The 57,671-nt window shown below is 41.8% G+C and carries 56 protein-coding genes, 3 tRNA genes and 2 pseudogenes (1 of these 61 running past the window's edge); 37 read left to right on the top strand and 24 right to left on the bottom strand.

Annotated elements, in window-relative coordinates:
- The first annotated feature begins 378 nt into the window (after window positions 1-378).
- The 13 genes from V6C21_RS07790 (at window position 379) to V6C21_RS07850 (ending at window position 14,955) form a co-directional block, all read left to right on the top strand.
- A complete protein-coding gene (locus tag V6C21_RS07790; RefSeq protein WP_479268746.1) occupies window positions 379-1,374 on the top strand; it encodes a polysaccharide deacetylase family protein in 996 nt (331 codons plus the stop codon).
- A gap of 181 nt (window positions 1,375-1,555) precedes the next feature.
- Window positions 1,556-2,371: a CheR family methyltransferase gene (locus V6C21_RS07795; protein WP_045085777.1), complete on the top strand. Its 816-nt coding sequence runs from the start codon at window positions 1,556-1,558 to the stop codon at window positions 2,369-2,371.
- 29 nt (window positions 2,372-2,400) lie between these two features.
- Window positions 2,401-3,441: a chemotaxis response regulator protein-glutamate methylesterase gene (locus tag V6C21_RS07800; RefSeq protein WP_034842612.1), complete on the top strand. Its 1,041-nt coding sequence runs from the start codon at window positions 2,401-2,403 to the stop codon at window positions 3,439-3,441.
- Between the two features lie 359 nt (window positions 3,442-3,800).
- On the top strand, window positions 3,801-4,142 hold the full coding sequence (locus V6C21_RS07805; protein ID WP_051492570.1) for a flagellar protein FlaG: 342 nt from the start codon (window positions 3,801-3,803) through the stop codon (window positions 4,140-4,142).
- 17 nt (window positions 4,143-4,159) lie between these two features.
- The gene (gene fliD, locus V6C21_RS07810) at window positions 4,160-6,481 is read left to right on the top strand and encodes a flagellar filament capping protein FliD (protein WP_479268747.1); all 2,322 of its coding nucleotides are present in this window, start codon (window positions 4,160-4,162) and stop codon (window positions 6,479-6,481) included.
- 3 nt (window positions 6,482-6,484) lie between these two features.
- The gene (gene fliS / locus V6C21_RS07815; RefSeq protein ID WP_034842617.1) at window positions 6,485-6,862 is read left to right on the top strand and encodes a flagellar export chaperone FliS; all 378 of its coding nucleotides are present in this window, start codon (window positions 6,485-6,487) and stop codon (window positions 6,860-6,862) included.
- A gap of 14 nt (window positions 6,863-6,876) precedes the next feature.
- A complete protein-coding gene (locus V6C21_RS07820; protein ID WP_034842620.1) occupies window positions 6,877-7,221 on the top strand; it encodes a flagellar protein FliT in 345 nt (114 codons plus the stop codon).
- A gap of 230 nt (window positions 7,222-7,451) precedes the next feature.
- On the top strand, window positions 7,452-8,240 hold the full coding sequence (locus tag V6C21_RS07825) for a motility protein A (protein ID WP_034842622.1): 789 nt from the start codon (window positions 7,452-7,454) through the stop codon (window positions 8,238-8,240).
- 29 nt (window positions 8,241-8,269) lie between these two features.
- Window positions 8,270-9,151, top strand: coding sequence for an OmpA/MotB family protein (locus V6C21_RS07830; RefSeq protein ID WP_045085774.1), 882 nt, complete (start codon window positions 8,270-8,272; stop codon window positions 9,149-9,151).
- Between the two features lie 236 nt (window positions 9,152-9,387).
- Complete coding sequence (locus tag V6C21_RS07835) at window positions 9,388-10,767, top strand: glycine--tRNA ligase (protein ID WP_034842626.1); 1,380 nt, start codon at window positions 9,388-9,390, stop codon at window positions 10,765-10,767.
- A gap of 326 nt (window positions 10,768-11,093) precedes the next feature.
- The gene (locus tag V6C21_RS07840) at window positions 11,094-12,665 is read left to right on the top strand and encodes a spore germination protein (RefSeq protein ID WP_479268748.1); all 1,572 of its coding nucleotides are present in this window, start codon (window positions 11,094-11,096) and stop codon (window positions 12,663-12,665) included.
- 15 nt (window positions 12,666-12,680) lie between these two features.
- Window positions 12,681-13,787 (top strand): GerAB/ArcD/ProY family transporter, encoded by a 1,107-nt coding sequence (locus V6C21_RS07845; protein WP_479268749.1) that lies wholly within the window; start codon window positions 12,681-12,683, stop codon window positions 13,785-13,787.
- Window positions 13,780-14,955, top strand: a complete 1,176-nt coding sequence (locus tag V6C21_RS07850; RefSeq protein WP_479268750.1) for a Ger(x)C family spore germination protein — start codon at window positions 13,780-13,782, stop codon at window positions 14,953-14,955. The genes V6C21_RS07845 and V6C21_RS07850 overlap by 8 nt, the downstream gene beginning before the upstream one ends.
- Before the next feature lie 39 nt (window positions 14,956-14,994).
- Here the strand turns inward: V6C21_RS07850 and V6C21_RS07855 are convergent, their stop codons facing one another.
- From V6C21_RS07855 to V6C21_RS07870, 4 genes are all read right to left on the bottom strand, one after another.
- Window positions 14,995-15,435 carry a DUF2752 domain-containing protein gene (locus V6C21_RS07855; RefSeq protein ID WP_479268751.1) on the bottom strand — a complete coding sequence of 147 codons (441 nt, stop codon included), beginning with the start codon at window positions 15,433-15,435 and terminating at the stop codon, window positions 14,995-14,997.
- Complete coding sequence (locus tag V6C21_RS07860) at window positions 15,401-15,943, bottom strand: DUF4190 domain-containing protein (RefSeq protein WP_034842633.1); 543 nt, start codon at window positions 15,941-15,943, stop codon at window positions 15,401-15,403. Before V6C21_RS07860 ends, V6C21_RS07855 begins: the two co-directional genes overlap by 35 nt.
- A 23-nt stretch (window positions 15,944-15,966) precedes the next feature.
- The gene (locus V6C21_RS07865) at window positions 15,967-16,713 is read right to left on the bottom strand and encodes a DUF4190 domain-containing protein (protein WP_051492573.1); all 747 of its coding nucleotides are present in this window, start codon (window positions 16,711-16,713) and stop codon (window positions 15,967-15,969) included.
- Window positions 16,714-16,863: 150 nt separating this feature from the next.
- Complete coding sequence (locus V6C21_RS07870; protein WP_034842636.1) at window positions 16,864-17,541, bottom strand: HAD hydrolase-like protein; 678 nt, start codon at window positions 17,539-17,541, stop codon at window positions 16,864-16,866.
- A 342-nt stretch (window positions 17,542-17,883) separates the two neighbouring features.
- Here V6C21_RS07870 and V6C21_RS07875 point away from each other — a divergent pair, with 342 nt between their 5' ends.
- The 16 genes from V6C21_RS07875 (at window position 17,884) to V6C21_RS07950 (ending at window position 32,211) form a co-directional block, all read left to right on the top strand.
- Window positions 17,884-18,270, top strand: a complete 387-nt coding sequence (locus V6C21_RS07875; protein ID WP_045085770.1) for a GntR family transcriptional regulator — start codon at window positions 17,884-17,886, stop codon at window positions 18,268-18,270.
- Entirely contained in the window at window positions 18,263-19,126 is an 864-nt protein-coding gene (locus tag V6C21_RS07880) for an ABC transporter ATP-binding protein (protein WP_045085769.1), read from the top strand. Before V6C21_RS07875 ends, V6C21_RS07880 begins: the two co-directional genes overlap by 8 nt.
- Window positions 19,114-19,752 (top strand): ABC-2 transporter permease, encoded by a 639-nt coding sequence (locus V6C21_RS07885; RefSeq protein WP_034842645.1) that lies wholly within the window; start codon window positions 19,114-19,116, stop codon window positions 19,750-19,752. The genes V6C21_RS07880 and V6C21_RS07885 overlap by 13 nt, the downstream gene beginning before the upstream one ends.
- A gap of 56 nt (window positions 19,753-19,808) precedes the next feature.
- Window positions 19,809-20,429: an ABC-2 transporter permease gene (locus V6C21_RS07890; RefSeq protein ID WP_479268752.1), complete on the top strand. Its 621-nt coding sequence runs from the start codon at window positions 19,809-19,811 to the stop codon at window positions 20,427-20,429.
- A gap of 151 nt (window positions 20,430-20,580) precedes the next feature.
- A complete protein-coding gene (locus V6C21_RS07895; RefSeq protein WP_034842720.1) occupies window positions 20,581-21,741 on the top strand; it encodes a cysteine desulfurase family protein in 1,161 nt (386 codons plus the stop codon).
- A gap of 1 nt (window position 21,742) precedes the next feature.
- On the top strand, window positions 21,743-22,921 hold the full coding sequence (gene thiI / locus V6C21_RS07900) for a tRNA uracil 4-sulfurtransferase ThiI (protein WP_034842650.1): 1,179 nt from the start codon (window positions 21,743-21,745) through the stop codon (window positions 22,919-22,921).
- Window positions 22,922-22,933: 12 nt separating this feature from the next.
- A complete protein-coding gene (locus tag V6C21_RS07905) occupies window positions 22,934-24,190 on the top strand; it encodes a competence/damage-inducible protein A (RefSeq protein WP_479268753.1) in 1,257 nt (418 codons plus the stop codon).
- A gap of 44 nt (window positions 24,191-24,234) precedes the next feature.
- Window positions 24,235-25,164: a class B sortase gene (gene srtB, locus V6C21_RS07910; RefSeq protein WP_051492574.1), complete on the top strand. Its 930-nt coding sequence runs from the start codon at window positions 24,235-24,237 to the stop codon at window positions 25,162-25,164.
- A 221-nt stretch (window positions 25,165-25,385) separates the two neighbouring features.
- Entirely contained in the window at window positions 25,386-26,774 is a 1,389-nt protein-coding gene (murD, locus tag V6C21_RS07915; RefSeq protein WP_045085766.1) for a UDP-N-acetylmuramoyl-L-alanine--D-glutamate ligase, read from the top strand.
- A 39-nt stretch (window positions 26,775-26,813) separates the two neighbouring features.
- Window positions 26,814-27,845 (top strand): zinc-binding metallopeptidase family protein, encoded by a 1,032-nt coding sequence (locus tag V6C21_RS07920; protein WP_479268754.1) that lies wholly within the window; start codon window positions 26,814-26,816, stop codon window positions 27,843-27,845.
- Entirely contained in the window at window positions 27,838-28,875 is a 1,038-nt protein-coding gene (locus V6C21_RS07925) for a M42 family metallopeptidase (protein WP_479268755.1), read from the top strand. Before V6C21_RS07920 ends, V6C21_RS07925 begins: the two co-directional genes overlap by 8 nt.
- Complete coding sequence (locus V6C21_RS07930; protein WP_034842662.1) at window positions 28,869-29,630, top strand: GNAT family N-acetyltransferase; 762 nt, start codon at window positions 28,869-28,871, stop codon at window positions 29,628-29,630. Before V6C21_RS07925 ends, V6C21_RS07930 begins: the two co-directional genes overlap by 7 nt.
- A 39-nt stretch (window positions 29,631-29,669) precedes the next feature.
- Window positions 29,670-30,953 (top strand): methionine gamma-lyase family protein, encoded by a 1,284-nt coding sequence (locus V6C21_RS07935; protein ID WP_479268756.1) that lies wholly within the window; start codon window positions 29,670-29,672, stop codon window positions 30,951-30,953.
- Between the two features lie 100 nt (window positions 30,954-31,053).
- A tRNA-Leu gene (locus V6C21_RS07940) sits at window positions 31,054-31,138 on the top strand.
- A gap of 378 nt (window positions 31,139-31,516) precedes the next feature.
- Window positions 31,517-31,993 carry a DUF2975 domain-containing protein gene (locus V6C21_RS07945; protein WP_034842666.1) on the top strand — a complete coding sequence of 159 codons (477 nt, stop codon included), beginning with the start codon at window positions 31,517-31,519 and terminating at the stop codon, window positions 31,991-31,993.
- Window positions 31,994-32,004: 11 nt separating this feature from the next.
- Complete coding sequence (locus V6C21_RS07950) at window positions 32,005-32,211, top strand: helix-turn-helix domain-containing protein (RefSeq protein WP_034842669.1); 207 nt, start codon at window positions 32,005-32,007, stop codon at window positions 32,209-32,211.
- Window positions 32,212-32,787: 576 nt separating this feature from the next.
- On the opposite strand, the gene V6C21_RS07955 is transcribed toward V6C21_RS07950, so the two are convergent.
- From V6C21_RS07955 to V6C21_RS08000, 10 genes are all read right to left on the bottom strand, one after another.
- Window positions 32,788-33,903 carry an HlyD family secretion protein gene (locus tag V6C21_RS07955; protein ID WP_479268757.1) on the bottom strand — a complete coding sequence of 372 codons (1,116 nt, stop codon included), beginning with the start codon at window positions 33,901-33,903 and terminating at the stop codon, window positions 32,788-32,790.
- Between the two features lie 139 nt (window positions 33,904-34,042).
- Entirely contained in the window at window positions 34,043-35,206 is a 1,164-nt protein-coding gene (locus V6C21_RS07960) for a site-2 protease family protein (protein ID WP_479268758.1), read from the bottom strand.
- Window positions 35,207-35,749: 543 nt separating this feature from the next.
- Window positions 35,750-35,881, bottom strand: a complete 132-nt coding sequence (locus V6C21_RS07965) for a hypothetical protein (RefSeq protein WP_479268759.1) — start codon at window positions 35,879-35,881, stop codon at window positions 35,750-35,752.
- 363 nt (window positions 35,882-36,244) lie between these two features.
- Complete coding sequence (locus tag V6C21_RS07970; RefSeq protein WP_479268760.1) at window positions 36,245-36,613, bottom strand: hypothetical protein; 369 nt, start codon at window positions 36,611-36,613, stop codon at window positions 36,245-36,247.
- Window positions 36,614-37,232: 619 nt separating this feature from the next.
- Window positions 37,233-37,580, bottom strand: a complete 348-nt coding sequence (locus tag V6C21_RS07975) for a hypothetical protein (RefSeq protein WP_034844509.1) — start codon at window positions 37,578-37,580, stop codon at window positions 37,233-37,235.
- 211 nt (window positions 37,581-37,791) lie between these two features.
- Window positions 37,792-38,271 (bottom strand): hypothetical protein, encoded by a 480-nt coding sequence (locus V6C21_RS07980; protein WP_034836674.1) that lies wholly within the window; start codon window positions 38,269-38,271, stop codon window positions 37,792-37,794.
- A gap of 752 nt (window positions 38,272-39,023) precedes the next feature.
- Window positions 39,024-39,218 (bottom strand): hypothetical protein, encoded by a 195-nt coding sequence (locus V6C21_RS07985; RefSeq protein ID WP_034836672.1) that lies wholly within the window; start codon window positions 39,216-39,218, stop codon window positions 39,024-39,026.
- 10 nt (window positions 39,219-39,228) lie between these two features.
- Window positions 39,229-39,558, bottom strand: coding sequence for a hypothetical protein (locus V6C21_RS07990; RefSeq protein ID WP_479268761.1), 330 nt, complete (start codon window positions 39,556-39,558; stop codon window positions 39,229-39,231).
- A gap of 147 nt (window positions 39,559-39,705) precedes the next feature.
- Window positions 39,706-39,978, bottom strand: coding sequence for a hypothetical protein (locus tag V6C21_RS07995; protein ID WP_479268762.1), 273 nt, complete (start codon window positions 39,976-39,978; stop codon window positions 39,706-39,708).
- Window positions 39,975-41,960 carry a peptidase domain-containing ABC transporter gene (locus V6C21_RS08000; RefSeq protein ID WP_479268763.1) on the bottom strand — a complete coding sequence of 662 codons (1,986 nt, stop codon included), beginning with the start codon at window positions 41,958-41,960 and terminating at the stop codon, window positions 39,975-39,977. The genes V6C21_RS07995 and V6C21_RS08000 overlap by 4 nt, the downstream gene beginning before the upstream one ends.
- Window positions 41,961-42,615: 655 nt before the next feature.
- Here V6C21_RS08000 and V6C21_RS08005 point away from each other — a divergent pair.
- Entirely contained in the window at window positions 42,616-43,020 is a 405-nt protein-coding gene (locus tag V6C21_RS08005; protein ID WP_479268764.1) for a hypothetical protein, read from the top strand.
- A 480-nt stretch (window positions 43,021-43,500) separates the two neighbouring features.
- On the opposite strand, the gene V6C21_RS08010 is transcribed toward V6C21_RS08005, so the two are convergent.
- Window positions 43,501-43,896 (bottom strand): hypothetical protein, encoded by a 396-nt coding sequence (locus V6C21_RS08010; RefSeq protein ID WP_034836663.1) that lies wholly within the window; start codon window positions 43,894-43,896, stop codon window positions 43,501-43,503.
- Between the two features lie 377 nt (window positions 43,897-44,273).
- Between V6C21_RS08010 and V6C21_RS08015 the strand changes: the two genes are divergently transcribed.
- Complete coding sequence (locus tag V6C21_RS08015; protein WP_479268765.1) at window positions 44,274-47,930, top strand: hypothetical protein; 3,657 nt, start codon at window positions 44,274-44,276, stop codon at window positions 47,928-47,930.
- Between the two features lie 78 nt (window positions 47,931-48,008).
- On the opposite strand, the pseudogene V6C21_RS08020 reads toward V6C21_RS08015, so the two are convergent.
- Window positions 48,009-48,533, bottom strand: a pseudogene (locus V6C21_RS08020) (manganese catalase family protein); the annotation flags it as partial.
- Between the two features lie 65 nt (window positions 48,534-48,598).
- The gene (locus tag V6C21_RS08025; RefSeq protein WP_479268766.1) at window positions 48,599-50,047 is read right to left on the bottom strand and encodes a recombinase family protein; all 1,449 of its coding nucleotides are present in this window, start codon (window positions 50,045-50,047) and stop codon (window positions 48,599-48,601) included.
- A gap of 74 nt (window positions 50,048-50,121) precedes the next feature.
- Here V6C21_RS08025 and V6C21_RS08030 point away from each other — a divergent pair, with 74 nt between their 5' ends.
- Window positions 50,122-50,355 (top strand): hypothetical protein, encoded by a 234-nt coding sequence (locus tag V6C21_RS08030; protein WP_479268767.1) that lies wholly within the window; start codon window positions 50,122-50,124, stop codon window positions 50,353-50,355.
- Between the two features lie 110 nt (window positions 50,356-50,465).
- On the opposite strand, the gene V6C21_RS08035 is transcribed toward V6C21_RS08030, so the two are convergent.
- The 6 genes and pseudogenes from V6C21_RS08035 to V6C21_RS08060 form a co-directional block, all read right to left on the bottom strand.
- On the bottom strand, window positions 50,466-51,494 hold the full coding sequence (locus V6C21_RS08035) for a metallophosphoesterase (RefSeq protein WP_479268768.1): 1,029 nt from the start codon (window positions 51,492-51,494) through the stop codon (window positions 50,466-50,468).
- 225 nt (window positions 51,495-51,719) lie between these two features.
- Window positions 51,720-51,815, bottom strand: a pseudogene (locus V6C21_RS08040) (manganese catalase family protein); the annotation flags it as partial.
- On the bottom strand, window positions 51,802-52,077 hold the full coding sequence (locus V6C21_RS08045; RefSeq protein ID WP_034836651.1) for a spore coat protein CotJB: 276 nt from the start codon (window positions 52,075-52,077) through the stop codon (window positions 51,802-51,804). The gene V6C21_RS08045 and the pseudogene V6C21_RS08040, both read right to left, overlap by 14 nt.
- The gene (locus V6C21_RS08050) at window positions 52,074-52,340 is read right to left on the bottom strand and encodes a spore coat associated protein CotJA (RefSeq protein ID WP_479268769.1); all 267 of its coding nucleotides are present in this window, start codon (window positions 52,338-52,340) and stop codon (window positions 52,074-52,076) included. Before V6C21_RS08050 ends, V6C21_RS08045 begins: the two co-directional genes overlap by 4 nt.
- Before the next feature lie 166 nt (window positions 52,341-52,506).
- Window positions 52,507-53,094 carry an ECF transporter S component gene (locus tag V6C21_RS08055; protein WP_051492272.1) on the bottom strand — a complete coding sequence of 196 codons (588 nt, stop codon included), beginning with the start codon at window positions 53,092-53,094 and terminating at the stop codon, window positions 52,507-52,509.
- A gap of 27 nt (window positions 53,095-53,121) precedes the next feature.
- Window positions 53,122-53,985: a pyridoxamine kinase gene (locus V6C21_RS08060; protein WP_034836645.1), complete on the bottom strand. Its 864-nt coding sequence runs from the start codon at window positions 53,983-53,985 to the stop codon at window positions 53,122-53,124.
- A 357-nt stretch (window positions 53,986-54,342) separates the two neighbouring features.
- Here V6C21_RS08060 and V6C21_RS08065 point away from each other — a divergent pair.
- The 5 genes from V6C21_RS08065 to V6C21_RS08085 all read left to right on the top strand — a co-directional run bounded on the left by V6C21_RS08065 (window position 54,343) and on the right by V6C21_RS08085 (window position 57,262).
- A tRNA-Ser gene (locus V6C21_RS08065) sits at window positions 54,343-54,429 on the top strand.
- Between the two features lie 31 nt (window positions 54,430-54,460).
- Window positions 54,461-54,550: transfer RNA gene (locus V6C21_RS08070), tRNA-Ser, on the top strand.
- Between the two features lie 425 nt (window positions 54,551-54,975).
- A complete protein-coding gene (locus tag V6C21_RS08075; RefSeq protein WP_034836642.1) occupies window positions 54,976-55,581 on the top strand; it encodes a helix-turn-helix domain-containing protein in 606 nt (201 codons plus the stop codon).
- A 21-nt stretch (window positions 55,582-55,602) separates the two neighbouring features.
- Window positions 55,603-56,478, top strand: coding sequence for an ABC transporter ATP-binding protein (locus tag V6C21_RS08080; protein ID WP_479268770.1), 876 nt, complete (start codon window positions 55,603-55,605; stop codon window positions 56,476-56,478).
- Between the two features lies 1 nt (window position 56,479).
- A complete protein-coding gene (locus V6C21_RS08085; RefSeq protein WP_479268771.1) occupies window positions 56,480-57,262 on the top strand; it encodes an ABC transporter permease subunit in 783 nt (260 codons plus the stop codon).
- 74 nt (window positions 57,263-57,336) lie between these two features.
- Here V6C21_RS08085 and V6C21_RS08090 read toward each other — a convergent pair whose 3' ends face one another.
- A protein-coding gene (locus V6C21_RS08090) for a D-alanyl-D-alanine carboxypeptidase family protein (RefSeq protein ID WP_479268772.1) crosses the window boundary here: on the bottom strand, window positions 57,337-57,671 show its end. Its footprint extends 805 nt past the window's final position; the window shows 335 of its 1,140 coding nt (coding positions 806-1,140); the start codon falls outside the window, past its right edge; it ends in the stop codon at window positions 57,337-57,339.

The raw sequence follows: 57,671 nt of genomic DNA on the forward strand, positions 1-57,671 counted from the left end.
GCTCAACTGGCTGTTCATAACCGTAAATATAATGCTTTTCCTATGCGTCCGCTTAAATGGCAGTCACCTAAAAAGGTACTGCATGATTTTTTGTCCCTCGGTGTAACATATCTTTGACAAACCTACAAAGGATTTTATTATATCTTTTACAGATAATTAACATAAGAGTGGATAAGTAAATCACTTAATTTACATTAAGACTTCATTAGTTACAATCATAATACAAAATGGTTAATTATTGAATTTTTAATTTAAATTAGTAAGCATAAATTATATAATATTATCAGCAATAAAATTACGACATTCCACCTCTGGCACGAATTAGACATCGTGTGGTTTGACCTAAAATTGAGCGTAATGTAGCTGAGGGGAATTAATATGAAAAATTTAAATTCCAGAACAATCATAGCAAAAGGTATGCTGTCGCTCATTCTTATCGGTGTTTTAGCTGCTGAGATAAGCTGTGTGGGAATAAACACAGCAGCCAAAGGAAGCACATCAGAGCAGGTAAAAACCAACAATGATGTTAAGGCAGTTTCACTTAATAAAAGCGAAACGAAGGTCATTGAAACAAATAAAGATACAGAGAAAAAAAGCGAAGCAGACCAGAATAAAAAAACTGATTCGAAGGATGACAAAAAGAAGGATACAAAAGATAAACCCAATAACGATACGCCGGTGCAGAAGGCGATAAAGCCTAAATATAAAGGTAAAAAGACGGCCTATCTTACCTTTGACGACGGGCCGTCGAATATTACGCCACGCCTTTTGGATATTTTAAAGCAAAAAAACGTAAAGGCGACTTTTTTTATAGCTGCTCTCTCAAAGGATACACCTCAAAAACGTGAGTGGATAAAGCGTGAATCGGATGAAGGGCATACGGTCGGGATACACTCCTGGACGCATGACTATAACTACATATACAGCAGTGTGGCCAATTACGAGAATGACTTTGAGAAAATAAGAAAAATGATTATATCAGCCACCGGAAAAGAGCCGAAATTTGTGCGTTTTCCCGGCGGTACGGACAATACGGTTTCGTTGAAAGTAAACAACGGCGTCCCGATAATGCCGACGCTTCTTCAGAACGTTTTGGACAACGGCTATATAGTTGTCGACTGGAACGCCGGCGGGATGGACGCGAGAAAACCAATTCCGTCAAAGGATACTCTTGTGAAGCAGATAACGCAGCAATGCAGCAAACTTAAAACAGCCGTGATACTGCTCCATGATTCCGCGCCTCATAAAAGTTCCGTCGAAGCCGTTCCTGAAATAATTGACAATCTCAGGGCTATGGGATTTACTTTTGAGCCGCTGAAAAATGACGATGAGATTGTAAGGCACAAGCCCGCTGTAAAATACATTGCAAAATAATTGAGTTATAAAATGCAAGGTTTTGCTGATTACAGGAGAACCTTGCATTTTATTTTGCTTTTTTCGCTGTTTTTCAAAAATGAACGACATCTTTAATAAACTGTTTACAACGGTGGGAGGTGGCATATATAATAAATATAGACGTTGGTAAATTGGAAGCTTTTCGACGGGGTGGCAACAAATGATCTCAATAAATGACAGAGATTTTGTCAAACTCACTCAATTTATGAAGGATAACTATGGGATCAATCTTACTCGCAAAAGAACACTGATTGAGGGACGGCTCAGCAATATCATACTGGAAAAAGGCTTTAAAAGTTTCACCGAATATCTCGACTATGTTTTCAACGACAAAACAGGCGACGAGATGGTGGTACTTATAAACCGGCTTACAACGAACCATACATATTTTATGCGTGAGGCAAAACATTTCGATTTTATGCGCGATACTGTGTTGCCATATCTTTCGGAAAGTGTAAAAGACCATGATCTTCGCATATGGAGTGCCGGCTGTTCGACGGGGGAGGAACCATACACCCTCGAAATGATATTGCATGATTTTTTCGATTTAGATTCGATCCCGTGGGATACGCAGATCCTTGCAACCGATATATCAAATAGGGCGCTTAATATAGCTCGACGTGGCATCTATTCCGAAGAAGCGATAAAAGATGTTCCGGCTGTATGGAAACTCAATTATTTTGAAAAAGTGGACGAAAAAAACTACAGAGTGTGTGAAAAAATCAGAAAAGACGTGATTTTCCGGGAATTTAATCTTATGACGAAAGAATTCCCTTTCAAAAAGAAATTTCATGTCATATTCTGCCGTAATGTGATGATTTATTTTGACCAGCCCACAAAAGAAGAGCTGATAAATAGGTTTTATGAGTTCACAGAACCTGGAGGTTACCTTTTTATCGGACATTCGGAATCAGTCAACAGAGAGGCATCAAAGTACAAGTATGTAATGCCGGCAGTTTACAGGAAGGTGTTGTAAGTCGGCTTACAGCAAGTGTGGAGGTTTTTATGAATATAAAAAGAAAGATAAAAGTACTGGTAGTCGACGACTCGCTGGTTTTTAGGGAAACGATTGCAGAAGGACTTTCGAAAGACGCTAGCCTTGAGGTTGTCGGTACGGCTTCAGACGCATATATGGCAAGGGACAAAATCCTTGAACTCAAACCCGATGTAATGACATTAGACGTTCAGATGCCGAAGATGAACGGCGTGGAATTTGTTAAAAAGCTCATGCCCCAGTATCCACTGCCGATTGTTATGGTAAGTTCCACTGATGATGCGGTTTTTGACGCGCTTAAGGCAGGAGCGGTTGATTTTGTGGTTAAGCCGGATGCTGCGGGTACAGGATTAGAAGCTTTTATCAATGAGCTTATAATAAAAGTAAAAATTGCATCAACAGCCAAGGTTGGAAAGCATAAACGAACACCTGTATCGGATGTAGGAACACCGGCTGAGTCCGGTTCAAAATTGAATAGCGAAATGATTATTGCAATTGGAGCTTCTACCGGCGGCACAGAGGCTATACTGGAGGTTCTGAAGGATTTGCCGAGGGATATTCCGGGAATTGTAATAGTTCAGCACATGCCGCCGGTTTTTACTGCAATGTACGCGGACAGGCTTAACGACAATTGCAATATAGAGGTAAGAGAGGCTAAAAACGGTGACAGGGTGCTGCCAGGTTGTGCGCTGCTTGCGCCCGGCAGCTATCAGATGCAGTTGCTTCGCGGCAATGACGGATATTATGTAAAATGTTTTAAAGGTGACAGGGTAAATGGTCACGCCCCCTCGGTTGATGTGTTGTTTAATTCAGTCGCCAAACATGCAGGGGGAAATGCTATTGGAGTCATACTGACCGGTATGGGAAATGACGGCGCAAAAGGCCTTTTGAATATGAGAAAAAATGGTGCATTCACGATAGGGCAGGATGAAAAATCGTCCGTAGTCTATGGAATGCCGATGGCGGCATACAATATCGGCGCAGTAGAAAAGCAATGTTCCCTCAGCTCAATTGCTGGGGCCATTATGGACTATTTGAAAACGAAGAAGTAGATATATAAAGAAACTGTGCCTGCAGAATATTAGAGAGCGGTACTGTGAAAACTGCGACGGCGCATAGGACCTTGTTACAGCCCGCTTGAGCTATTGTTTAGGCAGTTCAATTGAGCACGCTGCCCCATTTTTAAATAAGGTGATATTGAATATCGGCAGGGTATATTTTAGGGTGGGGAACTCAATATACCCTGCGTTTTTGCGCTGCCAGTAAGCCTGTAAGGAGAGATTTTGGATGAAACCGGTATTCCATAAAGAAATTTTCTTGTTTGTCGGTATTGGTTATAAAGTATTTAAAAAAATTGACGATAAAGTTAAAGAAAACATATGTGAAAGGTGAAGCCCCGGGGTGATAAAGTGTGAAAACAGAAAATGTTGATTTAATCAATTCAACATCATGGCAATCCGCTGCTAAAAAAATGCAGACGGCTGCATCTTCGACGAAGGCATCAAATGCGGCTAAAACGCAGGCAAAAGAAACTGCAAAATCGGCGGAACTTCCGGGCACAAACTACAATGAACTTGCGGAACAAAACACAAAACTTAATTTTAAAATACATAAAGAAACAGGCGCTGTTATGATTCAGATTATTAACGATGAAACCGGTGAGATTGTGCGTGAGTATCCGCCAGAGAAAATTCTTGATTCCATAGCAGTTATATGGGAAAATGCCGGTATCAATGTTGATAAAAAAGCTTAACCGAGGAAGTGAAAAATATGGCGACAGTAAATAGTACATCAAATTCAAATACAAACTCAAACACAATACAAAACGGCCGCTATTGGGGCCTTGCAACGGGTCTCGATATTGATTCCATCGTTGATGCTATGCTTACAAAGCAGCAAAGCAAAATTTATAAGGCTCAACAGCAGCAGCAAAAGCTTGAGTGGAAACAGGAAGCCTATCGAGATATTATTACAAAACTCAGAGATTTTGAAAAAGCTTATTTGATGCTGGGTTCCAGCACCTCGATGGCAACGACCAGTATGTATACGTCCTACAACTGCACATCTTCCAACCCGTATCTTACTGTTTCGGCTAATTCCGATGCCAGTGGCTCTATGCAGACTGTTGAGGTTAAACAGAGCGCTACTGTCGCTACATTAACCGGCGGAACGATAAGCAGTGATGTCACATCCAGTTACACTGTTGATGTCCTACTTCAAAACCTTAAAGATTTAGCTGCTGCAGCCAGCAGCTTTGGCACTGCTGACCCTTCAATCACGGTTACGGTTGACGGAGTTTCCAAAACAATTTCATTTAGCGGAGAGGAATTAAATGGTTTATCGGCTTCAGGATTTGCTGACCTTGTAAACACTAAGCTAAGCGCAGCATTCGGACAGGTGACAGCGGCAGATGGTTCTGGCACTGTTACAAAAATATCAGCGTCCGTTGATACTACTACTAATAAACTCGTATTTTCAGCGAACGGCGGTTATCAGACCCAGTTTTCGCTGACGGCTTCTACCAGCTCATTTGACGTCAGAATGCTCGGAGCTATTACGTCTATAGCTGAGAGAAACGGCAAAGACGCACCGACGATTACAGTTTCTTACGGTGGCGAAAGCAAGACCCTTTCCTTCAGCACAAGTGACGACTTGAGTGAGAGTGGATATCTTGCGACTATTCAGTCAAAACTCGACGCAGAATTCGCCGGCAAAGGGCTCACGGCGTCAGTCGACGCAAATGGCAAACTGACAATTAAAGATGCCGACGGTAAAGAGGCCACCATATCGACTGCAAATACGAACGTTACTGCGCTTGACGCAATAGGCTTTACTAACGGTGCTAATAACAGGCTCAATGTCAATACAACTACGCTCGGCGATTTCTTGAGCTCGAAGAATATAGAACCGACTGTTGATGAAAACGGCAAGATCTATGCGACTATCAACAATGTAAAGATAGAACTTGGAACAAAAGACACAAAGCTCTCAGAGGTTTTTGCCAATATCAATAAATCCGCTGCCGGTGTTACCATAGCCTACAACAAAACGCTCGATACGGTTTCGCTGACAGCGAATCAGAGCGGCGCTGCGGGAACAGTTGATATCTCAGGGGATCAGTCGGGACTGTTCACGGCGCTCGGATTTACTAAAACATCGGATACCGGCAGAGACGCGATTATAACGATAAACGGCGTCAGCTACACCCGCGACAGCAACAACTTTGTTATCGACGGTGTTACATACGGCATTAACATTGATGTTGACCCAGCGAAGGAAGGCTACCAGCCCCTAACATCAACTGTTACCTTCACGAAGAATACTGATACTCTGAAAAAAGGCATTCAGGATTTTATCTCCGCATATAACTCGCTCATTGATGCAATCAATACACAGATAAAAACTGCTCCGGATAAAGACTATCCTCCCCTCACTGAAGCCCAGAAGGCGCAAATGACCCAGGAGCAGATTGACAGGTGGAACGAAAAAGCAAAGCAAGGCATGCTTTTCAACGACGATACCCTTGAATCGCTCTTGGAGCAGATGAGAGAGATCCTGTATCAGTCGGTTACATTGGATGACGGAAGCACCTATTCGCTCTATGAGATGGGCATAACCACCAGTAATTCTGCCGACGATTACGGAAAACTTGAAATAAAAACTGAAGATGAGGAAATATTTGAAGAGGCTATCGCGAAGCATGCCGATAAGATAAAGCAGTTGTTTACCAAATCCTCGAGCATTCCGCTTGACATTAATCCGCAGACGCCAGAACAAGTTCAGAATCAAAAAATAAGAAAGCAGGAAGAGGGTCTGGTCGCCCGTCTTGATGACATTATAAAATCTTATGCCGGTTCTGTTTCTGGCAATAAGGGTAGTCTCCTTATCATTGCAGGCATAACAGGCGACTCAACACAGTACAACAACAACATCTATAATCAGATAAAAGAAATAAACGAAACTATCAACAAGCTTAAAGACCAGCTTAAAACACAGAGGGAAAGATACTACGACCAGTTTGAAGCTTTAGAGGCTTTTGTACAACAGGCAAACGCTCAGAGCTCAATGCTGTTATCATTGTTGAGGAGTTAATTTATGAATCCATATGAAATTTACCGGAAGCAGGATCTTGAGACAAGCAATAAACAGGAGCTTGTCGGAAAGCTTTTTAATGAAGCCTCGGTATCCCTGCGGAGAGCAATCCTTGAGATTGAGAAGAAAGATTATCTTTCCGCCAATGAAAACATAAAAAAAGCGGAGGTAATCGTTAAAACGCTTAACAACAGCTTGGACATGCAATATGAAATTTCAGTCCAGCTAAGGCGCCTTTATAACTATATGAATCGGCGTATGATTGAGGGAAATGTCAAAAAAGATCCCAAAATTTTATCCGAAATTTCCGAAATGTTGTCCGGTTTAAGGGATACATGGTTCGAGGCTATAAAGCGCAGCAGAAAAATGCAGTCTAATTAAGGGAGGCACATTTTTTGGATGAATTGATAAATAAGCTTCTCGATGAGACAAAAGACCTGTTTAATGCTGCGCGCAATGGAGATTTGGATAAAATAGGTGATGCACTGAAGCGGAGAGAAACTACTATTGCCACTTTAAAGTCAATGGGTGGTTTAACTCCGCACAGAACAGCATCTCAGGAGGCAGTCATTGAGCAGATTTTTGAATATGACAAAAAATCAAGAGCTAAGTTAAAAGAGCTTTTTGATCGTCATGGCAAAGAAGTGTCGAATTTTACAAAAAAAGCTGATGGATTAATGAAATATAACACAGGTCAGTATAATCTGATGAGCGGACAGCTTTTTGATAAACGCGATTAGGCAAAGCCGTTACATGCTGCACTGTCAATATATGTGTCCTTCGGCGGTCAGCCGTATACGGCTAAACAATAACTCAGTATAGTCTATGATTCCGCCGGCGGTCAGCGCCGAAGTCAGTACAAGCAGTTCAGATATCGCTGCCGATCCGCTGTGACAGATATTGTCGGTGTAACATTTTAATAAATTACTATAAGGTCTGTTAGCAGGCTATTCCATTGGAGGATATATTAATGAATATATTGCTTATTCTCGGCCTTATTATTTCATTTGGCGGGATTCTGTTAGGTTTCATACTGGAAAACGGACAATTATACATGCTTGTAAAGCAGATTTCACCGTTTCTGATCGTATTTGGCGGAACTTTCGGTATCGCGCTTATCGCGTTCCCTTTTCGCAATATCAAACGCATTCCGGGAGCTCTTAAACTGATATTGCTTCCCAAAAAGCATAACTATGCAGCACTTGTTGATTTGCTTTGCGACATAGCTAATAAGGCGAGGCGAGACGGCCTGCTTTCACTTGAGGCTGAAGCGGAAAGGCTGTCGGATCCATTTATAAAAAAAGGTCTGGGTTACATAGCTGACGGTGTTGACCCTGAGTTTTTGAAAAAGGTTCTTTACAATGAAATAGAATCACATTATAAAAGATACGAGGACGCGGCAAAGGTTTTTGAAAGCATGGGCGGTACCGCCCCGACAATGGGTGTTTTGGGAACGGTTATGGCTATGGTTACCGTTCTCTCAGGCGGAACTGAAGATACCAATAGGCTTGTTAAAGATATAGCGACGGCGTTCTTGGCGACATTCTACGGCATAGGCTCCGCAAACCTTTTGTGGCTGCCTATAGGAAGCCAGATCAAGGTTGTAGCGGAGCAGGAAAGTGACTACATGGAAGTAATAGTCGAAGGATTGATGGCCATTCAGGCCGGTGAACCTTCCTCAAGGTTGAAAGACCGTCTGTATGCCAAAATCGGCGAAATTAAGAATGGAACGTCCAAACCCGTTTCACAAGGATTTTGATATATCGATGGATTAAAGAAGGTGTTTGAGTGCGCAGTCCGTCGCCTGAAAAAGATAGAACTGAAAGATATCTGATTACGTATGCAGATTTGATGAATCTGCTTCTTATCTTATTTATTGTCTTATTCTGTACCACAAGTCATGATATTGTCAAAACAAGTGCTGTAATGCAGGCTATCAAAAGTGGATTTGTCGGAGGCGGACAGGCTGCTTATACCTCGTCCACATCCTCAAAGAATGGCAGTGAAAACAATGCAAAGGCCTCTACTAATGCCGACGACTATTCTGATTTCTATAATCAACTTATTGCTCTTTTGAGTGAGCGGCAAATACTGGACAAAGTTGATATAACTGCCAAAAACAACGAGGTTGTTATTTCACTGAAAGACAACGTGCTGTTTGCTCCCGGCAAAGCGGATCTGAGCAGTGACGCGGTTAGCTTGCTTACAACCATGGGCAATCTCATTAAAAATATCAAGTTCGGACAGATTGCAATTGAAGGGCATACGGATTCAGACCCTATACATACTTATCAATTCCATGACAACCGCGAGCTGAGCTTGGCGCGTGCCTACAGGGTATCAAAGGTGTTTGAAGACTGCGGCTTGGACCCCAAAAAGATATTGCCTGTAGGATACGGTGAATACTTCCCCGTGGCTCCCAATACAACACCTGAGAACAAGGCGAAAAACCGCCGGGTTGTCATATCCATTTTGAAGAGGGGTATTACTCCAGCAGATGAAGTAATTTCAACAGATGATATTAAGAAGTTAAATAACAGTTCATCGTCTTCTTCAACGACTTCATCCACTTCTTCTACTTCCTCTACTTCTTCTACTTCTTCTACTTCTTCTACTTCATCAACTACTTCTTCATCCGGAATTTCATCGAACACATCTTCAACACCTTGAAGCGGAAAATAAGCAGTTAAACGGCAGGCCGCAGCATAACTATGCTGCGGCCTGTCTGATTTTTACGGTTTAATAGAGAAATAAAAATATCTTCATGCGGGAAAGTTTAATTTAACGGCCAACGGATGCTGTTTTATACGCTTTTGCTTGACTTTGGGCGGTTGTACTGATAAACTTATAATGTTTGGTTTTGGTTTGAATATGTAATATTGTGCTATATAAACGGGGGAATATTAATGCTCGCAAACACTGAAAAAAGTATGGACAAGCTCGTCGCACTTTGTAAAAACAGGGGCTTTGTCTATCCAGGCTCTGAAATATACGGCGGTCTCGCAAACGCATGGGATTATGGCCCTCTCGGCGTTGAATTCAAAAACAATATAAAGAAGGCATGGTGGCAGAAATTCATACAGGAATCGCCTTATAATGTCGGCCTCGACTCTGCAATACTTATGAACCCGGAAGTCTGGGTGGCTTCCGGCCATGTGGGCGGTTTCAGCGATCCTCTGATGGATTGCCGTGACTGCAAAACCCGTCACCGCGCGGATAAACTGATCGAGGATCAGGCTGGTATCATAGCCGATGGCTGGAGCTTTGAAAAGATGACGGAGTTTATCAAGGAAAAGGGCATAAAGTGCCCGAACTGCGGCTCCACAAATTTCACTGACATTCGCAGTTTCAACCTTATGTTCAAAACATTCCAGGGCGTAACAGAGGATGCGAAATCGGAAATTTACCTGCGTCCTGAGACTGCACAGGGCATTTTCGTGAACTTTGCGAACATTGCAAGAACAACCCGTAAAAAAATACCTTTCGGAGTCGGACAGATAGGAAAATCTTTCAGGAATGAAATTACCCCGGGCAACTTCATCTTCCGTATCCGCGAATTTGAGCAGATGGAGCTTGAGTTTTTCTGCAAGCCCGGCACCGACCTTGAATGGTTCAAATACTGGAAAGACTTCTGCGAAAACTTCTTGCTCAGTCTCGGCATGAATAAAGAGAATATGCGCCTGAGGGACCATGACAAGGCGGAGCTGTCCTTCTACTCCAAAGCGACTACGGATATCGAATATCTGTTCCCGTTCGGCTGGGGCGAGCTGTGGGGTATAGCGGATCGTACCGACTACGACCTTACCCAGCACATCAATCACAGCGGCAAGACGCTCGACTACTTCGACCAAGAGACCAATGAGCGTTATGTGCCGTATGTCATAGAGCCCTCCCTTGGTGTCGAACGCGTCGCACTTGCCTTCCTGGTGGACGCCTATGACGAGGAAGAAATCGGTGAGGGAGACAAAAGAATCGTTATGCACTTTCATCCTGCACTTGCGCCGTTCAAGGCATGTGTGCTTCCATTGTCCAAAAAGTTGAACGACAGCGCCTTAAAGATTTATGATGAACTGAGAAAGCACTTTATGGTCACCTATGACGACGCAGGTTCTATTGGGAAACGGTATCGCCGGCAGGACGAAATCGGTACGCCTTTCTGCATTACTTATGATTTTGATTCAGAGAATGACGGCTGCGTGACTATACGCGACCGCGATTCAATGCAGCAGCAACGCGTTCCGATAGATTCAGTTGCGTCATTCATTAGTGAAAAACTGAAATTCTAATATAGAATAATGTTAATAAGCCGCGGAGTTTTCTCCGCGGCTTTTTTGTATGCCAAAACAGCCATCCAGCAAAATGAATGGGGATAGAATAAGACGGCCTTCCGATGTAAAAGATAAAATAACAGGCAGTAGTATTTTTTGCTTAGACATTGACGAATAAATACAAAACTGTTGGAAAAAACATAAATAGTATAATTTGGATTTAAAGCACAAACTCAATTGAAAATATTGTTAATAAAATATAAAATTGATTAATTATGTTGGCTTCATAATACAAATTGTATAATTTTTAATGATGATTTTCACCGAGAAGGATGGTAATATCCGTGGCTGTTTCAGCGAAATCAATCCTAAAATATTTCGCGTCAAAATTCAGCGAAATAGGCACTGTCAAAAAATCATCACCTGAGGCGGGGAGCGCCACTGAATATACGCAGCTCAAGCGCAGTCTTCTCGACAATATGACGTATTTGCAGGGCGAATTTGACGGGTGTGCTGATTTTGTCAGCAAGGAACTTACTACATGCAATAGAAAGGCAATTATAATCAGTATTGACAACATGGTCGACAAACTCACGCTGACACAAAGCGTGCTTACCCCTTTGAGCAAAGCCGAACCGCCTATGGGGCTGATGACCGATGATGATATTTTTAACTGGTTTAGGGATTCCCTGTTGTCATCTGCCGATGAGAAAGAGGTATTTTCCTTTGAAGAAGTAGAAAGCCACATCATGTCCGGATATGCTGTCTTTTTGATGGACGGGGTCAACAGGGGACTTGCGTTCGGACTTCAGGGATTCAAATACAGATCCATAGATGAACCTAATCAGGAGACAGCGCTAAGGGGCTCACGCGAGGGATTCGTGGAGCCGCTGAGAATAAATATGATGTTGGTGCGCCGCCGCATAAAAAACCCTAATCTCAAATTTGAAATTTACAAAGTGGGTAATGAATCAAAAACTGAAATTTGCCTGACGTATATAAACGGCGTAGTTGAAGAAGAAATCTTAAATGAAGTGAGACACCGTATCAAGACGATTAATATAGATACGGTTTTTGCGTCGGGGTATATACAGAAAAATTTTCAGGATTGCCCCTATTCAATATTCTCAACCGTTGGAACAACGGAACGACCTGATACATTCTGCGGGCGGATTAACGAAGGGCGTATCGGCATAATTGTTGATAATACACCTCTTGCGCTCACTATGCCCTTTCTATTTATTGATAATTTTCAGAATATGGACGACTATGCGGTCGGCCCCTATTATGCAACCTTTACACGCATTTTAAAATACCTGGCATTCTTTACGTCAATCCTGGTTCCTGGACTCTATGTAGCTATCGGCAGTTTCCACCAGGCATACATTCCGTCACAGCTTCTCTATACGCTGGCACAGGCGGAAGAGGCGACACCATTCCCGTTAGTTTTTGAGGCGCTGCTGATGCAGATTGTCTATGAGATGGTGCGGGAAGCCGGACTTAGGCTTCCGAAACAAATCGGATTTGCTATCAATATAGTCGGCGCGCTCATCATAGGCGAGTCCGCTGTTTCGGCGGGGCTCATTGGAGCGCCTATGGTTATTATTGTCGCAATAACAGCCACTACGACCCTTATTATACCGACTCTTTATGAAAGCGGCGTTGTTTTGCGGTTTGTGTTTATAATCCTCGCCGGAATGGCTGGTATGTACGGTATAATACTTGGAATCGCATTTTTAGGATTTCACTTAACCTCGATTAAATCCTATGAAGTGCCGTATACTGCGCCGATTTCACCGTTCAATGCGCGCGCAATGAGGGATGTCGTCGTAAGGGCGCCATGGACTATACTGTCGAAGCGAAAGATTGCGGCCCAGGATATGCCGGGTTCAAACGTAGACAAAACTCAAAGCTGAACGGAGCGCTTTCGGATGGAGAAAAAATCATATATTTCTGCTTATCAGGCCGTGATGTTGCTGTTTGTGGGAAGGATCATGTTTTCAAGCTCGTATCAAGCGGCAATCCAAGCGGAAAACTCATTCCAGGATTTATTGATTTCGGTGGTAATCACTTTCATCCTCAATTTTATTGTCGCCATACCAATACTTTCACTATTAAAGAGATATCCCCAGAATGACATCATAGAAGGGGGAATAAATATTTCCGGCAGAGGGTTCGGGAGCTTTCTGGCGATTTTGTACTCCCTCTTTTTTATTTTCAACGCCACTGTAATTGCCGGGAATTTTGAAAACTTCTTTACGGCGACAATTGTCCCAGAAGTGAAGGCGTATTTTTCAGGATTACTTCTGATTATTGTTTGCCTTTATGGAGCGGTGAAGGGGATAGAATCAATCGCTCGGTTCGGCAGCGTTGTAGCGGTAATTTATATTCTGACATTTATCCTTATCGTTAGCTGTCTCATCCAAAGGATTGACTGGAATGAGCTGAGGCCGCTTCTTTATAATGGACCAGGTATAATGCTGCGTGGCGTTATAATGAATTATAATATGAGTATCCAGATTGTTGCGCTTGGTATACTCATGTCAAACATTGTCCCCGGAAAGAGTCCCTTCAAAACCTTTGCGGCATGGAACATATTATCAACGGTTATATTCTTCATTTTGGAACTGATGATAATTACAGTAACCGGGGCTTATGGGGCAAGCGATATTTATCCAGTACGCCTGCTTGCATCAATTGCACAGATAAGTGTTTTTGAAAGGCTGGATATCTTGGATATGATCGCTTGGGTATTGAATATAATTTTGACTCTGACATTATATATTTACCTTGCTGTGGCATGTTTGCTAAAAATCGGGCTTAATAAGCACAGACGCCTTTTGATATTTGTTTCAGGTGTCATTGTTTTATTAGGTTCGTTGTATTTTTCAAGCGATTTCCCCATTTTGCAGAGCATAATGGTGAGCGGCTATTACAGTTTGATAAACACTATATTTATCGTTATCATTCCGCTTGCGCTTCTTATTATCGACACAGTAAAGGGAAAGGTGCTCCAAAATGCGAATAAAAATGCCTAATCTAAAAAGAATCTGTGCGCTTGCATTTGCACTCATAATACCGCTCAGCTTTTCTGGTTGTATGCCGTACCAGGAACTTAAAGAAGAGTCAATAGTAGAAGGTATGGGCATTGATTACGGAAAGAACGCGTATAGTGTAACATTTCAGATAAACGATATGCAGCAAAGTGGGGGAAGCGGTAAGGAAGATCAAAAAAACAACAAACCGCAGATTAAGATTGTCCAAAGCACAGGCGCATCCCTTTTTGAAGCGGTGAGAAATGCAAATTTACAGAATGGGCGAAAATTATTATTCTCAAATATCCGCGCTTTTGTCCTTGGGGAAGAGGTTTGCAAAGATCATTTTGCGGAGCTCCTTGATTTTATGTCAAGAAACGATCAAATCGAACCTACAAAAAAGATTCTTATTGCTAAAGGGAAGGCCGCTGATATCCTAACCTTTCAAGAAAATGATGAGATTCTTCCGGCTGTCAACATCGAGCAGATGGCGAAAAGGTATATTGAAACATCGAAGATTCCCAATAGCGAGCTACTCGATGTACTTAAGTGTGTCGCTTCCGGGATGGTAGACCCTGCGGTTACGGCAATCTCAATAGAGAATGTCTCAGGAATGGATACTCTTATGGTGTCCGGAACAGCAGTTATTCACAAAAACAAGCTTGCCGGTTTTCTCGATCATGAGCAGTCGAGAGGGTTTATGTGGATTACTGGACGCGTCAGAGGTGGCACTATTCAAAGCAAGCTGCCTAAGGGCGGAACGGTTACCACCGAAATTGTGGACAGCCAAAGCAAGATAACGGTCGGCGGCGATGAGAAAGCGCCAATCATAAATATATCAGTAAAAAATAAGACTAACATCACAGAATTTAGTTCTAATGTAGGGTATGTTATCGACAGTGATTTCTTAGACCAGCTTGGGGATATTCAGGCGAAAGAGGTAAAGGCGGAGATTGAAAAGGCAATACAGCAGGCGCTGTATAACTACGGCGCCGACATCTTCGGGTTCGGGCAGAGAATATATCGGGATAAACCGGAGCTTTGGCGAAAAATCGGCAAAGACTGGGACAAAAACCTAAATAATATCCAATTTAGAATCAGTGTTCAGTCGGATGTAGATCATATAGGTCTTACCAATCAGCCGACCCATTCTGCAAAACCCAGCTCATAACAAAAAACCGCCGGCCTTATAATAAGACCGGCGGTTTTCTTAATGCAGAAAAAACTGAATTATAAACATAAAAACAACACTGAAACAGACAATCACAATCAATACTGCTTCAATTATCCTGAATACCTTAAGCTTTCTGAACTTCGCTGATATAAGCCGCGCAAACCGGTAAAATATCTCGTATATACATAGGAAATACACCGCAGCGCCTGATTGGCTGATATTCCACGCCGAAGCTATATCCCCGTGTGTCATATATGTAAAACAACGGGTCATTCCGCAGACAGGACATCTGTAACCTGTATAAAACCGGAAAAAGCAGATGGTCCTTATGGGGACAGAAAAGCCGAAGATATGCAGTGTATTAGTTGTGCCGTCTGTTGAAAGGAATGCTGAAATGATTATCGGTGCCGCACACAGCAATAAAAATGCGATGTCGGTAAAATCAGCTAATCTTGTACCTGTACGTGTAATCTTCATATCTTTCTGGGTGTTGGATTATATCAATGAATTTGTCGAAACCGAATGCCGCGAGGCTGACTATCATATAGATTGAAATTAAGATAGCTACGATGGAAAGGACAATACCGGCGATTGCAAAACCCTTTGTTTTGGACGAGCCGGTTTTCGGTGCGTTCTTATTTGAGATAATACCGAGAATAAGTGATACAATACCGAATATGCCGCCAACTACGCAGCAGGATGTAACGAGCGCGATAATACCAAAAATGAAGGATACGATGGATTTTCCGTCCGTTGTCTCGGGCGGATTGTAATTTGAACCGAAACCGGGCTGTGGTTGAGCGTTAAAACTTGGCTGGGCATTAAAGCTGGGCTGCTGTGGCTGGGAGTTGAAGCCGGGCTGTTGTGGCTGGGCATTTTCCCCCTGGGCCTGTTCGTTGTTTTGGCTTGAGAACAGATAACCACAGTTTTTGCAGACGACATCATCGTCTCCGCAGACATAATTACATTTTGGACACTGTTTCACTTGAAAAACCCCTTTGTTGTCAATTAAAATTTAATTAACCACAAATTATGTATGCGCAAATCGTCGATATCCGAAATTTTGTCGAAGCTGCTTCCCATTGCTGATAATGTAATAATACCTATCGCCGTCAGAATAATTAGCAGAACCATTAATACAAGGGCGACGATGCCAAGGGTTATGCCTGCGGTTGTAAATCCCAGACCTTTTTCCCTTCCTTCGGAAGCTTTGATTTTGGAACGGCCGACACAGCCGAAAACGATAGCCAGGATAGACGGTATTACACCGGTAAAATAGGCGCACATAAAAACAACGCCGACAATGCCGAGAACAAAGGAAGCAATTGCAAATGGATTATTTTTGGGTTCAACACGGACATTAGGTTGCCATGGGTTTTGGGGATAGGGATTAGGATTGGTATATTGTCCTTGAGTTTGATTTGAATAGGTTGTATTGTAGTTTCCCTGGAACTGACCGGGATTGGAAGAATGGTACTGGCTTTGAGATTGGGTGCCATAATATGGATTATATTGTTGCTGCGAAGCATTGTTAAAATCGGCGGCATTTGAATTCGGAGTTGATGCCGCCGCAGAAGCGGTTGTTTGATTTTGCGCCGGGCTTGTAAAGCTGGCTTGACTTTGGGCTGAGTTTTCAGTGCTGCCATCGTTTTTCGTTTGTTCGGCAGCGCTTTCTTGGTCGAGCCTGCAGCCGCATGAATCGCAGAATAGATAATTGTCTCCACACTGCTTGCCGCACTTAGGACAAATTTTCATTACTACTCCTCCAACTATTGTCAATATAATAGACAAATATAATAAATAATATTACGCTAAACTGAGAAATTTAATGTTTTCGATAAATAATTACAGATAACAAGCCTACAAGAGCTGGAGGCTGCAGCGTGGACAAAAATTTACTTATAATTATCGCTCTTTTCCGACAATGTCCGGCAATAAATAGTTTCTCAGAGCGGCAATATCTTCGACAATCTTGTCAAAGCCGCTGGCCTCAAGCTCATCTAATTTACCATAGCCAAAAAGAACGCCAACAGAACTTATTCCGGCAGATTTTGCGCCAGCGGCATCATATTTTCTGTCGCCGACAATAATGGTATTATCACGGTTTACGTCGCTGATTCCCTCAAGTGCCTTATTAATGGAGTCTTTTTTCAGCCAGGGAATGCTGATGTTTTTCGGCGCCCCTGCAATGGCGTCGAAATAGCGGTCAAGACCAAAATGCTTTATAACAATCTGTGCAAAAAGCTCATACTTTGACGTTGCAACGAAGAGGCGGCAGCCCGCTTCTTTCAGGTCGGCTAAAAGTTCTGGTATGCCGTCATAGGGCTTTGCGTTGAACATCTCTCCGTTCTCATAATAACGGCGGAAAATATTTGTGGCTATTTTTGTAGTTTCAGCGTCAAGGCCGCATACTTCAGAAAAGCCTTTGTCAAGCGGTGGGCCCATGAAGCCCTCAAGCCGCTCGTCACTTGGAATCGGAAAAGAAAGTTCTTTTAAAGCTTTTTTTACACTTCCGAGAACTCCTGGTTTTGTGTCAAGAATTGTTCCGTCAAGATCGAAAAGAATGTAGTTATAGCGCTTCAAAGACAATTCCCCATTTATAGAATATCCGTAAGACCATACTAATTTGAATTTTATTAGAAAGTTTTAAATTATATTGTCAGAAATTTGCGTTTTCTTATGTAATTACATAAACCCATATGTTTTACCTATTCTAATTATATAATATTTCAAAAAAAATATAAAGGAAAATTTCTATTTTTTGAGTTTTGGAACTTGATTTTTTTAAAAACATATGTTATTACTGTATATAAAGTATATATACAGTAATAACTGATATGCTAATACGGATATTCGGTACTCAAAACATATTGGCTCATTTTTGGGTGCATAGATGGACAACAGATGTTTGAAAGGGGGCACAGCGTGCGAATACTAATTTCCAACAGTTCCGGCGTGCCTATTTATGAGCAAATCGCCGCGCAAATCGCCGAATCCATCGCAAAAGGGCTGCTAAAAGAAGGCGATGCGCTCCCGTCGATAAGGCAGCTTGCAAAGGATTTGAGGGTGAGCGTAATAACTACAACGAGGGCATACAATGAGCTTGAAAACAAAGGCCTTGTTACAGCGATGCAGGGAAAGGGCTATTTTGTCTCGGCATCGGATTCAAATGCAATAAAAGCAGAATACTTAAAAAGGATAAAAGGCCACCTCCAAGAGGCGGTGAAGGATGCTAAAACAGTTGGGATTAACGGTGCTGAACTTCAGAATTTGTTGAAAATATTAATAGAAAGGGAGAGCATTGATGACTGATATACTCAATGTGGCTGGATTGACCAAATGCTTTGATGGCTTTACCTTAAATAATATCAGCTTTAGACTCCAGCCCGGCTATATCATGGGACTTGTAGGCCCAAACGGTTCCGGCAAAACCACAACCATAAAACTGATTATGAACATGATGAAAAAAGACAAAGGGGCAATTAACATCAACGGTTATGATAGCGTAAAGGGAGAGGTTGAGGCAAAGGAGCTTATCGGCTATGTTTCCGATGAGTGCATGTTTGTTGATGACTGGAAAACAGATGATGTAAAAAAGACGCTGGCACTGTACTACAAGAAGTTTGACGAGACACAGTTTGAAAGATACATTGACGATTTTGATTTGCCTCGTGGCCGTAAAATCGAGGATTTCTCAAAGGGTATGAAAACTAAGCTAATGCTCGCCGCGGCGCTGTCCCACGATACAAAACTGCTGTTGCTTGATGAGCCGACGTCGGGTCTCGACCCAGTTATCAGAACCGAGCTGCTCGACATTCTGCAGGAATATATTGTCCGCGGCAACAGGAGTGTGCTGTTTTCTACACATATAACGACCGACCTTGAGAAAGTCGCGGATTATATAACCTTCATCAACGACGGAAAACTTATTTTCAGTATGGATAAGGACAGCGTCCTTGAAACATACAGTGTTGTAAAAGGCAGCCCTGAGAGTTTTAACAGTGTAAAGGAAATCCTAATAGGGTGTAGGACGAATCGGATGGGGTTTGAAGGCCTTGTTTTATCCGAAAATGCTGCAAAACTACCGCGAGATGTTGTTTGTGAAAAGGCAACACTTGATGATATTATAGTCTATCATAGATTGGGGATACGGCCATGGGCGCTTTAAAATCAATGCTGCTCGACCTTAAAGCATGCAAGGTTTATTGGAAGAATATAATTCTTGTTCTCTTTGTGCTTGGGCTTTTCGTGATAAACATGTCAAAAAGCGTTGACGCACTCTTTTTAGTAATTTTTCTTCTTTTTCTGCCGCTTTGGCAATATCCGTTCGCAGCTTATGACAAATGCAGCTTGCTTTATCTTTCACTTCCTCAGAAAAAGTCGGATATAGTTCTCGGGCGTTATCTTCTCGCAGTGTTGGGGATTGTTTTCGCATTTATTTTAAGTGCGTGTATCGGACTTATATGCGACCCTCAGTCGGTGAAAAACGGCGATATGTTTCTGATTGCTTCGGTGAGCACCCTGTTTATAGCGGTACTCATTTCGGTACAGGCCCCAATTTTCTTCAAATTCGGGTATATGAGATCCAGAATATTTGCCTTTTTGTCATTAGGGATTATTGCCGGCCTAATAGGTTTTGCATTGCCAGAAGCGGTTGTCGGTAAAGATATAAGCAGTGTCATGGAGATGGCAAAAAGCCCGCTTATTCCGGTGATATTGCTTATTATCTCGGCGATAATTGTAGTTGTTTCATATTGCATATCCCTTGCGGTTTTTGAAAAAAGAGAGGGCTAATTTTCAGTAAGGATTTGAAGAGGCAACGCTTGGCGGCATCTATTGGGGGTAATGACTTGAGAGTTGTAAAATCAATGCTGCTGGATTTTAAAGCATCTAAGACTAATTGGAAATATATAATTATTATTTTTATGTGTTTGGCACTTTTGATGATATTCTCAGAAGGCGAAATTATGACCTTTTTCTTTACATTTTTTCTGTTTCTGTCTTTCTGGCAGTTTCCATTCGATGCCTATGACAAATGCAGCATGCTTTATCTTTCAGTTCCTCAGAAAAAATCCGATATAGTGCGCGGGCGTTATCTTCTTGCCGTACTGGGAATTATTATCGCGTTTTTTGTAAATACGTGTTTTGGGCTTATTTTCAATCCCCGGATAATGCGAAACGGTGAGATACTCCTTATTGATTCGGAAAGTGCATTGCTTTGGTTTATTGTTGTCGCGATACAGGCTCCGTTTTTTTTCAAATTCGGGTATATGAAATCCAGAATATTTGCTTTATTGTCACTTTTCCTCGGATTTGCATTTCCAGCAGTATTTTTAACCGAGAGATTGAGACATGTATCAGACTTCGAGATAAGCCCATTGATACCGGTAATACTGCTTATCATCTCGGCGATAATCATGGTGATTTCATATTGCATATCCCTTGCGGTTTTTGAAAAAAAGGACATTTAGCAAAGCGTTTCCCGCGTTTGCATATGTTTCCTCAATACTGTATAATTTAATGTGGCATAATAAAATGAGCGGCTTTCAACAGAAAGTTGATTTTTTGTTGAAAGACAAAGCTGTTATGCCGCATTATTTTTTTATAAAAAGAGGAAACCCGATGAGTATTTACCTTGATAATTCAGCAACTACACGCGTCTGCGATGAGGCGGCGCAAAAAGTGCTGGACGCTATGCAAAACCATTACGGCAATCCCTCTTCGCTTCATTCAATGGGAGTGGACGCCGAATTGATATTAAAAGAGGCCCGCGAGAATATCGCTGACGCCATTTCAGTAAAGCCCAATGAGATATTCTTTACCTCCGGCGGAACGGAGGCGAACAACCTTGCCGTATTCGGGGCGGCTAACGCCTTGAAACGGCTTGGGAAGAGGATTGTAACAACCTCGATTGAGCACCCGTCTGTTTTAAACGCCATGAAAGAGCTTGAAAAACAGGGCTTTGAGGTGATATATTTAAAACCTGCCCCGGACGGAGCAATAAAAGTTGAGGATCTAAATGAGGCTGTTACAAGTGAGACTATACTTGTCAGCATTATGATAGTAAACAACGAAACCGGCGCAATCCAGCCGGTAGAAGCGGCTAAAAAAGCCATAAAAAGAGCGGGCAGTCCTGCTCTGTTGCACTGCGACGCAGTACAGGGCTTTTTGAAGGTGCCGCTGCGTCCGGCAAGGCTCGGGATTGACCTGATGACCATGAGCTCGCACAAGATTCATGGCCCTAAAGGCGCGGGCGCTTTATATATAAGAACCGGCGCGCGCATACTTCCCGTCATTTTCGGCGGCGGGCAGGAGAAGGGTATCCGTTCCGGCACAGAGCCGGTGCCTGCGATTGCCGGTTTCGGCGAGGCGGCGAGGGTCGCCTATAAGAAGTTTGCCGAAACAAGGGAGAATATGTTTAAGCTGCGCGGCTATTTGATAGAGCGCCTTGCCGCAATGCCGCAGGTTGTTTTGAACCCGACCTGTGCAGGACAATCCTCGAAAGAAGAACTGTATGCCCCGCATATACTCAACTTCTCGGTGCCGGGCATACGGTCGGAGATTATGCTCCATTATCTTGAATCAAAGGGGATTTACGTTTCAAGCGGCTCGGCCTGTTCAAAAGGCGCAAGAAGCCGGGTGCTTGCAGAGATGGGGCTCCCATCTGATATCATTGATTCTTCAATAAGAGTCAGCTTCAGCCGCTTTAACACCCGTTCAGACGTAGAAACTTTGGCAGACGAAATTTTAAAAGGCGCGGAACGCCTTGCAAGGAGCAAATGATATGCGTGAAGTAATTCTCATAAAAAACGGTGAAATCGTATTAAAAGGGCTGAACCGGCCGACTTTTGAGTCAAGGCTGACGGGCAACATCAAACGCCGCCTTAGGAGCCTCGGGCGCTATACGCTGACGCGCGCCCAATCAGCCATGTTCATAGAGCCGGAGAGCGAAGATTTTGATATCGAAGAGGCTACTGAAAGGCTAAAGAAGGTTTTCGGCATAGCGTCCTTTTCGCGCGCCGCTGTCGTCGAAAAGGATATGGAAGTCATAAAGAAGGCTGCGGCCGAGTATCTTGAGGATGAGCTTTTGAGCGCCAGCAGCTTTAAAGTTACTGCAAAGCGCTCGGATAAAAAGTTTGCGCTTGATTCTCCTCAAATTTGTGCCGAGGTCGGCGCATACCTTCTTGAAAAATTCAGCAATCTCCATGTCGATGTTCATAATCCCGATATCGTGGTAATGGTCGAAATACGCGATTTTGGGGCATATATTCACGGCCCGTCCATTCAGGGCGCAGGCGGTATGCCGGTAGGTACAAACGGCAAAGCCGCCGTACTTATCTCGGGCGGCATAGACAGCCCGGTCGCGGCATATATGCTTGCCCGCAGGGGCGTAACGCTCAACGCCATCCATTTTGAAAGCCCGCCTTATACAAGCGAGCGGGCACGGCTGAAGGTCATGGAGCTGCTGAAGATTGTTTCCGAATACAGCGGCCACATCACCTGCGACGTCGTGCCATTTACGCGCATTCAGGAGGAAATCAGGAAAAACTGCCCTGAGGACCTGTTTACGTTGATAATGCGCAGGCTTATGATGAAGGTGGCGTCCCGCCTCGCAATAAAAGAAGGCTGTCAGGTGCTTGTAACCGGTGAAAGCATAGGCCAGGTCGCAAGCCAGACGATAGAGGCTATCTCCTGCACCGAAAAGGCAGCCGAACTCCCTGTGTTTCGCCCGCTGATAGCCATGGATAAAGAGGATATCATTAAGATAGCGAGGAAAATAAATACATTCGAGACATCTATCCAGCCCTATGAGGACTGCTGCACTGTATTTACCCCACGGCACCCCAAAACAAAGCCGCGTTTAAACGATATACTTAAAGCTGAGTCCAAATTCGATTTTGAGCCGCTTGTTGAGGAAGCGATTGCAAATACCGAACGTGTCGATATCTATCCAAAGTATTAAGCGGGGGTATCTATGAATACTGAAATACTGGCAGTCGGAACAGAACTGCTTCTCGGCGACATAGTGAATACGAACGCGCAGTATCTTGCGCGGGAAATGGCGGCTATGGGTTTTTGCGTGCTGCACCAAAGCGTTGTGGGCGACAATCCCGGCAGGCTCAAAGAAGCTGTGGAGATGGCGCTTTCCCGCAGCGATATATTGATAACAACTGGCGGGTTAGGGCCCACCGACGACGATATCACAAGGGAAACAATAGCCGAAGTCCTCGGCTTGGAGCTGGAACTTGACAATGAGGCGCTCAAAAGTGTCGAAGAGTATTTCAAAAGAACTGGCCGCGTGATGAGCGAAGTCAATAAAAAGCAGGTAATGCTGCCCCACGGCTGCTATGTACTTAAAAACGACTGGGGCACTGCGCCCGGCTGTATTGTCGAAAAAGACGGCAAAACGGTCATAATGCTGCCTGGCCCGCCGCGTGAAATGAAGCCGCTTTTTGAAAAGCGCGCAAAGCCATATCTTGAAAAATACTGTGACGGGGTAATCAAATCGGTCACGTTGAGGGAGTTTGGCATACCCGAATCCAAAGTTCAAGAGATGCTCAGCGACCTTATGCAGGGGGCCAATCCTACCCTCGCTCCCTACGCCAAATCGGGCGAGGTTTTGCTGCGGGTTACGGCAAGGGCTGGCAATGCCGAAAAAGCCCTCGAGATGTGCCGCCCGCTTGTAGAGGAAGTTAAAAAGAGGCTCGGCGACAGCATTTATGGTGAAAATGTCAGCAGCCTTGAAGAGGTTGTCGTCAGAAAACTTCAGGAAAAGCACCTGAAGGTCAGCTTTGCGGAATCCTGCACCGGCGGTTACGTCGCAAAACGGCTGACCGACATTCCCGGCAGTTCAGAGGTTTTTGAATGCGGCGTCGTCACCTATGCGAACAGGATAAAGCACCAGCTTATCGGGGTTAAGAACGAAACACTTGCCGAATACGGTGCGGTAAGCAGCCAGACGGCAGAACAAATGTCGAAAGGGGTAAGAGAACTTTCGGGAGCGGATATCGGCGTCGGCATAACCGGTATTGCAGGGCCGGGAGGAGGCACACCGAAAAAACCAGTCGGCCTTGTCTATATATCTGTCTGCGACAGTGAACACTGTTATACCAAACGGTTTATTCTTGGACATGGCAGCAGCGAGGGCGAACGCGAGCATATCCGCTATCTTGCCGCTTCGAATGCACTCGATATGGTCCGCAGGCTGATAGACGGCTTGCCTATTGAATAACCAACCGCTGACGAAAAACGCAACTGCAAGAGGGTTGAATTTTAATGGGGCGATTCAGTATTAAAAATTTAATCCCGCTGAAAGGCGACAGCGCAGGCGAAGTCATCAGAAAGATACTGGTTATTATATTTGCAGTGGTTTTTTTAGTCAGCGTCGGCTATATAATTTCCTATTATCATGAGATAAACGCCAATAAAAATCTCAATCAGAAATTGCAACAACAGCACAAAGCAGCCAGCAGCACGGTCCCCAGCAGCAGGGCATCCCAGAGCAACGGCATACTGCCTGAGCTTGTTTCTTCATACAATATAAACAAAGAGACCGTCGGCTGGATAACGATTCCGGGCACGAATATCGACTATCCCGTCGTGCAGGACAAATCCGACACCAAAAACGAAAAATATCTGACGACAGACTTTACCGGCAAAAAGGAAAGGCACGGTTCAATCTTTCTCGACTTCCGCTTTAATATAAAGCCGCTGTCCCAGGATTTGATTATCTACGGCCACAACATGAAGGACGGCCAGATGTTCGGCGAGCTTGAAAAATACTGCAAAGCCCGGGGCAACGATTATGTCGGGTTCTATAATTCATCGCCGATTATCGAGTTTGATACGCTTTATGAGCGATATAAGTGGAAGATTTTTGCCGTATTCGTCACGACTGGCAACCCAGACCACGAAGGCTCGATAGATTATATTAACCCGAAGCTCGGGAGCGACAGTGAGTTTAACGCTTTTATAAAAGAGATACGCCGCAGGTCGTTTATAAACACAAAGGTCGACGTCCAGCCCGGCGACAACCTGCTGACACTGTCAACCTGCAATTATGATTACCCGAGAGCGGATAACGAATGGGCAAGGCTGGTTGTAATGGCGCGCAAAGTAAGGGACGGCGAGAGCACCTCAGTCGAACCGGCAGAGGCCAACAAAAATGTAGTTTACCCGAGTATTTGGTATAAAAAGAATAAATAGCACCGAGTCAAGGCGGGTTTCCGGCTGTGCCCGGAAACGCGTCTTTTACGCTGTTTTGCAGTTGATAAAATCCTATTGGTAAAGTATAATTATGTTGCCTTAAATTTATATAAAGGTCAGCGGCGTATAAATTCAGCCACTGCGTCTATATACTTAATTGGAAAATGAGACCCAAAATTTAACTTACAGCCGCTTGGTGGCGGCGGATTGGAGCTTTTATAATGAACGACAGATTAAATACTTTTTATGAAACTATAAAAGGACGCCGGATTTCAATGCTCGGTATCGGCGTCAGCAATACCCCTATTGCTAAGATTTTTGCGGCAAAGGGCGCCATTGTCACCGCACACGACAAGAGAACCCGCGAAAAGCTCGGAAAGACAGCCGACGAGCTGGAGGCCGCCGGCGTAAAACTTTGCCTGGGGGAGGATTATCTCAAAGACCTGGACGCTGATATAATCTTCCGCACCCCGGGCATGAAATTTTACCTGCCGGAGCTTGTCGCTGCCCGCGAAAGGGGAGCGGTGGTCACCTCTGAAATGGAGGTATTCTTTGACCTTTGCCCATGCAAAATCATTGCTGTGACCGGCTCGGACGGCAAAACCACCACTACGACGATTATTTCAAAAATGCTCGAAAAACAGGGCTATAAGGTATTCCTTGGCGGCAACATCGGCCGCGCGCTGCTGCCTGAGGTTGAAAATATGGGGAAAGATGATTTCGCGGTCGTCGAGCTTTCGAGCTTCCAGCTTATATCAATGCGCAGAAGCCCCGATATAGCCGTAATTACAAATATGTCCCCGAACCACCTCGACATGCACAAGGACATGGACGAATATATAAACGCCAAAAAGAATATAATCCTGCACCAGAACGCTTTCGGGCGCGCGGTGCTTAACCTCGACAACGATATTACGAGGAGCATGGTGCCAGATACCCGCGGCGCCTGCCTTATGTTCAGCAGAAAGCAGAAAGTGAATTTCGGCAGCTTCCTTGACGGGGATAAGCTCTGCTATGCCGACAAAAGCGGCGTTTATGAGGTTATGAAGACAAGCGACATATTTATCGACGGCATGCACAATGTCGAGAACTACCTTGCGGCCATAAGCGCCGTCTGGGGGCTTGTCGATATTGAAAACATGAAAGAAGTCGCCCGCACATTCAAGGGCGTTGAGCACCGCCGGGAGTTTGTCCGCGAGCTTGACGGGGTAAAGTACTACAACGATTCGATAGCGACTACGCCGTCGCGCACGATGGCGGGCCTCGAGGCGTATAACCAGAAGGTTATATTGATTGCAGGCGGATATGATAAAAAAATTCCGTTTGACGTGATGGGGCCGACAGTGGTAAGAAAGGTAAAGACGCTGATACTCATCGGCGCGACTGCAAAGAAAATCGAGGAAAGCGTCAAAAAGGCGCCGGAATATAGAGAGGGCAATCCGCAGATAATCCACGCCGCAAGCCTTGAGGAAGCGGTTAATATAGCCCGCAGGGTATCGCAGAAGGGCGATATCGTGACGCTGTCCCCGGCCTGCGCGAGCTTTGATATGTTCAAAAACTTTGAAACCCGCGGAGAGGTATTTAAGGATATTGTAAACTCGCTGAAATAAGCAGATGCTGACAATAACACTATAAATTTAGGTGATAAAATGGATTTGCAGAAATTACTGTTTTCGCTGTCTGAAACATCGTGTATCACAGGGGCGGGAACAGCGACTAATGTGGTTTTTGATACGGTAAAGAGGTTTGCGCCCGACACATTCCGCGACCCTCTCGGCAATATCATAGCGCCGGTTAAAAAGGCGAAAGAGGGCAGACCCCATATCCTGCTTGAAGCGCATATGGACGAAATAGGGTTCGTGGTTCAGACAATAGATGACGACGGCTTTGTCCATATAGGAAAAGTCGGTGGGCCGGATATCCGCGTTCTCCTCGGCAGCGAGGTGACGATTTTCGGAAAAGAGCCGGTTTACGGAGTGTTCTGCTGCCGCCCGCCTCATTTGTCCTCAAATGATGATTACAAAAAGGTTCCGGAACTCGACGAGCTTGCGATAGATATAGGCTATACCCACGACAAGGCTGTCGAGAAGGTTTCTCCCGGCGATTATATTACATTAAGGCAGGCCCCGGCGGAGCTTATAAACGGCTTGATTACAGGAAAAGCGCTCGACAACCGCGCCGGTGTTGCGACAGTGCTGCGCTGCCTCGAATTATGCGCAGAAAAGGTTGACTGCGGGCTCACCGCCGCCTTTACGCTGAGCGAGGAACTCGGTTGCCGCGGCGCAGTTACAGCCTCCTATACGGCGGCGCCGACCCATGCCATTGTGGTCGACGTAAGCTTCGGCTATACGCCGGACGCCCCGAAAGAGAAATGCGGCAAAATCGGCAGAGGCCCGATGATAGGGATTTCCCCCGTCCTGTCGGGTGAAGTTACATCGGTTTTATTTGAAGCGGCAAAAGCAAACAATATCCCGTATCAGACGGAAGTTATGGGCGGGGAGACGGGTACGAACGCCGACTCCGTTTCGATAAGCCGCGGCGGAGTCGCAACAGGCCTTGTTTCTGTTCCCCTGCGTTATATGCATACTGCGGTAGAGACAATCGCCGTCAGTGACGTTGAGAACACTGCGCGCCTGATGGCGGCTGCAGTCGAGCAGATTGGGGGCGGAAAGAATGTCTGAGATGTTTGTTACTTTTAAAGAACTTTGTCTTTTGCCGGGCGTTTCCGGCTGTGAAAAGCCCGTGGCGGACTATATAATAGATAAGATATCCGGTCTTGAGGGCGTCACCTACAAAGTGGACGCGCTGGGCAATATCATTGTCCATAAGAAGGGTGAGATGGCGCCAAAGATCAAATTGCTGTTGAGTGCCCATATGGACGAAGTTGGGCTGATTATAACCTCGATAGGCGACGAGGGCATGCTCAAGTTTACCTCCGTCGGTGGAATCGACCCGAGAGTAGTCCTCGGGCGGCGCGTCAACGTGAACGGCCATATCGGTGTAATAGGTACAAAAGCCGTTCATCTTCAGAAATCCGATGAGAGAAAAACGGCGCCGGATTTTGACAGCCTTTTGATAGATATAGGCGCGAAGGACAAAGAGGACGCCGAAAAGTATGTGAAACCGGGAGATAGGGCGGTATTTGAATCCGAGTTTGTAAATTTCGGCGACGGTTTTGTCAAAGCAAAGGCGATTGACGACAGGATCGGCTGCGCTATCCTGCTCGAAATATTGAAAAAACCGCTCAAGTACGACATAGATGTGACATTTGTCGTGCAGGAAGAGGTCGGTACCAGAGGAGCCAAAGCGGCGGCGTTCTCTGTGGCGCCCGAGGCGGCAATTGTTGTCGAGGCGACTACCGCGTCGGATATCGCTGATGTGCCGGAAGGCAAAAAAGTATGCTTCTTAGGGCGCGGGCCTGTCGTATCATTCATGGATAGGAGCACGGTATACGACAGGGGACTTTATGACCTCGCATTTAAAACCGCTAAGGAAAAGGGCATACCATGCCAGGCAAAACTCGCTGTGGCGGGCGGAAACGACGCGGGCGCTATTCATTTGTCCCGCGGCGGTGTAAAAACGCTGGCAGTTTCCCTGCCGTGCCGTTATCTACATTCGCCCTCCTGCGTTATAAAATATGAGGATGCGGAGAATACGTTTAAGCTCGTGTATGAGCTTTGTACCCGTATAGCGGGCTCTGAGTTATGCTGATAAGTGTAATCGAAGAAAACCTGAAAACAGCGCTGACAATTTTAAACCGCCGCCCGGAGTTAAATGTCCGGGTGAGCGGCCTGCTGAAAGCCTATGGCCTGAAGCGGCATTTTTTCAGGCTTTGGGTTCAGAATGAATCAACCTTGCTTGCAAGGCTTGAGGGAAGCTTTTTTCTGTGCAATAGCGCTGATACCGACTACGATGAGATTGCATTTTTCTTAAGGTTCAACCCATATTTTCAGCGCCTTTTCGGCACCGCTGAAGCTGTCGCCGCCGTTGAGGCCTGCCTTGAAAGCGGCGGGAAACTGAAGAAATATGATTTTCTCGAGTTTGAGGCAGCCGATGCTGTAATGCCGGAACGGGAAGTAATCTGCAATCCTAACCTTAATGACGTCTATGAGGTCATGTGCAAAGTTGGATTTCAGATTGGCGACTTCATGCCGTGGTATGCGGACGTATCCCACCGCATAAGGCACGGCTGCGCAAGGGCATTTTTAATAAAAGTGGGCGATAAGCCGGTTTCATCATGCCTTGTCAGCGCGGAATCGGATACGGCCGGCCTTTTGTCCGGAATCGGCACCGTTGAAGATTACAGGTCCCGCGGTTTTGCGTCGGATATCACGCGTTTTGCCTGCAAAAAGCTGACCGATGACAAAAAGTGCCCGGTTTTGGAATGTTGCCCTGCTATCACAGCGTTTTATGCAAGGCTCGGCTTCAGAAAAACAGCTGAAACCGCTGAACTGATTATAAAATGAAAGCGTTTACAACGCTTCTGACGACAAAATGGAGGATGTATGGAACAAAGCTTTTTTAAATTTGACAAACGAATAGAAAGCGCGGCCGAGGTGGCCCTCAACCTGTGCAGCGCCCCATTTGAGGAGATAGAAAAGACGGCGCGGTTCAACAGCATGAAGGTGCTGTCTGCGTTCGCAAAAAACAAAGTCAGCGAAGCTCATTTTGCCGGTTCAACCGGTTATGGGTATGACGACAGGGGCAGGGAAACGCTCGATAATGTGTTTGCGGACGCCTTCGGGGCAGAGGCTGCCCTTGTCAGGCACAATTTTGTTTCCGGGACGCACGCAATTACGACCGCACTTTTCGGGGTCCTGCGCCCGGGGGATATCATGCTGGCCTGTACGGGCAAACCCTACGACACGCTTGACGAGGTTATCGGGCTCAGAGGCAAAGGCATGGGCTCGCTCATGGAATACGGCGTTATATACCGCCAGGTGGATTTAAAAGACGGCGAACCTGACATTGAGGGTATTAAGGCGGCTCTGTCTGAACAACTGAAGAACGGCACACCCGTTAAGATGGCTTATATCCAGCGTTCACGCGGATACAGCCTGCGCCCGTCGCTTACCATAGCAAAAATCCGCGAAGTAGCGGATTTGGTCAAATCGGTATCGCCTGAAACGGCTATTGTAGTTGACAACTGCTACGGTGAGTTTGTAGAGCGGGAAGAGCCGACTCAGGCGGGGGCTGACCTTATCATCGGGTCGCTTATCAAAAACGCGGGCGGCGGGATAGCTGAAACCGGCGGATATATTGCCGGCCGCCGGGACCTTGTGGAGCTTGCCTCCTATAGGCTTACTGCTCCCGGAGCGGGCGGAGAGGTCGGTGCGACACTCAACCAGAACCGGAATATGTTCAAGGGCTTTTTCTTTGCGCCGCATGTTACGGCACAGGCCTTAAAAACCGCAGTTTTTGCTTCGGCGCTGTTTGAACTGCTGGGCTTTAAGGCGACGCCCCGCTATAATGAGCCGAGAACGGATATCGTTGAAACAATTGAGCTTAAAAATCCGCAGGCGCTTATCGCGTTCTGCCGCGGGATACAAAGCGGCTCGCCGGTGGATTCCTTTGTATCCCCTGAGCCCTGGGATATGCCGGGATACGACAGCAAGGTTATCATGGCAGCGGGGGCTTTTACACTCGGCGCTTCAATTGAACTGTCCGCTGACGCGCCGCTGCGAAAACCCTATGCTGTTTGGATGCAGGGCGGACTTACCTTTGAAAGCGGTATGACAGGTGTGATGTGCGCTGCCCAGGCGCTTGCTGACGGCGGATTTTTAAAGTAATATATACCTGAAAGCGCGCGTTGACATCTATTCTTCCGTGTGATATGATATATTTTGCTCAACGCAAAAGAAAAAAGAGCGGTAAAACCGCTCCATATATGCGGGTATGGCGGAATTGGCAGACGTGCCAGACTTAGGATCTGGTGGATTTATCCGTGCAGGTTCAAATCCTGTTACCCGCACCAAAATGCGGACGTCCCGAACGAAATGAGGGATGTCCGCTTTTTATGTATGGGTCAGGGTATGAACCTGTGTTCAAAAGCGAAGCGCATCCTGTTACCGAAGCAATGAAATAACGAGCAATAAATGTTTATAAGTTTAAAGCCTCACGCATAAACGTGAGGCTTTTCGCTAAATTAAAACTATATTTCGACAATTTTTGTTTTTTCTAAAGTCTTTGGGTATTTTCTGTTACCGAAATTTAAACCTATCATTAAATGATAGGACGGATTCGGAGTTTCCATTTTACAATACATAATTATCGTAATACGATAAAAAATTATTGCAATTTCAGAAATACCGTGGTATAATTATGGCAGATTATTCGAAAAGGGGCGTTAGGTATGAATCACCAACTTTCAGTATGGCTAAAGTTGGCCATTATTGTAACTGGTATTTGCGTTACAGTAATCTATTTTCTTGCTTTCCCATTTTTGGGAAAAGATATAATAAGTGACTACCCGGAGTTCCGCTCATGGTTTTGGCCGTGGCTTCTTTACCTGTGGCTCACTGCTGTTCCTTGTTATATCGCCATTGTGAGCGGATGGAAAGTTGTCAAAGAGATAGGAAGAGATCATTCATTCTGTATCGAAAACGCAAAACGTCTTAAGCTAATTTCAATCTTAGCGGCCACTGATTCAGCACTTGTTCTTATAGGAAATATTATTTTTCTACTGTTAAATATGAATCATATTTCAGTAATTCTGGTTGCGTTACTAATTATTATTGCCGGAATGGACTTATCAGTTTTGTTCGCGGCGCTTTCTAATATGGTTATGAAAGCGACAAAACTGCGTGAAGAAAACGAGCTTACTATTTAAGGGGCTTTGCTATGATTATTTTTAATATAGATGTCATGCTTGCTAAACGAAAAATGAGCGTAACTGAGCTTTCGGAACGTGTTGGCATTACACTTGCAAATATGTCTGTTCTAAAGAACGGGAAAGCAAAAGCTATCAAAATTGAAACACTGAATAAGATATGTAAGGCGCTCAATTGTCAGCCTGGTGATATTTTGGAATGGAGAGATACTGATTGACCTTTACGGTTATCATGTGATGTCTGCGTTTATCTACCGCCACAAAAAAACCAGTACAAAAATTATTTTGTACTGGCTTTTTGCCTATTTATAGATCAATTGCCGCCCTTGAATCCTTATAATAGTAATTTTCTATTTGCCTATAGTTTACCTTCCTTAACCACCCATATTGCTAAAACTATTATGGACAATAATGATATGATCATTACAGCAAAGCAGTATAGGTCAAATGCAACAGGTGGAATCGGCAGCCTTTTTAGGATAAAAGGGAAGATTGATACTTATGGTAAATGAAAGAATAACGGCTTTATTCTTTTTAATCAAATCACCATCACATTCTTTGTAAGTTAATTGTCGGGTTCATCTTTAGATATATTTCTAGGCCTGTTTATACTTATCACTTATAAAAGCGAAACAAAAGAACAATGTAGTAATTATAAACAGAATTATGGGTATCCAGGAGATAAATACATTTAACAAATCTGGGGACTGATGTTCCTTATTTGTTAACACAACCAATTTAAAACGCCGTTAAAACAAATCGATATTGAAATAATATTTGTTAAATAAAATCTTTCAACTAAATTTAATTCCGATTTGTTCAAGAACCCAATTAAACCAAGTTGTATCTTCGTATAGAATATGTGCCTCTGCAACCATGCCAGGTTTTATGTTTATTTTATCTCCATGCTTATCGGTAAGTGTTGTTGTTTTTGGTGTTATTATTGCTTTAAAGGTAACAGTTCCTTTTTCTTGATTGACCGTCGCGTCCGTATCAATTTTTTGTATTTTCCCTTTCAGTGTGCCGTAATCGCTTTGCGAAATTCCGGAAATAGCAATATCTACAGTTTCACCTGTTTTTATTTTAGCTCTGTCCTGGGCTTCTATATATGTTTCAAGTTCAAGAGAACCATTTTCACCGCCTGCTATTGTACCAATGGTAGTACCTGCCTGCAAGGTCATACCATTGTTAACAGGAATGGAAAGATGGACAATTCCGGATTGAGGAGCCGTAAGTATATAGGAAGAAAGTAACCTTGCATACCCATCCCTTTGTGTCTGCGCAGAACTCATTTCATTCATAATTTGTGACCGTTGTGTTTCAAGTTCGGATATAGTCTGTAATTTAATACTGTTCTTTTGGGCATTATTCTGTTTTTGCTGCGCTTTGATCTGGTCATCAGTGTAACCCATTGCTCTATATTCATCGTCACTAACATCATACTGTTTCATTTTTGTGCGTGCAAGTTCTATCGTATTATAAAAAGGGAGTTGTGAAGGATCCTTTTTATTAAAGGTGTTTTTACCTTTCTGAAGCTCCATGATGCATTTGTCGTAAAGACTTAGCTGTGTCTTGTAATATTTTATCAGATCATCTGCCTGCTGGACCTGAGTTTTTGTCTGCACGTTGTCAAATTCTATAAGGGGATCACCTTTTTTTACGTAGGCGCCTTCCTTAAGATTTACTTTTGTTATTGTCCCGGATATATTAGCAATTATATGAGATTTTTCACCATTTGTGATAATTCCACTCGCCTTTACAACATATGGTTTATGCAGAAATATGGAAGCAGTAACAACCGCGGCTACGAGAAGAAACGTAATACCAATGACGTAAAACATAAACTTAGGTGGATTTTTATCATAGAGTAGGCGACTGTCACGAAGCTCAGAGAGATTATAATACTTCATCTTATTTCACATCCTATCTAAGCCGACATTTACGCTAAACATTTTTATACGACGTAAATTATTTTGTTTCCTATAATTAATATTCTAACGATTGAAAGTCAAAGCGGCACCTTTACGGGAATGGCGATAATAAAACCAACTAATTAATACTTTTTATAAATTCTTTCATCAATGCCTGACAGTTTTCACAGCCATCTAGGACAGATGAGAAGGAATGAATATATCGCAGATAACGTTTGTCAAAATTTTTATGTTCCAAAAACAGTTCCTTTATGCTACGGTCAATATTTTTTAACATCTTTGAGCTGTTATAAAGTACATTTGCTGTTATTAAATATGAAAACCTGCTGTAATCACCCATCGACTGCTTTTTTAAAGCATACTCGTGGAGCAAAAATTTATAACCCAGCTTGATAAATTCAATCTGGAAAAACTGATCTTCGCACTTCGTATAAACTAAATCATTAAAAATCCAGTTTTTAAACTCAGCTTCACTCTTTGTTAGTTCTTGTTTATTTATAATTTTATAGATTAACATGCTGTCAAGTATAGCTATAACCGATTCGTTATATTGATGTGCTGATAGATTATCCTCAATAAAATCTTCACAAAGTCTAACGATGTAACTGTTTATTGGGAATTCGGCCCAAAAAGAGTTACGAAAAGCTATGCAGAATACACGCTTATCTTTTTTTATTAGATTGGCAAGGAGAATGTCACCGAGTACATTTTTATCATTTCTGAATAAATTAATTAACATTACACAATTAATAATAACTGTCGCAAGGCCCCACACACAGGTGCTTTTAAAAAATATTAAAAGGGTACCAATAATGATTAACAGGGCTGTAGCATATGCCCCGCCATATAAAAAATTTATATAATCGCTGATGCACTTTTCACAGCTTTTTTGATCGACAATTTTATTACGGAAAGCCGGCAGAACAAATCCGCTTTTCGTAAGTACACCATAAAGTCTGATTCTCAGTCGCTTATGGCCGTCATTGTTTATCAAAACAAATGGCCCAGCAACGAATGCTTTAATCTGATAGCCCGCTCTTTTTATTGCTAAGTAGTGTCCTAATTCATGCAGAAATATAGAAAAATAAAATAGTATTTCCAATGAAATCAGAAAAATGAATACTTGAATAAAAAGATAGTTGTTTGTTGAAAAAAGGTAGGTTTTATAATTAATATATACCTGATACAACCCGAACAATGAAACGATAGATAAAAAAATACATATTGCAATTCTTGCCTTTTTAAAGCAATCTTCAAATGATTTTTTGTATATATATGCCATTTTAACTTTTAACTCCATTTCAGTGAGTAATGTATAGATGGCCTACAATATAAGGCTATCTATACATACCCATATGTGGCAGAATTCAACGTGATTTTCTCCGTAAATTGCCGACAAAGTACCAAATTAGGTTATATACTATAGGGGGAACGATGCAAAGAAAGTATATTGGCTTAAGTCCATTTTTTATGCTTGGCCTTATACCCAAAAAATATATGCTGAAAAAGGAAATGAGATTATTAGTAACCTCATATATGATTCTCCCTTTATTGCTGCGAATATTTAATAAAACATGAATCTGCCGTTCTCTCATTTAATTTTACCATCAATAATAAAATTTTGCTGTAATTGGGGATTCAATCATTACTAAATTGAATTGTATATGACGGTCCGTTATAAGTACTGCCTATTACATAACCGGCAATAAATTTAGCAGCTGTGCCTACCGCTGAATTCCAAAAAATAATAAATGCGCCAACAGCTAAGGTAGCACTACCTGCTGTGCCCAATTCAATTGCAGTTGCTATTGAGTCGCCGACAGCATCAAGAGCGATTGGTTAATTCCCCAATGCCTACATGGACAATTAAACTACCAATATCGCCTCCGTCAACATATTCCATCTCTTCATTATCAAGTGCAATCGCATTAATAGGCAATGATAATACTGCTTCCATTTTAAACACTCATTTAATTTACTATTGTTTTAATTAATCTGCAAATATTGCCAACACAAATCACCGTTGGCCTGCTATTTGCCGAAAGGAACCATCGTCTTCCCAATACTATTTCACAGTATGATGGCATAAATTAATGCGCTTATAAGTTAGGGATAGCAGGGTATAATCATACCCTGCTAATTCCCTCCTTTTTTAATCAGCCATACTGCCAAAACTATGAGAGAAATTATTCCTATAATCATCACTGAAAAGCAATAAAGGTCGAATGCAAACGATGATATAGGCAATCTTTTTAGAATGAAGGGTAGGATTAGTAAAATACACATTAGAGACGAATAAATATAAAATGGTATATTCTTTTTAATACAAATCACCTGTTTCTGAGTTATTACCAAGCAATAATAAAGCCAAAAGGAACATGACTTTTATTTGCAAGAATGTACATCCCATTATGATTTGAGCATATCCACAAGTATGTGCCCCACAGTCCAAATCCAGCAGCAAGACCAGCAGCAATTGCTGGACCGGCGACTGGTAAACAGTGGCAATTGCTGTTGTAACGGAAGTACCTCCTGCTATAAGAGCTGAAAGGTCACCGCATTCCCTTGATGAAAGACGTATTAAATAACCGTTCGAAATTTTTGATATTGAGTAACCTCCGTCAACATATTCCATCTCTTCATTATCAAGTGCAATCGCATTGATAGGCAATGATAATACTGCTTCCATTTTAAACACGCCTTTATTTTACTATTATTCTAATAAATCTGCAAATATTGCCAACACAAATCACCGCTGGCGTATAATTGCCCATTGGAACCATCCTCTTTCCCCAAATACTATTTCAACACCGTATGTACGGCGTTAAAACCTGTGTCTGTACCTCGCTGTCCTCATGAGTTGCGGATAAACGATAGTTCCGATGCTCTATGGGATTATGTTATTCTATATATACTTTGAAAGTTTATCGAGAATCTGTTTTAAGGCTTTGTTTTCTCTAAGCTGTAATTTATTGGTCAGCAGCTATTAACCCCATTTATTGTCAGATTTTAAACAAATGTACTCTTTGGGAAATTGGCTAAATTATTAAAAAGTTGCCAAAGGAACAGTTGATTATCTGCTCCTTTGACTTACTCTACTATTGCCCGTTTTTAAAAGCAAAGCTATTTACAAATGAGATAATTAATATAAAGATAAGAAAAATAATCCATGACTCCAAAGAAACATTCATGGCTTTTTGGGCAATAATATTGATGAATAGAAGTAAAATACCGATTAAGGCATCAACAAAAAAAACTTTAAAAAATTTATTAATACGCATATTATGACCTCAATTAAAAATTTTGAATTACATACCTAAAGTGATTTTGCCATCAAATCCGGAAATTGCAAACAACAAAATATATACGCTTCCGTTACAAGGATAATTAAATGTGACTGAACTTGGGAAAAATTTGTTTGCTACACATGCCCCTATAATGCCAGCAAGTCCCGGAACAATTGCTGCGGCTACACCTCCTGTAATTCCAGCCGCCGCCAAGGCTGCTGTTGCAGCCGCAGTAGCTCCAACACCGACAGCAGCATTAAGGACACTCTTTGTAATTGTAAATTGAATGTTTGCACCGCCATTAACATATTCCATCTCTTCATTGTCAAGTGCGATCGCATTCATAGGCAATGATAATACTGCTTCCATTTTAAACACTCCTTTATTTTACTATTATTCTAATAAATCTGCAAATATTGCCAACACAAATCTCCGTTGGCTTATAATTGCCCATTGGAACCATCCTCTTTCCCCAAATACTATTTCAACACCGTATGTACGGCGTTAAAACCTGTGTCTGTACCTCGCTGTCCTCATGAGTTGCGGATAAACGATAGTTCCGATGCTTTGCAGGACTATATTATTTTACGTCTTGCCTGATTGGCATGAAGACATCGGCAAGTAGATACTGATCATTCTGGTTTACGAAAACTGTATAGCTGCTGCCGTCCAATTTTATGTCATTTTCAAAAGCGTAAACGGACGCCTTCATACTGGCGTATTGCAGATCCTGGACACTGCCTGTAAAGCGTACAAACAGACACGGCGACACACGAATTAACGGCTCAAATGTATATGGTGATTCGCAGCTTTCAGCAGGTTTGGTGAGCTGTAAAATTATTTTCGTGTTGAGTACTGGCCCACTGCCTTCTACACTCTTTGAGAGTGATGTTGAGGTTATAAGAGGGCCGCGCGTTTGCCAACCTTTAGTTTTTATGTATGACTGCATCATGTAAACTATACGCTGAATGTCGAATTTTGCATCAAGCGGTGCCCCATAGATTAATGCGTTTGTAATTTTTAAGGCTTTGTTTTCCCGAAGCTGTAATTTCTCTGACATTGCTTTCGTCAACTTCCTTTAAAAATTTTTCTTCAAGTCCGATTTCTTTGCGCTTTCTATCTTGCACTTAATTTTTATATCTAGCTTTTCGAAACAAATATTCCCCGCGTTTCTGCTAAGAAAATGTTTTAAAAATTAAGTTAGGAATAGCAGGGTATGATCATACCCTGCTAATTCCCTCCTTTTTTAATCAGCCATACTGCCAAAACTATGAGAGAAATTATTCCCATAATCATCTCTGAAAAGCAATAAAGGTCGAATGCAAACGATGATATAGGCAATCTTTTTAGAATGAAGGGTAAGATTAGTAAAATACACATTATAGACGAAATATAATATGGTATATTCTTTTTAATACAAATCACCAATTTCTAAGTTATTACCAATCAATCACTTGAAAAACTAAAGTTTAATAAGTGGAGAATAATCGGACTTTTCTGTTTTGCTTTGTTCAAGATAATTATAAAAAGGCGTAAAAATATATTTACCTATATATTTCTTAAAATTGAACACGAGTAAATAGTCCAATGGGAATGTACTAAAACTTATAAAGTCCCTATTTTTAGTTAGACGCCAAGACCAATTCCATAGGCAATTTTGCACAACAAAGATACCGCGGTGCCGACAGGTGTTCTATCCGGTCGGCACGCCTGTGGTACCTGTTGTTCTACATACAACAGCTGTAGTTCCAGATGCAGCAACAAGTAATGAGTTTTATAAATCGAATGGTATAAACTATGCGGTTATGTTTGCTATTTTTTAAAATGACGAGTTATCCTTAGATAAATAAAAACTACAATTCCTGCAATAATACCAATAATTACGGATTGAAGTACACTATTGACATTGTATTTTTTAAATATAGTTTCTGAAATTATTATGGCAATAACAATGTAAGCAATAAAGGCTATTAAAGCAGAAATTATTTTTAAAGATTTATTTTTCATTGTTATACCCTCAATTTATCGTAAATGAACAGCTTCCAAACGGTATCCAAATCTTCAAAGTGATGTCTTTATTTATATACTTTCTTGACAAACTGCCACCAATTATCCAGCCTAGTGCAGCTCCAAGAGAGCCGCCTATTAAACTTCCATAAACGGGGCCACAAGCGCTTCCTATAATTCCACAAATAATGCCACATATTGCAGAGCATAATGCAGTTGCTACATCTCGAAGGAAATCTCTCTTAAGTGTTAAGGTAAATGTTCCACCCCCATCAACATATTCCATCTCGTCAATGTCGAGATCAATCGCGTTCATAGGTAAAGTTAATACTGCTTCCATTAAAACACTCCTTTATTTTACTATTATTCTAATAAATCTGCAAATATTTCCAACACAAATCTCCGTTGGCTTATAATTGCCCATTGGAACCATCTTCTTTGTCAAAGATTATTTTAACACCATCGGGACATGGTGTTAAAACCTGTGTCAGTATGTAATCTCATCGCGGTCGTCATCAAGAGACATGTCCTCAGTTGCATCGTCCGTTTTTTCTACCCTTGATGCTGCAATAAGCTCATTTGCAGGTTCGTCGATTCCAACCTGAGACGCCCAAAGTTTATAGTATGCACCATGTTTTTTAAGGAGTTCCTCATGACTTCCACTTTCAACAATTTTTCCCTTGTCCATAACATAAATAATGTCGCACTTGCGTATAGTCGACAGGCGGTGCGCGACTATCAGCATCGTAGTGTTCTTCATTTTCTAAACAGTGTATCATAGATTTTTGCTTCGCTCATAAAGTCAAGATTGGAAGTTGCCTCATCAAGCAGCAGAATTTTTGGTTCTTTTACAAAGGCCCGCGCCAGTGCCAGTCGTTGGCGTTCACCACCTGATAAGTCAGCGCCAGCTTCCTGCAAGAATGTGTCATATCTTCCCGGAAGCCTGTCAATGAAGCTATCGCAGCCCGCATTTCTGCAAGCACTCGTGATTTGTTCATACGTAGCTGTTTTGTTCCCGTACTTAATATTGTTTGCTATGGTATCAGAGAAAAGCTCTACATTTTGCGGTACATAGGCTATATTTTCCCTAAGCGTTGATAGATCAAGTTCATCTATATTGTAGCCGTTAATCGTTATTTTGCCATTTTCAGCTTTCCACAAGCCCATAATAAGCTTTGACAGCGTTGTTTTCCCTGAGCCGCTTTCTCCGACAAGCGCCACTTTTTTGCCTTTGGGAATTATGAGACTGACACCGTTCAAAACCGGAGAGCGAGCACCATATCGAAAAACAACATCTTCCACTACAATATCGCCGCTTAAGCTTTCAGGCTTATGTTTCATTACACCGTCAGGCTGTTCAGGCTCAACTTCCAGAATTTCAGAGAGCCTGCGCATAGCCACGCTTGCTTCCTGAACACTTAGCTGTAAATTAATCAATCTGCCGATTGGTTCCATAAAATAACCTGATAAAGTTGCAAAGGTCATTAGAGTACCGAGTGTTATTTTACTATTCATAACCATGGATGCTCCGAGCCACATGATAACCATGTTTCCAACTGATGATGTAATGTTTGATATTGAACCCTGTGCGTTTTGCAGGACTCCTTCTCGGAAAGCTATCCGAAGCGACGCTATATATTTTTCCTCTATTTTCTCAAGAGTTTCTTTTTCATTTGCCATCGCTTTGACTGTTTCAATACCGCGAAGACTGTCGATTATCTGTGAATTTAACCGCGACTGTTGTTCCATCTGTTGCAAATTGATTTTTTTATAAGGGTGCTTGAATATAAACACCAGTGCCGCACTTATAAGCGTTAGAACTACAACCACAGTGAAAAGTGTACTGTTCATTATAAAAAGCATTACGGCAGATGCAAGCGCAAGCACAATATCAATAGCAAGTGAAAGGGTCATACCGGTAAATACATTCGCTATAGTAAAGGCATCGGAAAAACGGGTAAGTATGTCACCAGTTTTTCTTGTGGCGAAAAATTTAACGGGCAAAGAAAAGATGTGTTTAAAGTAGCCGATAAGCAATGGAATGTTTATTTTTTGTGAAAGATATAAAAGTATCTGCTGCCTTGTGGCTGAAATGCCTACGTTTACTAAAGCGATTAGAATAAAGGCTATACAAAATACAGCAAGCTGGTTTTTTAGATTATATGTAAGAATCTCATCGACAAGTACTTTGTTGAAAAATGACGACACAATTCCGAGAATGGTTAATATAACAGAGGCCACAATGGCTGAAGCAAAAAGCTTTTTCTGAGGTTTTAAAAGTTTGATAAATTTGCTTGCCATAGACTTATTACTTTTCTTTTCCGGTTTGAATTCGTTTGTTGGGGCAAGCAAAATCATAACTCCGTCAAATAATTCGAAAAAATCGTTGATATCCTGCTTTACCTTGCCTTTGGCCGGATCAGCATAAATAACCCTTTTTTTATTTACTTTATAGACAACTACAAAATGAGTAAGACCTTCTTTCGTAATTATATGTGCGATTGCCGGTAATGTATATTTGCTCAAAAAACCATCATGGTCGACACGAACTGCTTTTGCAATAAATCCAAGTTGTTCCGCCGCCATAATTAAACCTTTAACCGTAGTACCTTTGATATCAGTTCCGGCAATGTCTCTCAACTTTGTTATTGTTATATCTTTCCCATATGTAAGGCAAACCGTAGCAAGAGCTGCTGCGGCACAGTCTGTTGCATCATGCTGTTTAACACACTTGAATTTCAATATTCGTCACTCTATTCCTATTTCACAGTTTTGTTACCATAAATTATAATAAATAAATAATAAAATGTCAATATCATCAAAATTATGGATAATAAAAATCAAAACAATTAAATTATGTCGAGGTCAATATTTAATATACATAACTTTTTGAATCCATACCCCTATGCGGCAGAATCAACGTGATTTTCTCCGTAAATTGCCGGCAAAGTACCAAATAAGGTTATATACTACAGGAGGAACGATGCAGAGAAAGTATATTGGCTTAAGTCCATTTTCTATGCTCGGCTTTACGCCCAAAAAATATATGCTGTTAAAGGAAATTAGAAAATTAGTAACCTCATATATGATTTTCCCTTTTTTGCTGCGAATATTTAATAAAACATGAATCTGCCGTTCTCTCATTTAATTTTACCACCAAAATTTATGTAATATATTTCTTTGGACAATGAGCTCGTCCTATCAAATCATCTTGGATAATTAGACTTATAAATTAATTATAGTATCAAAAAATAAAAAATTCAACCACACATAAAGCGGTATGCAATTAATCTACCCAATGTCAGATATAGCTGTTATAATAATAGAAACTTGTCTTCAAGGAGTTATAGAAGTGTTAAAGAAATATAGAATAGGATTTGATTTTTGGGGATTATTATTGTTTTTGATAATTATGATACCCAACATACTGTGGTTTGCGATACCTGCGCCAAACGATATTCTTCGTACAGATTCATCTACCAAACCGATAGATGCGGTAGCGTCGGTGTGTCAGGTACTGATGGTTGTCACGCTATGTATTGTTGTAAATAGAGAAAAGAAAAAGATGGCTTTTTCACCAATAATTATCGCGGTATTACTTTGCTGCCTTGCCTATTTTGTGTGTTGGGGTTGCTATTATGCAGGGGCTATAAACCCAGTCGTCATATTAGGGCTTACGATTCCGCCATGTATTGCATTTTTATTATTATCAATAGAACGAAAGAATGTGATCGCGGTTATTCCGATTGTTCTATTCACCGTATGCCACTTAATATATGCAGTAATTAATTTTCTTATATGATTATAACTTGATTAAGCATGCCAATGGCCTTAGCTCTCAGGTTTAGAGCTAAGGTGTATTTGTTATGTAGCACTTTTCACAGCCTCTCAATAGAATTAATAATTATATGAGGCATGAGGATGGGAGCGGTTAATCCTCAAAAAGTATTTGTGCAGTACCGCGATATGATGACGCCGTATAAGCCTATTTTGGGCAGAAGTATACAGTTACCCACTCGGACAGGACAGCAGACATATTTGTGTTTGTGGCCGAGGGTTATGCGTTATGTTGCCAACAATAACTAAAGTAATGCAAGATGCCGCTATTATATTGCTTTCTCTTTCATATTGTACCTTAAAAATGTGACATTGTAATGCCCATGCCGATGCTACACTAATTGCTTGATTTTATCAGACCTTACATTTGGATATATTAAAAATCCAGCAACCTGTAACAGCAATTGTTGCTGGATTTTATAATTTACAAAATACGAACGACAGGCTATTTTTCCGCCCATGTGAAATCATAGTTCCCTTTGGCTTGGCTTGCCACAAACTTTACGGTGTACTTTGAAGAACTTTCTGGGATGAATGAATATTCTTTTGTGCCATTTTCATTTTCAAATAATGTTTTGCCGTCTGGGCTAATCAATAGAACCTGCAGATTCCCGCTCTCACAGTTTACACTGCATGTGATGTGAATTTCCTTATCTTTGGGGAAGCGCAATGATTTGGTCTTTACACCGTCAAAATACATAAATGATGCCTGGCACTTATTCTTAGTATTGTTTTCAATAAATCCTCTTTGCGTAGTACCGTCAGCTAAAAAGGGAATAAGAAATATAAAGATTAAAATTGCTGCTGCGACAGCGGCAATTAGAATTATCCTTTTTTTCATTTTTATCACCCCTTGCTAAATTTAAGGTGTCCAAGGATGTACTGTTTAATAAAACCCGCTTGCTTTAAACTTCTCAAATTGACATAATCAAAGGCTTTTGACATCAAGGGAGGGAATACCCCGTCCCTGGCCGTCAGTTATTTGTCTACTGTTTCCAAACTATGGCCTAATTATAAGTTACATATAATAATATGTCAATATTTATATAATGTTAACCACTTTATCGGTATATTTTTAATGTTACAGTATTGTTTTTTAATAATGCAATATACCAAAACCCCCGGGGATATCTGAAATACGATATCCCCGGTTACTGTTGAAAGCTAAATTAGATAAGTTTAAAATTATATGTAATATTATATAAACGAGGTGAAATTATGGCTACTACAGCTGAAATTGAGCAGGCGATTATGAGCCTTGATGGTGGAGAATATCAAAGGTTAATGGATGCTTACTTATGTAAAAAATGTAAGTTTAAAAATATTATGCCATATGGTAGTGATGTCGGATCCAACAAGACAACTAAAGGGACTCCGGATTCATATGTAATAGATGATGATGGAAAGTATATTTTTATACAATATGGACATACAAGTAATTCGTTTAAAAAAGTTAAAAAAGATATTGAAAAATGCTTAGATGAGAGTATAACGCATATCAGTAAGAATGATATTAAGCAGATAATATGCTGTTTTACAACAACAAATATAAGTCCCTCACAGAGAAAAGAACTTGATTCAATGTTTGAAAATCTAATACTAATAAATATCAGGGAAGTGGCTCAAGATATTTGTTATCATTTTCAAACGCTTGCAAGAGATTACCTTAACTTAAATATTGATACACATCAGATTTTCGATATAGATGATTTTATAAGGGAAAATGATGAATCCCAATTTTCAACCCCCTTAGATATGAAATTACTATGCAGAGATAGAGAAAAAGAAGAGTTGAAGGAATTAATCAAAAATCATCCTGTTGTAGTTGTTACTGGAAAATCCGGTATTGGCAAAACTAAATTGACATTAGAAGCATCTAAAGAATTTTGTGAAGAAAACAACTTCAGTTTGAAAATTATCAAATCTAACGGTGAGCCAATATATGATGATCTGGTTTCAGTATTTGATTATGATACTAGTTATTTAGTTATGGTTGATGACGCTAATGAACTAACACAACTTAATCTCATTTTTCAACTTTGCAACTCTTTTACAAAAAAATATAAGTTAAAAATTGTCATGACTGTTAGAGACTACGCAAAGAAAAAAGTTTATGAAACAGCATTATATATGAAAGTCAAATGTAATGAATATCCCCTTAAGAGTATAAAAGACGAGGATATAAAAAAGATATTATCAGAAAATTTAGAAATTAATAATCCAGAATACCAGGAACAAATATTAAATATTGCTAAGGGAAACATTAGATTAGCAATAATGGCAGGTAAGTGCATTATCAATAAAACCATGACGTTATACAATGCGATAGAGGTATTTGACATTTATTTTTACGATAGAATAAAAAAAATGAATACCAATCTGATTTTAGTTGCCGGAATCATCGCGATCTTTGATAGCTTTATTATCAAAAGCAATAGTTTACCATTAGAAATTGCGAATAAAAAAGGAATATCATACAAAGAATTTTGTGAAGCTTGTAATTATCTACATAAAGAAGAAATCGTGAATATTTTTGCTGAACATAAAGCTGTCAAGTTCAATAACCAAAATATGCGGGATTATATCTTGTATTATGTATTTTATAAAGAAAAATTGATACAACCTTCTTATATCATCAAAAGAATGTTTCCTAAGTATAGGTCACACATTGTCTATGCTTTTTATACATTAATTCAACTTTTTTATACGAAAGATTATTTTGATTATCTTCAGACAGAAATAAAGTTTGCTTGGCAAAATATAAAGAAAAGTGATAATAATACAAAACTACAATTCATAGAGAGCTTTATAGAAATAATACCTATTGAGTCCTTATCGGTGATAAAGAATCTGATAGAAAATCTTCCTGAATATCATTCGAATCTGGAAGAATACGATTTCATGGGAAAAAGTCACAACAATAATATAAAGTCTCAATTAATTCAGATATTAGCGAGATTTAAAAATACAGATTTGTTTCCGCAAGCTATTGAGCTTTCTCTTAAATATTTAGAACGTAATACAAAATACCCGATGGACTTATACTTATTATTTACAGATTATTGGGGATATGATGAAAATTCACATAAGTATAAGTACAAGAAAGAACAAGAATTGCTAGAGGCATTATATAGTCATTATCAAAGTAAAAACTCCATTACATCAGCTAGGTATTTGTTGTTATATATAGAGTATTGTTTAAAATTTCAATTTAATAAGCTTGTAAATTGGGATATCAGACCTATACCTTTGTATGAATGTTCAGAAATTTATAAATTAAGAGATATGTGTTTTGACGTGTTATCTCAATTATATAGAGATAACCACTATAGAAAATATGTGATAAATGCTCTAATGTCATATTCACCATACAAGGGTGAACATACGGATATTGTGAAACAAGATATGAATAGTTATAGCAAATACTTTGGAACAATTCTAAAAGAAGAAAATTTTCAAGATTGCTGTATAAATTATCATTTTTACACAATTTGTAGACGGTTAAAAATTCAGCCACCTGATGAGATAAAAGGTTTTAGAGGAAATAATATTTTTAGAATGTACATTATTTTTTCAAGAGATTATTCGATTGATGTTAAAAATTTTAAAGAAAGAATGGAAAAGCATAAACATGATGTAATGCAATTGAGTATGGACATAAAACCATTAGCTTATAAATACTTGTGGAACGAATTATCACGTTGTCAAATACATTGTAATAATTGGTTTATTTCAGAAAGTATCAGTATTACTTTTGAATCTTTAATAACTGATAAAGATAAATTTTTATCTGTTTTAGATTACTATATTGATGCAGATACTCCTTTTGATATTCGTTACTGTAATATTATCAGTAGCCTTTTAAAAGTTGTGGGTTTTAAAGAGGCTCTGCAGTATTTAGAGAGGAAACAGTTCAGCAACAAGAATAAATGGTTAACTGAGTTATACAATCACATACCGGATGATTTGATTAACAAAACTACCATAGAATCAATTTTTGCCTTATTGGATAACCAACATTTAATAAATCCCTCTACAATATTAAAAATCAATTCAATTGATAATGGATTTGCAGTAAAATACCTTGCAAAAATTAATGATATTGACGTAGATGGTAATTTGGCTGCGTCTCTGTTAATTAAAATTGATTATGATGAAGGTTTACAAGAACTTTTTGTACAAGCATCTTCTGATAATATTTCTTTGCTTGAGGATTTTTATATAAAGGCACTGCAATGCAATAGCAGTTTTGATTATTTTGGAAATCTATTAATTAGGATTGTTGACCAAGATAGATTATTCGTTAATAAGTTAGTAAAATTTATTCATTCATCAAAATATTCGGGCGATTATGAAAAAATTATGATATTTTGGAAGCAAAGCAATTATAAAGAACTAATACAAGCTACAGTTGACGCTATACTTTTGGATAATAAACAAAATAATTTTTCATTAATTTTAACTAATCTCTTTAGCCATAAAAATAACGATGATATTCTCGAATCAAAGCAAGAAGAGTGGCTGAATAATTATATTAAGAAAAACTCTACCAATATTAATATTATCCAAAGATTATTCAGCGATATAAGGAATTTACCTGAAGAACAAAGAATGTCGTCAATAATAACTTTCTGTGAGAATAATAAAAACTTTGAAGATTTTAAAAAAATCTACTTATTTCCGAATATGATAAGCTGGTGGGGAAGTGAAATACCGACTATTGAACAGAAAATTTCATTTTTGCGGGAAATAAAAGGTAGGTTAGCAGAACTGGGGCTTATAGAGCATGCAAATTATCTTGAAGATAAAATAACTAAATTTCAACAATATAAGCAACAGGTTTCGTTGAGCGAGTTTTTAGAAAATATATCATGAGTACCAATATACCAAAACCCCCGGGGATATCTGAAATACGATATCCCCGGGGTTTTATTGCAACCTTTATTGTCCTGATTATTTCTTTGTTTGGCACTTGTCAAATGCAGGGTTGAACGCATAGAAGTTCTTTGAGTTGAGATGGTCGGTGACAATGCGCAGCGCTTCGCCGAAACGCTGATAGTGTACAATCTCCCTTTGCCGCAGGAATTTGATCGGGTCGCGGACGTCTGGGTCCTCGGCAAAGCGCAGTATGTTGTCATAAACTGTACGCGCCTTTTGCTCAGCAGCCATATCTTCGTGCAGGTCGGTAATCGGGTCACCCTTGACCTGGATATATGCCGCAGTGAAGGGGTTTCCGGCGGCCGATACCGGATATACGCCTAATGTATGGTCTACAAAGTAATCTGCGAATCCGCCCTTTTTGATTTCCTCTTCGGAAAGGTTGCGGGTAAGCTGATGTACTATCGCACCGATCATTTCAAAGTGCGCCATCTCTTCGGTACCTATGTCATTCAATACTGCCTTAACCTTATCATACGGCATGGAGTAGCGCTGGCTCAAATAGCGCAGTGAAGCGGCAAGTTCACCATCAGGTCCCCCTTACTGAGCGTTGTGACAGCAAGTTTATTGTGAGCGGCTGCGTGCTCTTTGCCGTCTCTGATTTTTCAATAGTCAAGCCTGTATTCTATTTTTAATCGGTTGTTTTGTCTGTCAAAGATCATTTTCTTAAATATACTATGTGCCGCCGAGTATTTGACCGTCATGGGCAAGTCCGGGTCAATGAGAACCCATTCAGGGCGTTCGAGATAATTATGCAAATCCGCCGCAAGTTTTTCCGGATTTTCTGAATCCTTTAAGGCTTTTATTTCCTGATTTATCTGTTCAATCTTTGAAATAATCGAGGACTTGTTATTGCTATATTCCTCCAGCGTATCCGCTCCGATTAAATAGGCCTTGCGCGCTCTTTCTAATGCTGTGTTAAACTTTTTTAGCTGAGACTGCAAGCCGGCAATTCTTGACTTGTTGTCTTGACCTTGCCGGATTGCAAGGCTATTGCTGTCAGCTTCACATCGGATATCATTTGCTATGCGCTTTATCACCGCGTCTTTAATTATCTGGTCAGAGATATATTGGCTGTTTTGACATAGGCCATGGGCATAACCGCCGCATCTCCAGTAAGGGCCGCATTTGACAAGGGCCCTGCCGCATGAGGCACATACCACCAAACCCGACAGCCAGTCTTTATTCCTGTTTTGCGGTGTAGCCCGCGGCCTGCATGTGGATTTTAACTGAAAGGCCCTCTGCTGGGCTTTTTCCCAAACTTCCTTACTCACAAGCGGCTCATGTGTTGAATCCGCAATTATAGTGTTGTCTGAATGTTTCCGCCCATCTTTGCCGGAAGGGGTCCAGCGAGTTTTGCTTATATACACGGGGTTTTTTATGATATATTCCACTGTCCTGTTTTCAAAAGGATTGCCCCTATGCGTCTTAAAGCCGGCCAGATTGAGCCAGTGGGCAATCGACAAATAGCTTTCGCCGCTTAAGAACTTTTCAAAAATTGTTTTCACAGCCGCCGCTTCATTTTGGACAGGGACAAGCGCTTTGTTCTTCATTTGATAGCCGAAAGGCGGGGAGGACTGATATTCGCCACGCAGGGCCTTTTCCGTCATCGTCCGCCGGACATCCTCAGAAAGGTTTATGCTGTAGTATTCGTCCATAGCCTCGATAAAGGCTTCCATGATAATGGACATCTTATTGTCGCAGTCGAGCGGTTCCTTTATCGAGATTACATCTATCCCGCACTTTTTTCTCAAAAGCGACTTATATACTACGCTGTCCTCTCTATTTCTCGCAAACCGGCTGAATTTATACAGCAGCACGAGGTCAAAGGGCTTTGGCTTAGTCTTTGCATTTGCAATCATCGCCTGAAAACGCGGCCTTGTTTCTGCTTTCCTGCCTGAAATCCCCTCGTCGATATAGATATGGTTTTCCAGAATCTCAATATTGTGCTGCTTAGCGTATATGCGCATCTCTCTTAGCTGGGAATCAGGTGAATATTCAACCTGGTCGTCCGTCGATACGCGGATATAACATGCCGCCCGCCTTACTTTCATATGACAAACCCGCCTTCGCATATAATGAAAATACTCGCAATCCGTTTTTGCGGCACAAGGTTTGGGTGACAGTTATGGCAAAGGCTAAGAGGGAGATTGCCACCGCCGCTTCAGTTTATATTGAAGGGAAAGAATACGATATAGATAAGCTGTCAGAGATTCAAAGGCGCGCATTTGCAGGACAAATCAAGCTGCAGCTTCTAAAGCCGGTACTTAGCGATAAAAATCTGACAGCCACTTTAAGAGGCGGCTATCCGAGCATAAGAACTGCTTTTAGTTATGTGAGCATGACGAAGAATAAAAATTAGAGCTGTCTGTTCATGTTTATGCACAAACGGGCGGCTCTTTTACTTGCTTTTATGCCAGCCGGGTATCAAATCAGTGATGCGGTGCTGCCATCCAAATAAGCTTTGGCTCTTTAAGGGCAATGGATAAGTGAATTCATCCTGATATCCATAAGAGTCACGGCGGCTTTCATTGTTGTTAAAAAATTGTAATCATTAAAATAGGGCGAGTATGTGCTTATTGAAACCTTATTTGCCTTAGTGTCAAAGGTGATATAGCGTATATAGCCGCCGCCTCCCATTGGGCCTTCCTGATAATCGCTGAGAATTTGATAAACGGTTCTGTCATATACGCCGTCGCCGTCATCGTCTATTTTGTCTTCCTTTCTGGCAGCGCCGTGATAATGGCCGTTTAAGGTCATTATCACATTTTTGTTGCGCTTTACTACATTATTAAATATCTCCTCGCCGACGAAGTCACGCCGGCCGGTGTTGTTAAGATAGTTGTGAAAACACAAGATTGCGGTTTTATCTTTGTGTTCAGCCAGCACCTGGTTCATCCAGTCAAACTCGGCTTTGCTGATTCCCCAGCCCATATATACAATGATGAAATCATTTCTGCCTGCCGATATGAGGTCATAATGACCCTTGTTGTTTTTATAAGAACCGCCGTACCAGATGTTGCTGCAAAAACGCTTTTCACCGAAATAACGGTCATATTCGGAATAGTCTTTTTTATCGTGATTTACGTCGTGGTTTCCTGCCAGCACACCATAGGGCATTTTTGCGTTGTCGAGGAGAGACAGGCAATTATCGGCATTTATCCATTGATACTCTTTTTTTGAGTTATCCACTATATCGCCGGTGTGGATTACATACTTCGTATTTCTGGATTCCCGGTTGTCAAGTATATATTGAACCGTCAATTTATAAAGATCAGGGTATTTCGACGTATAATACTGCGTATCCGTCAGCCACGCAAAGCTAAAACTTCTGTCTTCCTTGCAGAAAGAAGTGTTTATATCATGGGATTGAGTGGGGTTAATATTTGCCGGTGCCTTAGCGTTTACCGCCATGCCGCTGAAAGGCAAATAGGCCATCAGCAAAATAATACAGAGCAGGCGTGGGGCTAAACGCTTGATTTTTATTAATTTCAATTCCAAAAATCCCTTCTTTCCTATGATATTTTTGGTTTCGACAAAACAGCAGACGCCACGTTGTTTTATTATTTCTTGTAGATTTAAAAATATATAATTGAGTCAATCATTTGAGAGTGGCAAAAGTTTTAAATTAGATTAATAAATTCCTGATTTTTTACTCACGAAGGCTTGTCCGTTTCAACAGCAAACTTGGGAGCGGTTGAAATTAAACTGTCTCATTCAGCAGTAAGGTCCACCATACTGAGTAATAATTATCTTCGCAAGCTTGGGGTCGCATTTTGATATCTTAACGGGATATTGAAGTTTCTTTTCATAAATCCACATTGCTGTCTGCCTCCTTTGTGTACTCCCACGGCCACGGACTGTTTATCCACTGCCAACGTGTGCTGGGTGTTATATCTCTTGTGTTGAGAGGACCAAATTTTGAAGTAAACTGATCAACTAAAAACTGACGCTGCTTAGCATATTTATCGTGGAGTTTCAGTGCTTCAGTATCATTTGGGTGCGTGTTGAGATAAAGGTGCAGGTCGAACATTGCGAAGCTGACGGTGCTTATCTTTTTTAGCAACATTTCTCTTTCGTTCATTTCATACAACCTCCACTGCCAATCCAAGGTTTATCAAGGTCAGGGAAAATAGTGCCGGCTTTGAATCCTGTATTTTCGTCATAGATAGCAGTTAGCTGCTGAAAAGGCACATATGCCATCCCTATTGGTGTCTGCGCCGGAAAAGCGCTTCTGTCCGGCTGCAATGGATACATCTGACTAAACACATCGTCGGGAATCAATGCAATTACTCCTTTCTTAAGAATTACACGCCGATAGAGTCCTAAGACCCTGATATAAAACATAAAAAATCCGGACACAACAGTTTCGCACGCACTCTATGTATCGGGCACAGCGGAACCGCAGTGTCCACTATCAGTATATGTACAAGCGAGGGACAGGTTCATATAAAAAATAAGCGCGTCCCTGATTTTGGGACGCGCTTGACCGATTATATTAGGAGGGAATTTATTAATCCTGCAGCAATTTTGACTTTGAAAGCGCTTTCTTAATGGAATCATTGAAAGGCACAGCGATAATAATTGCTATCAATGTAGTTGCAAGGGAACCGACGATACCGGTGCCAACTTTGACAAGTGCCAATGTAATGGCATTGCCGGTATGGGCGCTGCCTGTATAAAATTTGATAAGGGAATTTACAAAATCACAGATGGCATATCCGACAAGGGAAACAGCGCCGCCGGCAAGGCAAGCGATAAAGTTTGTCTTTTGGTCATTGCCTCGACGGCCTCGGCTCCATGCAATTTTTCCGACGACAAAACCAGTCAAGAACTTGATGACAAGCGTCCAGGGCGCAGTCATCATGTATCCGTTAAGCAGGTCATAGAGTGTCATGCCTATGCCGCCGGCAAGACCGCCGGCAAGGTCGCCGAGCAGGAGTGCCGCAATAAAGCAGACGGCACTGCCGAGATGTACCATCGAGGAGCTTGCACCACCCAAGCTGAACTGGATATGAATATAAGTCGCTGCAAAAGACAAAGCCGCCATCAGCGCGGTAAAAACCATAAAACGCGTCTTTTTTAAATTAACTGAATCCAATTAAAACCCTCCTCAAAGCCCATTTCACTATAGTGGCTCATAACCAACAATCGTATTCTGTTCAATGAGCCAGGGGATAGACTTTTCAATCATGACACCTTCCCGCGGGTCACAGTTATAGCCATAAGCGGTTGCTGCTGCAATTTCTACAAAACGCGACGCCCGTGATATAGCTATCGGAAGGCTATCTCCCGTAAGCAATCCGCCAACGAGCACACTGGCAAAAATATCACCTGTACCGGGATATGATATAGGTAGGAGATTGCAGTCAACCCGCCAAAAGGCGTTGTGATCCCGGTCATATCCGATATTTGAAATCTTTCCGGGTACAACGAAAGCGCCGGTAATAACCACATATGCAGGACCTTTTTCTGAAAGCCTGACCAGCATACTGCGCGCTTTGTCCCGCCCGAGCACTTCGTTTGTATAGTTCTCACCGAGAAGGATACAGGCTTCGGTCAGGTTTGGGGTAATCAGGTCGGCTTTTTTAACAAGACGGCTCATTTGTGAAATAATCTGCGGTGTGACGGTTCGGTAAGCCTTGCCGTCGTCACCCATGACGGGGTCTACCACAGCGAGCGCATTAGGCCATGCTTCGATATAAGAGCCTACCTGCGACGCCTGCTGTTCACTTGCGAGAAAGCCGCTGTATATACAGTCGAATTCAATGCCGAGCCTTTTCCAATGTTCGAGACAGGGCATTACAAAGTCCGTTAAATCCCGGATTTCAGGGTATCCGAATCCGCCTGTATGGGTTGATAATATCGCAGTAGGAACGGGACAGGTCTGCACTCCCATTGCTGCAAGTATTGGAATTATGACAGCAAGTGAGCACCGGCCGAATCCGGAAAGGTCGTGGATTGCTGCAACACGGGGTGAACGGTTTGTCATGTGAGTTTCTCCCTTTAACACAATTTAAATTATAGAGACTGATAAATAACTCTGCAAACTGGAGATAAAACTGCCTGAACTTTTGGTTATGTTATTTTGCCGATATGCGCAATAAATTTCCAACCCGCAGTTGTATAAGTAGCACATGTATTTTTGGCATAATAATGGCAGGCATTAATTTGAATGTTAAATTAAACTAATATGATAAAAAAACCAGTTGATTTTTAGCAAAATCGCAGATATAATAAAAGTCGACCATTTATATTATAATGTCTGCTTTAAAAAATTAAAGTCTCAACTTATTCGCTATTGACAATAATACAAGGTTTATGATATCATATTTAGCGTCGCAAATGAGGAGAGATGTCCGAGTGGTTTATGGAGCTGGTCTTGAAAACCAGTGACCCGAAAGGGCCGGGGGTTCGAATCCCTCTCTCTCCGCCATATTTGTTTTTAAAAGATTTTAATTAACCATGGAGAAGTACTCAAGTGGTTAAGAGGCGCCCCTGCTAAGGGTGTAGGTCGGGTAACCGGCGCGAGGGTTCAAATCCCTCCTTCTCCGCCAAATACGGATGTAAGGCTTATAGCTTTACATCCGTATTTTTGTATTACACAGCTTTCCCGCATATTGAATACTAATTTAAGAAAACAAATGCTTTGGTTGAATGATTATTGCCGAGGCTTTTCTCGTAATAGGGCTTTTTATATGTTACCAAAGGAAGGCCGCCCGCAGAGTCACTCCCTGCGGGCGGCCTTGGGTTTTGAGTAGAAATAGGCGCAATTATATAGTACAATCTACTTATAATAAGCGCAGTGGGATACTAAAAGTCGTGATCAAAACATTGCTTCTATATCATAAATTTGCAAAAGCATTTTGCTGATTATCAATTCCACTTATCGTAGAACTGCCTGTCTCCTCAAATCTGCGGAGCGTGTGTGTAAAAAGATAAGCAAATCATCTATTATTCATCTGTGAAAGGAGTTTCGGTCATGGATCAGATTAAAATAGGCAAATTCATAGCCCAAATGAGGAAAGAGAAAGGATTAACGCAATTGCAGCTTGCCGACATGCTGAACATCAGCAATAAGACGGTCAGCAAGTGGGAGCGGGGAAATGGGCTGCCGGAAGTTTCGCTGATGCTTCCGCTGTGTGAGACTCTCGGAATTAATGTCAATGAGCTCCTTACGGGTGAAAAATTGACCGACTCCGACTATAAAAAGAAAGCGGAGGAGAATATGATGGACCTCGTAAAAGAGAAAGAAGAAAGCAAGAAGAAAATTTTGCTGTCGGTGATAGTAGGTATTATTACCGTTATTGCAGGAATAGCCCTGATTTGTGTTGCAGGGATGTTTGAAATGGCGGTACAGACGCGGATACTGTTTATTGCCCTCGGCTTAATTGTGATTGCCGGCGGGATTTTTACAGCGTGTGTTCTTGATATGGACGCAGGCACATTTGAATGCCGTTACTGCAAGGCGAGATTCAAACCGAGCGCTGCTGCCTATATCGCGGGGGCGCATACAATTACAAAAAGACGTCTGAAATGTCCGGAATGCGGGAGAATAAGCTATTGCAAGAAGAGGCTGACGCACTGAGTAATCAATGGAGGAAAGGGTATGAAGGCAATAAAAACCGAAAAGCTCACAAAGTATTACGGTAAGGTGAGAGGCATTATTGACGTTACGCTTTCGGTGGATGAGGGCGATTTCTTTGGGTTTATCGGGCCAAACGGGGCGGGGAAAAGCACCACTATCCGCACTTTGTTGGGGCTGATCTATGCTACAAGCGGACGCGCTGAAATATTCGGCAAAGATATTGTAAAAAACAAGATTGAGATTCTGTCGGAGGTCGGGTATCTCCCTTCTGAAACGATGTTTTACAGCGGAATGAGGGTAAAGGATATCCTTGCTTTTTCCGCCCGCATGAGAAAGAAGGATTGTACGGAAGAGGCAAAGCGGCTTTGCGAAAGGCTGGAACTCGATATCAACGTGAAGGTTGACCAGCTCTCCCTCGGGAACCGCAAAAAAGTGGGCATTGTTTGTGCTTTGCAGCATAGGCCCAGGCTGTATATCCTCGATGAACCCACCAGCGGCCTTGACCCACTGATGCAGAGGGAATTCTACACTATCTTGAAAGAACGCAACGAGGAGGGCGCGACGATATTCCTTTCTTCCCATGTTCTATCCGAGGTTGGGCGCTATTGCAAACATGCCGCGGTTATCCGCGATGGCCGGCTGCTCGTTTCTGACAGCGTGGAGAAGCTGGGACACACAGGGGTAAAACGCGTCACGCTGCAGGGAATTAATGCCTTGCCTAAGATGGAGAATGTACGCGACATAAAATACGAGAACAACTCCGTCAACTTCCTTTACAGCGGGCAGGCAGATACCTTGATTCGGGAGTTATCAAAGCTTTCCTTTGATGACATCACGATCACCGACCCAGATCTGGAAGAAGTGTTTATGCACTATTACACCAAGGAGGGCAACTAATATGACAGTCTTTCTTCATGAAATGAAAAGGAACAAAATCTCTTTAATAATCTGGGCGGTAGCCATTGCATTTTTGCTTGGTATCTGCGTGATTATATACCCCGATATGTCCTCTCAGATGGAAGATATCAACGATTTGTTTTCCAATATGGGCGATTTTTCTGCTGCCTTTGGCATGGATAAGATAAATTTCGGCGAATTCATAGGTTATTTTGGTACCGAATCCAGCAGTGTTTTGGGTTTGGGCGGCGCTATCTTTGCAGGCATCGTGGGAATCTCTGCACTGTCAAAGGAAGAGAAGGAGCGTACTGCCGAATTTCTGCTTACCCATCCGCTTTCACGGACAAGGATAGTCGCAGAAAAGCTATTGTCCGTAATCGCGCAGGTAGTGCTGCTGAATCTGTTTGTCGCTTGTATTTCGGTCGTCTCAATGCTGATTGTCGGTGAGCGGGCAGACGCAAAGGCAATGTTTCTGATGTTTTTGGCATATCTTGTTATGCACATCGAGATTGCGGCTGTAACATTCGGTATCTCCGCGTTTATAAGGGCAGGAGGCCTCGGAATCGGTATCGGCTTGGCGATTATTCTATATTTCCTCAACCTCTTATCCAATATCACAAAGGATGTGGAGTTTCTTAAATACATAACCCCGTTCAGCTATACCGACAGCCCCGATATAATATCCAACGGTTCTATCACAGTTAAGTACCTTGTGCCCGGTTTGATAATTACATTGGCGGGGATTGTTGCCGCTTTCATAAAATACCCGAGAAAGGATGTTTGAAAGCGGGGAACCGCTATAGCATACAGAATAGCGAAAATAAAAATACACTTCACTAAATAAGTGAAGTGTATTTTTTATGACTGTTTGCAGGCCTTTTTCCTAAAGATAAAATGACTTAGGTTAGCGAAGAATTGCTCAAAAGCGCCCGGCTTTTTTTCCGGTTTCAAAACGGTTTCTCCCGCCGTAATGTCGGTCTTAGCAAGCAAAGCCCCGTCAAGGGTAAAGACTATTTCGCCCAGCTTTTGCCCTTCCTTTACGGGGGCGGCGATAGATTTCGGCACATTTATTTTCATTTTAACGCGGGAAACTTCGCTGTCTTTTAAGCCCGCTGTCAGGTTTGTGTTGTATTTGCAGGTTACTGAATCCGCCGTTCCGCCGGTGACTTTCACAGCGATTTCTGGGCAGCAAG

The organism is [Clostridium] cellulosi, from assembly GCF_036762875.1.
In the GTDB taxonomy this organism is placed as follows: Bacteria; Bacillota; Clostridia; order Oscillospirales; family Ethanoligenentaceae; genus Ruminiclostridium_D; species Ruminiclostridium_D cellulosi.

Coding starts and splice junctions, on each gene's coding strand:
- V6C21_RS08060 (WP_034836645.1), bottom strand. CDS start 53,985: ATGACAAACCGTTCACCCCGTGTTGCAGCAATCCACGACCTTTCCGGA.
- V6C21_RS07945 (WP_034842666.1), top strand. CDS start 31,517: ATGAATCACCAACTTTCAGTATGGCTAAAGTTGGCCATTATTGTAACT.
- V6C21_RS07905 (WP_479268753.1), top strand. CDS start 22,934: ATGAATACTGAAATACTGGCAGTCGGAACAGAACTGCTTCTCGGCGAC.
- V6C21_RS07950 (WP_034842669.1), top strand. CDS start 32,005: ATGATTATTTTTAATATAGATGTCATGCTTGCTAAACGAAAAATGAGC.
- V6C21_RS08045 (WP_034836651.1), bottom strand. CDS start 52,077: ATGAACGAAAGAGAAATGTTGCTAAAAAAGATAAGCACCGTCAGCTTC.
- srtB (WP_051492574.1), top strand. CDS start 24,235: ATGGGGCGATTCAGTATTAAAAATTTAATCCCGCTGAAAGGCGACAGC.
- V6C21_RS08085 (WP_479268771.1), top strand. CDS start 56,480: ATGACAGTCTTTCTTCATGAAATGAAAAGGAACAAAATCTCTTTAATA.
- V6C21_RS07835 (WP_034842626.1), top strand. CDS start 9,388: ATGCTCGCAAACACTGAAAAAAGTATGGACAAGCTCGTCGCACTTTGT.
- V6C21_RS07880 (WP_045085769.1), top strand. CDS start 18,263: ATGACTGATATACTCAATGTGGCTGGATTGACCAAATGCTTTGATGGC.
- V6C21_RS07935 (WP_479268756.1), top strand. CDS start 29,670: ATGGAACAAAGCTTTTTTAAATTTGACAAACGAATAGAAAGCGCGGCC.
- V6C21_RS07795 (WP_045085777.1), top strand. CDS start 1,556: ATGATCTCAATAAATGACAGAGATTTTGTCAAACTCACTCAATTTATG.
- V6C21_RS08025 (WP_479268766.1), bottom strand. CDS start 50,047: ATGAAAGTAAGGCGGGCGGCATGTTATATCCGCGTATCGACGGACGAC.
- V6C21_RS07885 (WP_034842645.1), top strand. CDS start 19,114: ATGGGCGCTTTAAAATCAATGCTGCTCGACCTTAAAGCATGCAAGGTT.
- V6C21_RS08080 (WP_479268770.1), top strand. CDS start 55,603: ATGAAGGCAATAAAAACCGAAAAGCTCACAAAGTATTACGGTAAGGTG.
- V6C21_RS08015 (WP_479268765.1), top strand. CDS start 44,274: ATGGCTACTACAGCTGAAATTGAGCAGGCGATTATGAGCCTTGATGGT.
- V6C21_RS07965 (WP_479268759.1), bottom strand. CDS start 35,881: ATGGAAGCAGTATTATCATTGCCTATTAATGCGATTGCACTTGATAAT.
- V6C21_RS07925 (WP_479268755.1), top strand. CDS start 27,838: ATGTCTGAGATGTTTGTTACTTTTAAAGAACTTTGTCTTTTGCCGGGC.
- thiI (WP_034842650.1), top strand. CDS start 21,743: ATGCGTGAAGTAATTCTCATAAAAAACGGTGAAATCGTATTAAAAGGG.
- V6C21_RS08050 (WP_479268769.1), bottom strand. CDS start 52,340: ATGTTTTATATCAGGGTCTTAGGACTCTATCGGCGTGTAATTCTTAAG.
- V6C21_RS07800 (WP_034842612.1), top strand. CDS start 2,401: ATGAATATAAAAAGAAAGATAAAAGTACTGGTAGTCGACGACTCGCTG.
- fliD (WP_479268747.1), top strand. CDS start 4,160: ATGGCGACAGTAAATAGTACATCAAATTCAAATACAAACTCAAACACA.
- V6C21_RS08010 (WP_034836663.1), bottom strand. CDS start 43,896: ATGAAAAAAAGGATAATTCTAATTGCCGCTGTCGCAGCAGCAATTTTA.
- V6C21_RS07790 (WP_479268746.1), top strand. CDS start 379: ATGAAAAATTTAAATTCCAGAACAATCATAGCAAAAGGTATGCTGTCG.
- V6C21_RS08075 (WP_034836642.1), top strand. CDS start 54,976: ATGGATCAGATTAAAATAGGCAAATTCATAGCCCAAATGAGGAAAGAG.
- V6C21_RS07980 (WP_034836674.1), bottom strand. CDS start 38,271: ATGTCAGAGAAATTACAGCTTCGGGAAAACAAAGCCTTAAAAATTACA.
- murD (WP_045085766.1), top strand. CDS start 25,386: ATGAACGACAGATTAAATACTTTTTATGAAACTATAAAAGGACGCCGG.
- V6C21_RS07850 (WP_479268750.1), top strand. CDS start 13,780: ATGCCTAATCTAAAAAGAATCTGTGCGCTTGCATTTGCACTCATAATA.
- V6C21_RS07825 (WP_034842622.1), top strand. CDS start 7,452: ATGAATATATTGCTTATTCTCGGCCTTATTATTTCATTTGGCGGGATT.
- V6C21_RS07955 (WP_479268757.1), bottom strand. CDS start 33,903: ATGAAGTATTATAATCTCTCTGAGCTTCGTGACAGTCGCCTACTCTAT.
- V6C21_RS07960 (WP_479268758.1), bottom strand. CDS start 35,206: ATGGCATATATATACAAAAAATCATTTGAAGATTGCTTTAAAAAGGCA.
- V6C21_RS07920 (WP_479268754.1), top strand. CDS start 26,814: ATGGATTTGCAGAAATTACTGTTTTCGCTGTCTGAAACATCGTGTATC.
- V6C21_RS08030 (WP_479268767.1), top strand. CDS start 50,122: ATGGCAAAGGCTAAGAGGGAGATTGCCACCGCCGCTTCAGTTTATATT.
- V6C21_RS07855 (WP_479268751.1), bottom strand. CDS start 15,435: ATGAAGATTACACGTACAGGTACAAGATTAGCTGATTTTACCGACATC.
- V6C21_RS07985 (WP_034836672.1), bottom strand. CDS start 39,218: ATGAAAAATAAATCTTTAAAAATAATTTCTGCTTTAATAGCCTTTATT.
- V6C21_RS07975 (WP_034844509.1), bottom strand. CDS start 37,580: ATGGAAGCAGTATTATCATTGCCTATGAATGCGATCGCACTTGACAAT.
- V6C21_RS07970 (WP_479268760.1), bottom strand. CDS start 36,613: ATGGAAGCAGTATTATCATTGCCTATCAATGCGATTGCACTTGATAAT.
- V6C21_RS07845 (WP_479268749.1), top strand. CDS start 12,681: ATGGAGAAAAAATCATATATTTCTGCTTATCAGGCCGTGATGTTGCTG.
- fliS (WP_034842617.1), top strand. CDS start 6,485: ATGAATCCATATGAAATTTACCGGAAGCAGGATCTTGAGACAAGCAAT.
- V6C21_RS07995 (WP_479268762.1), bottom strand. CDS start 39,978: ATGAAGAACACTACGATGCTGATAGTCGCGCACCGCCTGTCGACTATA.
- V6C21_RS07930 (WP_034842662.1), top strand. CDS start 28,869: ATGCTGATAAGTGTAATCGAAGAAAACCTGAAAACAGCGCTGACAATT.
- V6C21_RS07865 (WP_051492573.1), bottom strand. CDS start 16,713: ATGAAAATTTGTCCTAAGTGCGGCAAGCAGTGTGGAGACAATTATCTA.
- V6C21_RS07990 (WP_479268761.1), bottom strand. CDS start 39,558: ATGGAAGCAGTATTAACTTTACCTATGAACGCGATTGATCTCGACATT.
- V6C21_RS07895 (WP_034842720.1), top strand. CDS start 20,581: ATGAGTATTTACCTTGATAATTCAGCAACTACACGCGTCTGCGATGAG.